This window comes from Shewanella sp. SP2S2-4, from assembly GCF_031932025.1.
Classification (GTDB): domain Bacteria; phylum Pseudomonadota; class Gammaproteobacteria; order Enterobacterales; family Shewanellaceae; genus Shewanella; species Shewanella baltica.
The window spans coordinates 1-57671 of record NZ_JAUOER010000015.1; the positions used below are offsets into that span (position 1 = coordinate 1).

Consider the following 57671-nt stretch of genomic DNA (forward strand, 5'->3'; position numbering starts at 1 on the left):
TGTGTGAGAGGTCTCGAACTATTTCAATAGCATAGTGATTTCGTCTGGTGAGGAATATTTTCTTGCTTTACACTGAGCAATAGACAAATATCAGCCCCTTTTTCTGTCGCTGTGCTTTTAGTGCTGCAGAACGGTTTATTCACTCATGCTTAAGTTGGTCACTCAGCAATGAAAATAGGTATTTTATCCCAATTCCCCCAGTTGTATTCGACACAACGTTTAGTGGAGGCTTGTCAAAGCCGTGGACATGAAGCGGTCGTGATCAATACACTGAACTGCTACATGAATATTAATTCCATTAAGCCTAGCATTCATTATGAAGGCACTGAATTAGTTGGCTTTGATGCCATCATTCCGCGTATTCATGCCAGCGTGACTTTTTATGGTTGTGCCGTTGTTCGTCAGTTCGAGATGATGGGCGTGTATGCGGCGAATGATTCAATCTCTATTGCGCGTTCTCGGGACAAATTACGGGCGCTGCAATTACTCTCCCGCAAAGGGATTGGTATGCCTGTGACAGGCTTTGCCAATAAGCCAAATGATATCCCCGACCTCATCAATATGGTGGGCGGCGCTCCGTTAGTCATTAAGTTACTCGAAGGTACTCAAGGGATTGGCGTGGTATTAGCTGAGACGAAAACGGCTGCTGAGAGCGTGATAGAAGCATTCTTGGGGCTGAAAGCGAATATCTTAGTACAGGAATACATTAAAGAATCCAATGGCAGTGATATTCGTTGTTTTGTTGTCGGTGACAAGGTCATCGCCTCTATGAAGCGCCAAGGTCCCGAGGGGGATTTTCGCTCTAATCTGCATTTGGGTGGCTGTGGTGAGGTGGTTAAAATCACTGCAGTGGAACGTAAGATGGCGATTGCGGCGGTGAAAGCGATGGGATTGGTGGTCGCTGGGGTGGATATTTTACGCTCTAATCGTGGTCCTTTGATCCTTGAGGTGAATTCGGCGCCAGGCATTGAAGGGATTGAACAAACCACAGGGATTTCAGTGACTGAGCCTATTGTTGAATATATCGAGAAAATGGTCGCTGCCCGTAAAACCAATAGACCTATTATTGCCTAATAGTTGATTACGCTAAAAAAACGCTACCGTTTAAGGTGGCGTTTTTTATGCTTAGAGCTTAGACGTAAGATCCTAAATGTTAGATCTTAGAGATCAAAGCTGTAGGAATAGCCGAGTACCAGTTTGGCATCATCATCGGTGAGATCGGTATCAGAAACCATGAACGACACTGTGCCCATGCTGGTATCTGCACTGAGTGTGACGTTATAGTCGGCATAGTTATCTTCGCCAAACCAAGATTGCACAACATCACCGCTTGAGTAGCCATAGTGCACTGATAAGCTAAGTTTTTCAGTGAGAGGCACAGAGACAGTCGCGGCAAGATAGCTGAGATCTTTATTATCTAACGGATCGGCGGTGACATCGTCACCGGCATTGATGACATGGGAGTAACCCAGTTCAAGCCACTTCCAAGTTACTGCAGCATGGAGTTCACCAAAATCAATGCTGCCAGGAGCGTCTGGGTAGGCGTAGTAGAGGTAGCCAAAGTCGTAACTGATGTCTTCGGTAATATTGCCACCATAACCCGCGTAGAGATCCAGCTCGTAGCTCGTATCATCACCAAAATCCACATTCGATGCCCAAGTGCCGGCATAAAATCCAGAATCATGGCTGTAGTCAATCCCACCTTGGATTGCGACCGCATCTTTAGTTTGGGTCGCACCGCGCCATAGGTAATTAGAGGTACCACCAATGTTGCCTGATACGGCTGCAAAGGCATTGCCAGCCAGTAACATTCCCGTCGATAAGGCCAAAACGCTGTACAGTGATTTCTTCATGCTCATCCCCTCGATTGACTTATTTATCGATTCACCAGTGGCACACTTAAGTAAGTAGTGGTCATTAGTGCATCTTGGTTTTTTTCTAAGAAGGGATTTGCTAATCATATGCCACTATTACAATTCTATGTAAAACAAGATATTAGAACATCAAGTGTTAATAAAATGTTTTTATTTGCCAGTTTATGGGGCAGAGGCGCACTCTTGTTGTGCAAAAAATATTCAGGATTTCACTGGAAGAAAGCAAAAAAAACGCCTCACAATGGAGGCGTTGTTTTGAATTTTCTCGCTTAGTTTACGCTGTCGCGTAGGGTTTTACCCGCTTTAAACTTAGGCACAGTCGCTTCAGCGATTTGAATTTCTTTACCCGTTTGTGGGTTACGGCCGGTGCGAGCAGCACGAGTCGCAGTTTCAAACGAACCGAAGCCTACGATGGAGATTTTGTCACCATTTTTCATTGATTCGGTAATGGCTGCTTCAAAAGACTTCAATGCGCGTGCGGCTTCTACTTTCGTTAGATCGGCATTTTCTGCAATTTTGGCGATAAGTTCAGTTTTGTTCATTTTTATTGTCTCTTCTTTCCGTAGATTTATTTGAAATAAGCGTGCCTAACATGCCATAAGGTTCAGCGCTTGGAAAGCCTTTTGCGTCTAAGCTGCCGCAGGATGTTCGGTAAAGCGCAGAATATTTACTCAGTTCGTGACTTAAGTTTTATTCTGGTTTCATTCTTCTAACAGTTGATAGAGTAATTTTTTAACCAATTTGGGTTCAAAGGGCTTGTCGCATAAGGCATTCACCCCCGCTTGGGACACATTGCTGAGGTGGGTATCGTTGGCTTCGGAAGATACCATCAAGATGGGAATGTGCGATTGCTGGCTTTCGCTGCGAATATATTGAGTCAGCGCAAGACCATCTACGCTGGGCATATTGTAGTCAGTGATGACTAAGTCGAACATATTGTTTTTCATCAACGCTATGGCCTGTGCACCATCTTCAGCCTCGGTAATCAGTTTCATCCCTAAGTTACCAATCGTACGTTTAATGACATTTCTTGCCATACGGCTATCATCGACCACTAATACGCGCACATCCTGCACATCGAAATTACTGAGGTCGAGTTCATCGTGGCTGAGCAGATCGATAGTGGCATTTAAGGCTGTGGCTAAATGCTCGGCACTGAAGGGCTTAGGTAGGATAGCGACCACACCCGATTGGCGGAATATCTCAAGTTGCTCACGGCGACACTCGCTCGAGACCAGCATAAATTGAATATCTTTGCAGTCAGCGCTAGCCCTTAAGTAGCCTAAGAGTTCGATGGCGGTGCCATCATCAAAATGCATGGCGCTGGCGATAAGATCGGGTTTGTGGCGAGCAATAATATCTTTAGCCGCTTCAATATTTTCTGCGGTTTGAATGCTGAGAATACCTTCCTGTTGCAAGCGTTGAATAATAATTCGACGCTGGATATCTGAAGGTTCTACCAAAAGAATGGAAAGTTCGCTGGGCGATAAATGGCTCATAGTCTACTTCAAGTTAAGAGTCGCAAGTATTTTATTGGGTCGCTAAGCTACGCTATTAGTAACAGCTTAGCAACAAATGTCCATTACCGTGTTTGACGGGTCAAATAATGACTCGTGACCTTAGAAAATGCGATCCAATACTGCAAGAGTAAAATGACAATAATGCTTATTGTCAGCGGCAACATAGGAATATTGTGGCCAGAAACAACCACTTTTACATCTTCAGGGGTAATACGGTAGGCAATAATCGCTGTCATGCCTAGGGCTGAAAATCCTAAGGTTTGCATGCCGATATAAATCTTCAATACTAAGCTCGACCACGGCGTGCGCATCATTATGCCAACGAGCACAGGGAGGACGCCTAGGGTGAATACATCAAAGGATTGCGTTGTCACGGCCCGTAAAAGTGCGGCAATGCTGAAGAGGCAATATAAAGAGATCAGTAGCATAAGACGTTTAGGCATAGATGTATGTGTAGACAGGTAGCGAAGAAGATGAGCAAGTGTAGGAAATGCCCTAATCCGAGTCCAGCATAACCTTAATATCGTGTAGAATAAGCCTTTTGCGAAAGGCTTATTCTATTAGGTGAAGTTTATGACAGAAGTTGAGTTTTGGGGTTTAGTCACGCGTACGGAAGCGGCGCAATCACAGGAGTCTTTGGCTCAAGCACTGAAGCAGAAACTCGCCGAACTGAGTAATGAAGAGTTAAAAGCCTTCGATAAAATCTTTGGTCAGCAGATGCGTCGTAGCTATTTGTGGTCGGTTTGGGGCGCGGCTTACATTATTACGGGCTGTGATTCTGAATATGCCTTTGCCGAATTCAGGTGTTTTTTGATTTCACTCGGCAAAGAAACCTACGATGGTGTGGTTAATCAGCCTGACACTTTAGCGCGTTTAGCCGCTTGGCCAGAGCGAGACGCCTATGCTTATCCCTTTGTGGATGAATACGATCTTATTGCAGGGCAATTATACGAAGATAGAACCGGTGATGAGTTGCCCTTTATGCCATCGGGCAAGGCGACGCCCGCGGGGAAAAAATTTAGCACTAAGCCCAAGGATTTAAAGCTGCAATACCCTGAGCTCTGCGCCCGTTTTCCATTTTAATCTTGCAATCGCTTATGAGCGTAAACAGGCATTGGTTGTCACATCGAAGGTCATGCCGTATTTAGGGCAGATATCATTCATAAACTCATGTTCCTGTGCGGTTAATTGCTGAGAAAAATCTTGCTTAAGCTGCTCAGCCATTTGGGTTTCAGCCGCATATTGCGCCTGAGCCAATTTGCTAAAATGAGCGTTAACCGCCTGTTGTTGGCTGATGGTCAATGGCGCCGCATGGCTTGAAAGACTAATGCTAGTTCCGAATGTTAGTAGAGCCAATAAAGCGATTTTATGTGAGTAAGGTTTTGATAAATTAGCTGTTTTTAGGTTCATAGGTAAGCTCCAAATTAAAAATTACGTTTAACACGTCAGTTCTAAATCGTGCATCCTTAGACGGTAAAGAAAACGAGTTGTGCTTTGAGGGGCTTAGCTTATTGTATAAATATTGAACCTATGCTGAACGGTTAGTTAGCGCTCATTTTTCATTTCTTTGCATTGAAACCCTTGCTTGCGAGTATCGAACTGGCACATAGAACCACATTCCCAAGGTACATCGTCGTAGAAGGCTGATTGTTCGCGTGCAAAATCGCGGCAGGTCTCATAGCTGTCAAAGTTATCAGTTTTTTTATACTTCCCCGAGTCATAGCCATGGTTATAGATAAAGGCTGACCATGTTTTAGGGCCGGTATTTTTATCACTCGGGGAGATAAACCAAATCGCACTAACCACGCAGGTAAACAGGATAAGAATGAACACTGGTACAACGGGGAATTTCATTTTTATTAAGTGAGCCATGTAAACAATAGCGGAAGGATAACGTTTTTTTTGTGGTTATGCGCGTAAAATGTTCACAAATTGATAACCATGCACTTACTTAGTGCAGTCTCGATACAAAAAGATACGTGTCAATTGTGGTTGAACTATAAAATTTTACTCATTTATACAAAAGCTTACACTGCGTTAGCTGTACTTATATCAGTTTTGCGTTAAGCTCTAGTTCAGGTTAGATTTTGTACTGTGGTTTCCAGAAAGTTATCTAGGCCTTGGAGGCAAATATGAAAATTAAGTCCCTTTTACTCGCAGGTGTATTAAGTTGCAGTGCGGCTTGGGCAGCCGATGAAGCGCCAGTGAATCCCGTCACCGAAGATGGGGTGGTTAAAATTGTTTGGCAAAGTCCTAAGGATTTTCGCGATATCAAATCATCGGGGGAAATCCAATCCCGCTATGAGAAGCGCTTATTTGAGACCTTAACAGAAAACATCAATAAAGAAGCGGCGAAGATTTTAAAGCCGAATCAAAAGCTTGAAATGACGATCACCGATGTTGATCTGGCGGGGGATATGCGCCCAACCTTTGGTGCGACCGCCAATGATTTACGCATTGTTAAAGAAATCTATCCACCGCGTATGACTTTTTCCTATCAAGTTTTGGAAAACGATAAAGTGATTATTGCGGGCGATGAAAAACTGTCGGATATGGGTTTCATGGATGGGATTAAATCTTTAACTGATAAACCTTTTATGTACGAAACCAAAATGTTGACTGATTGGTTAAAGAAGACGATTGCCCCACAACTTTAATCGTCAATCTTTCAATCTTTCAATCTTTCAATCTTTCAATCTTTCAATCTTTCAATCGTTAAATCGGTCACTTAAGACTCAAGCACTGAGCGCTTGAGTTTCGATAGTAAGGTGATTTTCTAACAGGTAAAATCCGTTATTCGCGGATTTTGCCTGTTTTTTTGCCCGGGCACTTAAGGTCGACAGGCTGTGTTCATTGGCGTTAAAGGTCAGTGCTGGTGGCAAGATACCCACGCACAGGCTGATCAATTGATGGTAGCAGGCTTCGCCTTGTCTATCGTCGGCGAGCATCTCTTGAGCTTGCCAATGCTCGGCGCTGTAAAACAAATGCTTATGGGTTTCAAAGTCCGCTAGAATTCGTTGGCAACGGCTGATCATATGTTCACAGGTGCTGATAATCACAAAGTCATCGCCGCCCACATGGCCGATAAAGCAATTGTCACTTTTATATTTCAGTAACAGATTAGTCACTTCACAAATCACTTCATCGCCGCGACAAAAGCCATAAATATCGTTATAGGGCTTAAAGTTACACAAATCAAAATAGGCCAGGTAAAAGTGTTTCTTTTGGATTTTAAGGCGTTTTAATTCCTCCTGAATGGGCACATTGCCCGGCAAGTCTGTCAGAGGATTCGCATGGCGGGCCATCTTAATTCTGTGCTCTGTGATCCTTTGCAGTAAATCCTTAGTGTGGCCTATGCCGAGTAGTTTGCCACGGCGAAGGATAATGAACTGCTGAGCAACTGTATTGGCCGTCTCTGAGGTCAGCAATTGGCTCACTGTAGATAAGGGTTCGTTGGCTTCAATTTGGATAACCTGCGGGTCCATCACTTCACTTACGGCATGATTTTCATGCAAGGCACGACCATAGGGCGTACTGAAAAGCTCGAGTAAGGTTGCGCGGCTGATAATCCCCAGCGGTAACTGATTATCGACCACAACCACCGCCTGCAGTGCGGGTTGCGAGCTAAAGGTGTCACTTAAAAATTTGAGTTTGAGTGTGGGTGCAACTGTGATGGCATTTGTGCACAGGCTTTCGGCGGATTCGCTGTATCTAGGTTGAATTTGGGTATTGTTTGGCACTAAGGTCGCTTTCATCGCGCGGCAGGGGAGCACTTCTGGACGCCCTAGCAAATAGCCTTGGCAATAGACGATACCCAGTTGTTTGAGTACGGCTAATTCCTCTTGCGTTTCAATCCCTTCTGCTATCACTTTGCAGGTTAAGCTTTGGCATAACTCCACAATCGAGCGGACAAACTCCTGTTTGACAGGGGTCGAATCAATTTCATGGATAAAGTGGCGGTCAATTTTGACATAGTCGGGCGACAATTCTGACCAGAGCCTTAAACCGGAATAACCTGCGCCTAAGTCATCGATGGCCGTTAAAAAACCTTGGCTGCGATAATGATTCAAGCAAGATTTAAGTAAGTCGATATCATCGGCGGGATATTGCTCCGACAGCTCAATCACCACCTGCGATGGCGCTATGCCGAGTTGTTGCAACAGCTGTAAGGTCATGCCCTTGGGGTGCGCAGGGTCTAACAACGCCTTGGGCGAGATATTGATAAACAGCTTGCCTTGGAACTGACGCAGCTTAAATTGTTCGAGTGAAATGCGCCGACAAAGGGTTTCTAACTCGCTTAACTTGCCTTCATGCTCGGCGGTCTGAAATAGCGGCACTGGAGAGTATAACGGGCTGTGTTCAGGGCCGCGGCTCAAGGCTTCAAAACCGTGGATCTTATGTTCTAATATATTGAAAATTGGCTGAAATAAGGGACTGATTGCCGCTTTAGAAATTATTTTATCGAGCTCTTTAGCCAAATCTAAACTTGTCATTACGTCAGCCCCTTCGTCTATGTGAGCGGAGTCTATGACTTAGAAATGACAAAATGATGACAATTTTGAGGGCGCTTAGCGTTAGCTATGCGGGGGGGTTGAATGGATAGCAGATGAAAAGAGCTGAAGACTACTGGCGAGTTTCAGCTCTTAATCAAGCTTAGCTTTGCATCTTAAAGGCCTGCAATGTTTGCAGTAACGCACCGAGCTGGCGCACATAGGTTTCGAGTTCTTTAGCATCGAGCGCCTCATATTCTTCCATACGAGTTAAGTCATCGACCAACTCTTGTACATAGGGCAGAAAACGATTACTCGAAGCGATAAAACCTTGTTCTGCCGTAAATATGCTGGTGAAGTTTCCATGGCCAGCTTTCTTTAGCTCATCTAACTTAGCGTCGGCGTCTATGGCTTGGCGATAGGCGATTTGAAGATTCTCTTTCAGTTGCTCTATAACCTTGGTATGTGGCATAACAGCGTCTCATTGCAAAATTTGCAGGAATTATAAGGGGCAAAGGATATGGCAACAAGCCAATGGCGATTAATTGCAGCAATCTGTTTTCTGGCGTTGACGGGTTGGAGCACCAAAGCGGTGAGTGCCGAAACCGATAAGCCGCCATTTTATCAAGTGCAATGGCAAGGAAAGAGCGCGTATCTACTGGGCTCGATTCATATTGGACGTGCCGATTTTTATCCATTACCCACCCAAATTGAAACCTCGCTGGGCAAAGCGAAGGGCTTAGTCGTGGAAGTCGATATGAATAAAGCCGATAGCAATGCCTTGCTGCGCCAATACGGCCGCGCCGATAAAACCAAAGGTTTAGATTGGCAGAGCCGAGATAAACAAACGGTTGAGAGCATGACGCCCTATTGCGCTGCCACGGCCAATGTTTGCCAGTCGATTCAATCCTTCGCGCCTTGGCTGCAAGCCACGCAACTTAACTTAATACGTTATAACAACTTAGGTTACAGCACGGATTATGGCGTTGATATGCAGTTGATTGCCCGCCATGCGGCTTTACCTGTGTATCAGTTAGAAACCGCCGAGTCGCAATTTCAGTTATTAGCGTCCTTTGATAGCCAAGCGCAGTGGTCTATGGTGCGTGAGGCGATTAGTACGTCGGATGCAGACCTTTTGTCGTTAATTGCGGCTTGGCGTTCGGGTAATGAAGCTGAGCTTGATAACATAATGCAGGAGCAAATGGGCGGCGAGGACGACACTGAAATGCTAGAGAAAATTCTCTGGCGGCGAAACCATGTGATGGCCGACGGCATTATAAAATTAATGGGCTCGACTGACGTGGCTTCACCATTATTTGTGGTGGTTGGTGCGGGTCATGTGGTGGGCGATAAGAGTGTGGTGCAATTGCTAGAACGAGCAGGCGCCAAAGTGAGCGCCTGCTGGAAACAGACCTGCGAGTAATCGTTTAGGATACTGGGTTTATAACCAAGCGCATTTAACCTGCAGGACTCTGCCCTAAAAAGTGTACATATCGACCCAGCGAAATATAGGGCTCGCGTTGCGAATACTCGAGCTCCATTTGCAGCAATTTTTGATAATCGAAATCCACTGGTTGACTCTTTTTTAAATAGTCGTGGATCACCCGCACGCCAGACTGACAGATGAGTGACATCTGCCACTCGCTAAACCAATCTTTAACCTCTTGAATATAAAGTGGGTGCGTGGGTGTTAGCCGCACTTTCTTTTTCACTTTTAAATCTGCGGCGACGTAATCGAAATTGCCCGACACTAAGGCATGAAAGCGCATGGCTTCTTTGTTGTAAAACATCAAAGAGAATAATCCCGCGGGTTTAAGCATAGTGAGTAGGCCCGCCATCGTGGGCTTAGCATCTGTTAACCATTCGACGACCGCATGGCACAATATGATATCGAAATAGCCATGTTGCTCGACCGACAGAGCTTGAATAGGCGCATGGATTAGCTGGATAGCTAATGGTTCAGGCGATGCATCTATCTGCTCTTGCGCTTGCGCCAACATCTCCGCCGAGATATCGCACAGCACCACTTCGTGGCCGAGGCGGGCTAATTTCTGGCTAAAGTAACCAAAACCACCGCCCGCATCTAATACCCTGAGTTTTCTATCCCCCAGTTTTACTAGCGCAGGTGCGAGGTCGCGCCACAGTACAGCGGCACGAATGTCGCCTTTAGGCGTACCATAAATATTTTTTGCAAATTTTTGCGCGAGTTTATCAAAATTCTTATCTTGCACGTGATAACTAGGTTAAAGAGAGTGGAACGATAGTGTGGCACAGACGTAAATTTTTCGCACTCAGGAGATGTTATCGCCGAGCCGAGATGGGTAAATTTGTATCATAATATTTTAATTTATTGATTTTATTAGTAGTAATTATTCCTACTAAACTTAGGGATACACAGAACTCTGTCCTCTGGGTTATAATCACGCCGTTTTCGACAAACCTGACTCTATAGCTATCCATTCGGTGAGTCAGCATCAGCCCTTATTAAGACGCAGCGCTGCCTGTTTTACACTCGTTATCAACTTGATTGAGCAGACGTTACTCGTCTGTGCGGGGTAATTTATGGCAATGCATTTATGTGCCAAGGGATAGTTAATTAAAAGGTACTCAGACTTGAATAATGCATATTGTGTTGAATTGAACGCGATGCCGTCGCTGTTTTCTCTTTATCGCAAGATCTTCTTTGGCCGTAAGCCGGGTTGGGATCAGCAACCGCTGCCCTATATAAAGGTGACTGCGCCGCATGTGACTGTGTCTGAAACTAAAGTAAGCCAATATGCGCAGGTGTGTGGTTTTCAATTTGACGGTAAAGTGCTGCCGCCAACCTATTTGTACGTGATGGCATTTCGCCTGCATGCGGTGATTTTTACCCACGATGGCATCACTTTCCCACTGCTTGGGATGATCCACCTAAAGAACCGCATTCAAGTGTATCGCCCTGTAACGGTTGACGAGACTTTCTCCCTCGAGTGTGCCTTGACCACAAGCCGTGAGACGGATTCTGGCTTAGAGTTTGAATTTGTGTCTAAGGCGTTTGTGGGTGAAGAACTCGTTTGGGAATCGCTTTCCACCTATTTATATCGTATCGATGTTGCTGGACGTCGGGTTCGTCCACCTAAAGCCATTGATATGGCGTGGGAAACGCCACAAAGCTGGAGTTTGAGTGAAGATTTAGGTCGTCGTTATGCTAAGGCATCTGGTGACTATAACTTGATCCACTTGCATCCTGTGCTCTCAAAGCGTTTTGGTTTTGATCGCGTGCTCGCCCATGGTATGTGGTCTAAGGCCCGTTGTTTGGCGGAGTTGATGCCAAGCATTGGCGATCGTCCATTTACTGTGGATGTGACCTTTAAACTGCCACTGTTGATGCCTGCCGATGTTGGATTTGGCTATGAGCAGAATGCTAATAATATGGTATTTGAGTTACGTGACAGCAAAGGTCGTCGCCCGCATTTAAGTGGCGATGTGCAGTTTTAAGTCGCATTCAATAATACATATAACAACGGCGCCTTCTGGCGCCGTTGTTGTTTATGGTTGTTGCGTTTGGGAGGTAAAAATTAAGGTACGCTGTGACCCATAGATGCCTGCCAAATACTGAACCATTGCTGGCGATCGAGCTGGATCTCATTGGAGGCAACGGCGCGCTTTATCCGCTCGATATTGCCACTGCCGATAAGCGGCACAGGTCTGCTTGGTAGCATACGAACCCAGGCATAAATCACTTGGCTGATATCTTGGGCTCCCACTTGCTCGGCGATGAGCTTGAGGGTTTGATGCAAGCGAACCGCCTGTGGGTTCGTGGTTTCAAAAATCCTTCCGCCTGCTAAGCACGACCAAGCCATAGGCCGAATACGACGTTGCTGACACAAATCGAGCGTACCGTCGTGTAGGGTGCTCATCGCTAGTGGCGAGAGTTCCACTTGATTGGTGACTAAAGGAGCATCCAAGCGCGATTGCAGCAAGGAAAACTGTGCATTGGTGAAGTTCGATACGCCAAAATGCTGCACTTTACCTGCTTGCTTGAGGATCTTAAATGCCTCGGCGACCGCATCAGCGTCCATCAGGGGATCGGGTCTGTGGATCAGCAGCAGATCTAAATAATCGGTATTAAGCTGCATAAGGGAATGCTCGACGCTGGCAATAATATGCTCACAGGAGGTGTCGTAGTGATTAACGTAGCGCTCAGGGTGGCAGGCAAACGCGGGTTTAATGCCGCATTTACTGACAATTTGCATCTGTTGGCGCAGTGCAGGCTTTAAGGCTAATGCCTCGCCAAACAAGGTTTCGCATTGATATTGGCCATAAATATCAGCGTGATCCATAGTGGTCACGCCTAGTTCTAGGTATTGCTCAATCAGGCTAAGGCGCTGCATGGGCGTCATGTCCCAGCTTTCCATTCGCCAGAAACCAGCAACAAATTCAGAAAAAGTAAAATGGGACTCGCTCATGCTGTTCCTCTTTGGGACTGTGTGCTTTGGATTTATAGGGCGCAGGGCAAAATATTTGATGCAGATTAAGGAATCGCTCATTAACCCTTTCGATGGCTATATATCTTAAAGCCAATCACCTAATATCCGCCCTATTCAATGAGTGTTGTGCTTAGCAACCCCTCATACTAAACCAAAGCGTATCTGAAAGGGAGAAATCGACGCATGCTGACAGATATGGATATTTCGAGTCGCGCAAGCCTTAAAAACATCACCGAAATTGGCGCCGACTTAGGCCTGTTACCCGAAGAGATGATGCTATTTGGTCACACTAAAGCCAAGGTTGAGCTCAGTGTGTTGCAGCGTTTAGCGGGGCAACGCAAAGGTAAATTGATTATCGTCACCGCAGTTACGCCTACGCCCCACGGCGAAGGTAAAACGGTGACGAGCATTGGCTTAACACAATCGTTAAATGCCATAGGCCAAAAGGCCTGTGCTTGTATTCGCCAGCCTAGCATGGGACCTGTGTTTGGGGTGAAAGGCGGTGCTGCGGGTGGCGGTTATGCGCAAGTGGTGCCCATGCAGGAGATGAACTTACATCTCACGGGTGACATTCATGCCGTCAGCAGTGCCCACAATTTAGGAGCGGCGGCGATTGCGGCGCGGCTATTCCACGAGGCGCGCTTAGGTAAAACAGAATTTGAAGCGCAATCTGGACAAGCGTTTTTGGCTATCGATCCCAACGAGATCCGCTGGCACCGAGTGGTCGATCATAATGATCGCTGCCTTAGGCAAATTCATGTGGGCTTAGGTGATAATAACGGCCCAGAGTACGGATCTAGCTTTGATATTACCGCCGCCTCTGAGTTGATGGCGATTTTAGCCTTAAGCCATGATTTGGCGGACATGCGGGTGCGGATCGGTCGTTTAGTGTTGGCCTTAAATACCCAAGGGCAAGTGATTACCGCCGAAGATTTAGGTGTCGCTGGGGCGATGACGGCCATCATGGCCGATGCGATAAAACCGACGTTAATGCAGACCTTAAATGGCTCGCCTTGTCTGATCCATTCGGGACCTTTTGCCAATATTGCCCACGGTAACTCGTCGATCATTGCCGATGATATCGCCCTTAGGCTGGCGGACTTTGTGGTGACTGAAGGCGGTTTCGGCTCGGATATGGGCTTTGAAAAGTTCTGTAATATCAAGGTTCGTCAATCGGGTCAGGCGCCAGCCGCCGCGGTGTTGGTGACGACTTTAAAAGCGCTGAAGGCCAATAGTGGCTGGGCAACTGAGGTGGATAGCAATGTATCAAATATCCATGTGCCAAACATCAGTGCGACAAACATCAGTGCGACAAATATCAATGCCCCAGATCAGGCTCGACTCGAAGCGGGCTTTGCAAATTTAAACTGGCATATCAACAATGTGGCGCGTTATGGCATTCCTGTGGTGGTTGCGATTAACCGTTTCGCCACTGATTCCGATGCTGAGTTGCAATGGCTAATGGAAGCCGTCAACGCGAGTGCCGCCTATGGCTGTGAAATTAGCGATGCCTTCAGCCAAGGGGAAGCGGGCGCTATCGCCTTAGCACAAACTGTGGTTCGCGCCGCTGAAACTGAAAGTCAGTTCAAGCTGTTATATCCAGATGAAGTGTCATTGGAGGCAAAGTTATCTACCTTAGCCGAAGTGGGTTATGGTGCTGCAGGCGTGAGTCTGTCTATCGAGGCGAAACAGCAGGCGCAGCAACTGACCGCGCTTGGCTATGGGCATTTGCCTTTGTGTATGGCCAAAACGCCGTTATCCATTAGCCACGATCCTAGCTTAAAGGGTGTTCCTAAGGATTTTGTGGTGCCAGTGCGAGAGTTAGTATTGCATGCGGGGGCAGGATTTATTACTGCCTTGGTGGGTAATGTGATGACTATGCCAGGACTTGGGCTTAAGCCGGGTTACTTAAAAATCGATATCGATGCCAGAGGTGAGATAGTCGGTTTAGGCTAACGTTTAGATTCGAAACTAACATTTCAATGAAAACTCACGCTTAGATGCAAAAGCGCTGCAGAGATAAAAAAGGGCGAGCTTGCTGCTACGCCCTTTGACTCTGGTTTAACGTGCTAATACTGGTTTAACGCTTTAGCTGGTTTTAGAAAGGTTACTTCGTGGTTTGATAGATATGCACATCGCGCTGCGGGAACGGAATGCTGATCCCTTCGGCGTCGAATCGCATTTTCACTTCACGGGTAATGTCCCAATACACTTCCCAATAATCTTCCGGTTTCGCCCAAGGGCGCACGATAAAGTCGACCGAAGACTCACCCAGCAGATGCAGTTTTATCGTTGGCGCTGGCAGTGCCTGCACTTTGGGATGCGCCTCGACGATGGATTTGAGAATCGCTTCAGCATGTTCGATATTGTCGCTGTAACCAATACCAAATGTCATATCCACTCGACGTTGGTGCTCGGCCGTGATGTTGTTAATAGTGTCGCCCCAAATCTTATTGTTAGGAATAATAAGACGTTGGTTATCCATGGTTTTAATCGTAGTCGAGACCAGACTCATGTGGCTTACTCGACCCGTGACACCAGCAGCGTTGATCAAATCACCCACATCGTAGGGACGATAAATTAAGATCATCATGCCAGAGGCAAAATTCGACAGGGTATCTTGCAGTGCAAAACCAATAATCACACCCGCAATACCAAAGCCTGCGAGTAGCGGCCCAAGTTCGATCCCAAGCTGGGACAGGGCGACCAAGAGTCCAATGGTAAAGACGGCTTTGCCTGATAGCGAGGTGAAGAAGTCTTGTAATAACTTGCTCAAATTCAACTTAGAATTGCTAACGGTATTCTTCACTATCTGTTTGGCTAACTTGCCGGCGAGACCCGCGATAATTAAGATCAAGCAGAATACAAACAACTTAAACACGACGGTAGGGCCATGATTTATCGCTTGTTCCTGCGCCGTGTTCAGCCATTGCTCGACTAAGCTCGAGGCCACATCAAAGCTCAATACGTCCTGAGTAATATCGCCTGACACACTAAACAAGGTCTTTTTCAGCGCGGCGGTATCTTGGCCTAAAGCATCGAGTAAGTTGATGTCGATATTTAAGCTTTGGCTATTTTGGGCCAAGCGTTCCTTTAGCATCATCACGTGGCTGGTTTGCGCCGACGTGACATCTTTACCGGCATTGGTTGCGGTATCGACCGCAGCTTGCAGTTGTTGCTGGGTGTAAGTCACTAAACTTTCAAGCATATCTGCACGCGCAATCAAAATTTGCAGCAGGGACTTTTGTGCTTCGCTAACATCTTGGCCAACCTGTTCGAGCCAATTGAGTGTCTCGAGTTGCTGTTTGTAATAGGTGTCTTTGTCTAATTCGCGCTTAGAGATATCGAGCAGAATCGCATCATCTGTACCCGAGCCTAGTTGCAGCTCCAATTTATCAATGTTGTCATCGATATAGGTATCAATTTGTTGGATGTAGTTCAGTTGTCCTTGGATCAATGGCTGCAGAAAAGCACTGTCGATCGGCGTTGCTTCGAGCAAATCTTTAATCTTATTACGTAACTGTAACGTTTTGTTTTGAATGCGATATTCGACAATCGTTTTCAACTCACCTTTGGCATGTTTCAGCTTATGGATATCGGTATCGATAGCTTGTTGCAACATCGCCAGTTCTGCTTTGACCGCCACAGGTGTGGTTGATGTGCTTTCGGTTGCCGCGACAGGTTCGGCTTGCGCTGGGGATGAGAGACTTAATAATGGGATAAACAGGGCAAACACTAGAGCGAGGTAGCGATGCATAGGTGTGATCTTAAATAGAAATATGTCTGAGTATGATAGTGGCTGCCGGATTGACTGTAAAACGTCGTCGAGTGAAATTTGCTTCGGAGCTAAGGTTTTTTGCCGCAGGGGTTTACTTGGTTTGCTTTAGGGCTCGTGGTTTTCCACGCATTTTCGACAAGATTAGCCTTTTATCAGCATTTGCAGGCCGCACTCTGGCAGGGATCTGGTAAACTTGCGCATCGCTATTTAGGAATCGTGTTTTCATGTTGTGTTCCCATTGTAATCAGTACATCAAGGTCAGTGACATCACCCAACAAAGAGGCAAAGGCTTCGACGCCCAAGTGCGTTGTCCCCACTGCACCGCTTGGTTAGGCCGTAGCCCAACATTGGCTAAGCTTAAGTTATTAGGCTTTTATTTGAGTGTGTTTACAGCGGGATACAGTTATTTCGATGCCTCAGTGCGGCACTTTGCGATCCCTGTGATGATTTTTTCGCTGATGTTGTTGTTCGTGAGTCACTTTATGGACCAAGTGATCACCATTGAAGCGCCGGAACCCGTCGATGATAGTGACCAAAGACAGAAGTACCGATAACAAAGCAATAAGACAATCTGCTGAGGCAGAAATGATTCGAGCGCCTATAGTGGGCGCTCAAGGTATAGCGAAAAAGGAGTTTACCCAGGCGAATTACCGCCACAGAGTGTGACTCCAGGTTTACTGAACGACTTGTTCTTGGGCCGCTAAGGAATGCTCAACGTAATAAATTCCACCAAATATCACCACGCTGAAAATCACTATCCCTAAGATAAGCCCTAAGTTTTCACGAAAAAATGCTAGCATGAGAATTGCCTTTTGGTGGTTAAAAACGGACGCCATATCGAGCTCAATTTCGCCGTTGTGCTCGCTGACATAAAAACTAAATACACTATAGTTACACTCACTTAAGCTAATCTTAAATGTACTCTTTTACCAGCACTCCCGTAAGGTTTCGCCGTTATGTACGAGGCAAGTTGCTGCTAAGATTACCCTGCTCAAATATCTTGTAACCTTTTGCAAAGTAATTACCTTATTGCAACTTGCTATGGCCCTGACATAGACTTATGCAACTTTTTAACTATGGGGACGACTGAGTGAGACTTAAACGTCACATTAGACGCACGATTTCGATATGGCTTTCGGCCATCTTGATATTGCTGTCTTTTGCCGCCTCAGCCCATAGTGTGACCCATCTTGACGATGGGGCTAAGACCCACTGTACCCTGTGCTTCCATCAGCACCAGCTTAACAAGATTCTATTGACCCAACCGCTGACGTTCAATTTAGGCGTACAGCATTTCGATGTGGTCGAATTTATTTTACCCCCCTCCATTTCTGAACACGTTAGTGTTTATCGCAGTCGTGCACCTCCTGCCACTCTCTAAATCAACTCAAACATTTTAACTTATTGTATTTCTTGATGACTTTATATTAGTCGTCGAGTGCTAGTTGTATTTTGGAGATATCATGACTGTTTTAAATACCCGAATTTCTTTGGTGGCTTTGGCGTGTGCGTTTGTTTCGCCTAGCCTATTGGCTGAAGATTCGAGCCTCATTAACCCAGCGATCAGCGCCGTATTAAATGGTTACTATCAAACGGGTGAGCGTCCACTAGCCGAGAGCCCGGATGGCTTTGGTTTAGGTGAGACCGAGCTGGCCCTGAGCGCCAATATCGATGATATGTTTTACGGTAAAGTCACAGCTGTGGTTGAGATGCATGACGGTGACACTGAGCTGAATCTTGAAGAAGCCTTCATTCAAACCATGGCGATGCCAGCGGGCTTTTCTATCCGTGGTGGCCGTTTCTTATCGGACATTGGTTACCTCAATAACCAACATTTACATACTGATTCCTTCACCGACCGTCCTGTGGTTTACCGTGCATTCTTAGGGGGACATTATTTTGATGACGGTATACGTTTTAACTACGTAGCGCCGACGGACTTGTATTGGACCATGGGCGTTGAAGCCTTTAAAGGCGATAGTTTACGTGCTGCCGATGAGCATGGTGAGCGTGAGTTTAAGAAGGTCGGCGTTTATACCTTGTACTCAAAAATTGGTGGCGACATAGGCGATAACAGCTCATGGCAAGCGGGGTTGAGTTACTTGCGCAACGAAAATGGCCAAGTGACTGCCCATGAAGAAGGGGAACATGAAGATGAGCATGCCCATGGTGATGAGCACGAAGGTCATAGCCATGCCGCATCTTACACAGGTAAAAATACCTATGGTGCTGATTTTGTTTATAAGTGGGCGCCTAACGGTAACTACAAATATCAAAATCTCACTGTGAGCGGTGAGTACTATCGCGTGAGCGATTTTACACCTATCGATTTACATCCTGAGGATGCACCGAGCCAAGATTACCACCAAGGTTGGTATCTGAGCAGTGTGTACCAATTCACGCCGAGCTGGTCAGCGGGGGTGCGTTATGGTGAAGCTGATACCCAAGAGCTCCATGGCGATCATTTCCATGGGCAGAAGTTGAAAGAATCTGAGGTGAGTTTGGCTTGGCACTCTAGCCATTTCTCGTCGGTTCGTTTCCAGTATACCAATCAAAAGGGTACTAACTTCGACGGAATTGAAGACGATAATATCTTCACTATTCAATACATTATGTCTCTGGGGGCTCACGGTGCGCATCAATTCTAATTTAGCTAAATTGGCCGCAGTGGCCTTATCTATCACTTATGCCGGTTTGGCTCACGCCGAACTGAACGTGTTTGCCTGTGAACCTGAATATGCAGCATTAGCGAAGGAGCTGGCTCCTACGGCGAGCATCTATTCGGCAACAACAGCATTGCAGGACCCGCATCAAGTGCAGGCGCGTCCGAGTTTGATCGCCAAAATGCGTCAGGCGGATCTTGTGGTCTGCGCTGGTGCCGATCTTGAAGTGGGTTGGTTGCCTATGCTGCAAATGAAGTCGGCAAACGCGAATGTGCGCTCGACCGATCAAGGCTTATTTTTCGCCGCCGATCAAATCGAGACCTTAGATAAGCTGGCCAGTGTCGATCGCAGCATGGGTGATGTGCATGCCCAAGGCAATCCACATATTCATTTCGACCCGACGCGTCTGTTAAAAGTCGCCACGGCACTGAGTGCTAAGCTGACTCAGTTAGATCCTGCTGGCGCGGCCGATTATCAAAAGTCACTGGCAGATTTTACCACTCGCTGGCAAGCCGCAGTCCCGCGTTGGGAAGAGCAAGCTAAGGGATTACAAGGTAAAAAAGTGATCGCTTACCACTCAAGCTTCAGATACTTATTCAACTGGATTGGTATCGAGCAAGTGGCGGATTTAGAGCCTAAACCGGGTTTAGCTCCGACTAGCGGCCACTTAGCGAGTCTGCTGACGCGCGCCGAACAAGGGGATATTCTGGCGGTGGTCGTGGCCTCTTATCAGGACGAGCGCGGTGCAAAATGGCTGGGTGAAAAAGCGAACTTGCCCGTGGTGATGTTGCCTATGTCTGTGGGTGGCAATGATAAGAGCCAAGATTTATTTAGCCTTTATGACAGCGTGATTTCCCTCTTAAATGGAGTGAAATAAACCTATGTTTGATCTTGAACTGATGTCGATTCTGTTGCCTGCATTGGCAGCGGGGATCTTAGTGTTGTCGACGCATATTGTACTTGGAAGACAAGTGCTTAAGCGTGGCATCATTTTTATCGATTTAGCGATAGCGCAAGTTGCCGCCTTAGGCGCGATTGTCGCTCACATGGACCACAGATTAGAAGACATGCCGTTTGCTAATGTGTGGATGCCAGCGCTGTTTGCCCTCGCGGGCGCAGGGTTTATCGCTTGGTTATCTAAGCGGATGGCGGGTGAGTTGGAGGCAATGATCGGCTGCTTTTATGTGTTGTCTGCGGTAGCGGCTATGTTGCTGCTGGCGAACGACCCACACGGCGCCGAGCTGTTAAAGCAATTGATGTCAGGTCAGATCCTGTGGGTGAGTTGGTCACAACTGATTTTGCCAGCAGTAGTATATTCGCTGGTGTTATTAGCGATATTCCTGCGTCCCCAGATATTGGATGGTGCAGGGTTCTATCTGCTATTTGCGCTGGTCATTACCTTGTCGGTGGAATTAGTAGGCGTTTATCTGGTGTTCAGTACCTTGATATTGCCCGCTCTCGCGCTGAACAAGTATTGCGGCAAAGGTCGGTTGTTTTACGCTTACCTCGTCGGTTTGTTGGGTTATGTTCTAGGATTAGTCCTGTCGGCAACCTTAGATCTGCCCAGCGGTGCGGCAATTGTCGCGACTTTGGCCGTGAGCGCCTTCGTTATCCGTTTAGTGTTAGCTAAAGTTGCGCCTCAGGCAACTGAGTCTGAAATCCTGCCAAAGCACCACGCTTAGATAAATATTGATATAAAAGCCCATAGATACACTGGATTTTCAGTATATCGATGGGCTTTTTTGCTTGCTTGTTAGCAAGTCAGCTTACAGATGTAAACAATATATTGAGTCCCAAAGCCATGGTAGCTATACTGACGCCACTTTTACAGTCGGAGTAAATCGTGCTTTTAATCGTCAGATCAATGCTGTTGGCGGTGTCATTGTTGCTTGCCTTTATTTTTGGTGGCTTAGTGTGTTTATTAAGACCTCGGCACCGCGACAATGTACATATGTTCGCCAAGATCTTCTCATCGGTCGCTCCGATCCTTGGGATCAAAGTGATTGTACGTCGACATAAAGATGTGCAGGATGGCCCCTATATTTTCCTCGCAAATCATCAGAATAACTTCGATCTTTTCACTCACACGACGGCGGTACCTAAAGGCACTGTGAGTTTGGGCAAAAAGAGTTTGGCGTGGATGCCATTATTCGGTCAAATTTATTGGTTGTCAGGAAATATTCTGATCGACCGCAAAAACCGTCATAGTGCCTTTGATACTATGGCGAAAACCGTGGAAAAAATTAAGCAGAAGAATTTGTCTGTGTGGATTTTCCCTGAAGGGACACGTTCACGTGGTCGCGGTTTGTTACCTTTTAAAGCGGGCGCTTTCCATACGGCGATTGCGGCGGGAGTGCCTGTTGTGCCGGTATTGGCCTCGTGCCAAAGCCACATTAAGCTCAATCGCTGGAATAACGGTGTAGTCATTATCGATATGATGGCACCTGTGCCGACAGCAGGCTTAGATAAAGCCGATGTGAAAAACTTCTCTGCGCAAATTCATGCCAGCATGTCGGCGAGATTTGCTGAGATAAATCAAGAGGCGGCAGCACTTATGGGTAAAACTCTCGCGAGTGATGACGTATAATGCCAATTTGAGCCAGATTTACCTTAACGGAGACAAATCCATGTCTATTGAAAGTCAGTTAAAAGCCCAACTTGCAGAGAATCGTGACATAGTGCAAGCCCTGCTTGACGATGGCTCAGAGCCTGATGCGGAATATATTATTGAGCATCACTTTTCATCGACCAATTTCGATCGTCTCGAAAAAGCCGCAGTAGATGCCTTTAAATTAGGTTTTGAGGTAAACGACGCTGAAGAAATGGAACTGGAAGATGGTTCAATTATTTTCTGTTTCGATGCTGTCGCGCACCACAAACTAGAAGTTGAATTACTGGATAAAGCCGCAGAACAACTGCTGCAATTAGCGGTAAAACAGAAAGTGGAATATGACGGTTGGGGCACCTATTTCGTCGGTGATGAAATGGATGACGAAGAAGATGAAGACGACGAAGAAGATGATGGTTTCCCTCATTAATTCGCACGTGAATATCTAATTTGTTCCCGTTTTAAATAAAAATGCCCATCTATGATGGGCATTTTTATTGGGTGGATATGTTAGTCTTGGGTCGTTTTGTTCACACTGGTACTGGTATGCAAAACGCTGCAATTACGGCCTTTTTGCTTTGCTTCGTATAGCGCTTTATCGGAGCAAGAAATCCAGCTTGAGCTGCTGGTGATGTGGGAACCAATTTCGCACACACCTAAACTCACAGTCACAGAGATCTTCAGGCTTTCATACAGAATGACGGATGCGGCGATTTTTTCCCTGAGTCGCTCGGTGAAATACATGGCATCGGCGCCGCTGGTTTTGGGCAATACGACTGCAAATTCTTCGCCGCCATAACGTCCGGCGCAATCGGTCTCACGCAGGGATTGGCTGAGTAAGTGGGCGATATGCTGGATCACTTTATCACCCGCCACATGACCATAGCTGTCGTTGATATGTTTAAAGTTATCGATATCTATCATCACTAAACTTGCCATGCCTGAGTAGCGGGCATATATGTCGTACTCATGGTCTAAACATTCTTGCCAATGGCGACGGTTATGCAGCTGAGTCAGGCCATCGGTTTGGCTTAGGCGCTCGAGTTGCTCGTTGGCGGCTTTCAGTTGTAACTTGTTGATGGCGATATCAGTCACGTCATAAATAATCACGCTGATATGGGTCACTTGTCCTGTGAGCGATGCTAGTGGCAACAAGGTCACGTTTTGGTACATGTAGTCAGCACGGCCCGTGATCGGGCGGTAGTTTTTAAATTGGAAAACGTACGGCCTTTGTTCCCAGCTAATAAATGCACGGTTTTTAAGCATAAAAACCGATTCCATTTTCTGTTTTAACCAAGTGGCGGGCAGATCGGGGAAGCGGGTAAACAGGTTTTGACCTTTGATCGAATTAGGGGAAACACCGCTGTGATTCTCCATAAAACCGTTCCACAGCTGGATATTGTAATGGCGATCTAATACCACTAATCCCACCTCTATGGTTTGCACCATATCGATGAGCCAGTGTAGTTCGTTCATTGCGCTTTGGTCATTTGACATAGGATAAAATCCAACTGGTTAATCGAGTAAATAGCCGAGTTTATAGCTAAGTGTGGGGATAGAATCCTCGGTGAAAAGCAGTAACAAATCGCATTGAATATTATGATCTTCAATCCGATAGTTGATCTCCATAGCCAAAGTTCGCTGCCATTTCTCTGAATTATCATGGATCAGATCGTTAACCGTGCAGTGCCGTCCTAGCACGACAGGGTGAGCCTGACTAAATTTCATGTCGAGCTGTTCAGAAATGCCGTTAAGGAAGGCGCCGATCAGCACGTTTCCGGTATCGATCAGGACTTCTATCTCAGTATTTTTATCTTCAGGATTGGCTAATCCCATCAGCTTGGCCATGTCCTTAAAGCTGGAATCATGGAACAAGAGCAGGGCTTCACCCGCAATCCCCGCCCCAATAAAACCTTGGCAAAGTGCCGATACGGTCGAGCTTTCTTCCGTGGCTTTGAGTGCCATGGTCAACTCACTCACCTCAAGCACGTTCACATTGGGGATGGGCAGTAACACGAATACATCGAGTAACTTTGCTAACAGATCGGCGGCGCGGCCCATGGCGACGTTGGCTATTTCTTGGCAAGCGTCACGCATGTCGACTTTGATCATCGGGACTTCGTCGGCGATATCTTTCTGCGTCAGGGTTAGGATGCCGTAATCTTGCAAAATGTTGCTGATGGCATCGGCGCTAACGGGTTTTTGAATAAAATCTAATGCGCCTAAGGCTTTGACTCGCTCGTGAGCTTTGATTTGAATGTCGCCAGAGACCACAATGATCAGCGCGGGTAAGTCCTGTTGCTGCACAGTTTGCAGTACTTCATAACCGTCCATCACTGGCATGTTGAGATCGAGAAACACCACTTCGCCTTTTCCGGCTCGGATAGCATCAAGGCCTTCGGCCCCATTGGTCGCATAAGTAATTTCCACATCCCACTCTTTTGGGAGCGTGCGGGCCATTTGCTTACGTGCCATGGCGGAATCGTCACAGATGAGTACAGATATTGACATGCTGACTAGTGATCCTTATTTGCCCATTAATTGAAGATAACACTTATTTTTCAGGTTCGACTGACGAATTGCATTCTTCGGGCAAGTCTGATTTATATCTTCTAGATGTAACTTATAGATATTATTGATTAATTTATTTTTTCGCTGACATTAAAATTTGGCTCATTATTGAATCACATGATGCAAAATTTTAAATCGAGCTGGCTATTTTTTAGCAAATAACAAGGATGTAACGAATAAAAAGGACGACTGAGTCCATCTGTTTGCGGCGTTATCCTTAGCGGCAAGTACAGTGTTATATAAGCGTCGATGTTGGCGGCGAGGTAACTTCATTGCCGAGTTCGATAAGTCTATCTCATCGAAAGATACATTAGGATTACCGCACGTATTGGCGACAGCCTAACATAAGTTGCCTTCAGTCCATGTTTGAATTGGCAATATTTTGACTCAAGTCAAAAAACAGGCTTATGTTATATCTTTTAGTGAATTATTCCAAACGTGTTAACATTTATTCTGGACTGACCAGTAACGGAATATTTCATGAGTGGCCAAAGTGTACAAGTCAAAATCGATGATGGCATCGCCTATGTGTTGCTTAATCGTCCTGAAAAAATGAATGCGATTAACTATTTGATGTTTAGTGATCTCGACCGTGCGATTAAAAAGATCAAATCTAATCGTGGGGTACGAGCCGTGATCCTCTCGGGGGCGGGTGGCCATTTTAGCTCAGGGCTCGATGTCAAAAGCGTGATGTCGGCACCCATGCAGGCGGTTAAGTTACTGTTTAAGGGCTTACCTGGGAATGCTAACTTGGCACAGCGGGTGTCATTAGGTTGGCAAAGCTTGCCTGTACCTGTGATTGCCGTGCTTGAGGGCTGTTGCTACGGCGGCGGTATGCAAATCGCCTTGGGCGCAGATGTGCGCATCGCTAGCCATGACTGTAAGTTATCGATCATGGAGGCGAAATGGGGACTCGTGCCTGATATGGCGGGGTTGGTCGCGTTAAGGCAAATCATGCCTAAGGATCAAGCTATGCTGCTGAGCCTGACGGCAAAAGTGCTTGAGAGTCATGAAGCGCTGGCCTTAGGACTCGTGACCCAAGTGAGCGAGACGCCGATGGAAGCGGCGCAACAATTAGCGCAGCAACTGATGCAAACCTCGCCGGATGCGGCTGCGGCCATCAAACTCAGTATTAACCGTAGTTGGACGGCTTCGGTGCGGAGTCTACTTTGCCGTGAGTCGATTAGTCAGATTCGCTTGTTGTTAGGCAAAAATTGCAAGATAGCGGCGACGCGCCAGCTCAAAGATCCACAAAAACCTTATCAAGATCGCCAGTCGGGTTGGTAGTGCTATTTGGCTCGAATTAGTTGGAATCGTGGCGTTTACTGCGCGCCGCTCATGCGGGCGGCAAAGCCTTTAATCGCATTTAAGCAATTCTGCCATGCGCTCTCGTTATCTAAATTGAGCGCTAAGCTGGTTTGGCGGTAGTTAGGACTTTTTAAGGTCACGGCTAAAATCTTACGATTCGCGGCCGTTTCTAATGAGGCGGGATGACCGTCCGGCGATTGGATATCTAAAATCGGCAGCGTGAGTTTCGCTAATTGCTCCGCGAGTGCTTGGTTGAGCTTTTCATCCTCGCGATAGGGATTGATGACGATCAGCACATCGGGATCGGCAATCTTCTTTTGGCTCAATAGGCTTATCAATAATCCTGCGCTTTGGTCGGCGGTGATCAAAATGCGTTTGCCCGCATAATCTGCGCCGACCGCATCTAATTGCGACATGCTTTGGACCAGAAAGTCTTCCTGCTCTTGCAGATGTTTGCTGTTATCTTCGGGCTTGATTTTAGGGCTAGGTTTATTTGACGGTGAGCTTAACTGCGCGGCGCCGGGTGAGGTGACTTCGGTGGCGGCTGTGGCAAAATTGGCCGCAGGCAGCTCAGTTGGCGGAGTTAAACTTAAGCTGGCCCAACCGGCAGGATTAATATTACGGCGCACAAACGCCATCAATCCCGGCGCATCTGCCGTGCCGTTGGTGGCGGGCAGAATGATTGCCGCACCGAGTTTCTTTTTCCCTTCCCATGGCCGTACTAACAAATCGTAGGGCTGATTGTCTATGGTGATTTGTTTGACTTCATTCTCAGGTAAATAGCGGTTATTTAATTTTTTAGCACTGACTTCGGCTGGCGTTGGCGTAGCTGTTGCTGGGTCTGCCGCGCGGGTAGAGATGGCTATGAAACCAAGTAGGAGGCAAAAGAGAAGCGAAATAATGCGTGCCATAGAATTGATAACCACCTGTGTAGTCTCATAAATTCATCAGTGCTTGAGTATAACCTGAACAATTACCAAAAAGTGAACTTTCCTCGCCAAAGAGTGGCGCCTCATCATTTGGGATAATCACGTTAATTGGGAAGACGCTGCTGAACATCGAAAGCCGCTTATTATAGCAAACCACTTTGAATCGAAAGCCACAGGGCATAAAAAAGCCCAGCGCTTTGGCTGGGCTAATTGATGGAAACCTGTGGTTTAGCTCGGGCCTATACGTGGCTGACGAGCACCATACGGATCGCATCGAGTTGTAACTGGCTGGCATCCAGATAAGTGTTTAACTCTTGCATCTGATTGCGCAGGTACTCCAATTCTTCCTCACGGATATTGGGGTTTACCGCCTTAAGTGACTCTAAACGACTCAGCTCTGCGCTCAGTTGCTGAGTCATTTTATCTCTGGCTTGGGCGACCATTTCATCGACAACCACTTGAGCATATTCCTCACCCTTAGCAAATAACGGATGCAGAATTGGCTGAGATGCGGTGACTAACTTGCCGCCAATGTGGCGATTCACCGCGCTCAATTGCTTATCGAAACTGGCGTAATCCACTTTAGCCGACAGATCGTTACCATTTTTATCCAGCAACACGCGAATGGGTGTTGGTGGTAAATAACGATACAACTGGCTCGACTTAGGTGCAGAAGCATCGGCCATGTAGATGAGTTCTAAGAATAAGGTGCCTGCTGGCAGGGCTTTATTCTTCAGAATGGCAACGCTGGTGGTGCCAGTTTCTGAACCTGTGATCAGATCTAGCCCCGTTTGCACCAGCGGATGCTCTTGGGTGATCAGCGCAATATCATCGCGTGATAACGCTGTGTCACGGTCGAAGGTCACAGTCACGCCATCTTCTGGCAAGCCAGGGTAGGTTGGGAACATCATGTGTTCGCTTGGACGCAGAATGATCGAGTTTTCACCCTTATCTTCTTGATCGACACCGATAATATCCCACAGACGGATCACTGAACCGATCAAATGGGTATCACCATCATTCTGTGCGAGGCGCTGGACGATAGCCATTGCCTTCTCGCCCCCGTGTGAGTTGATTTCCAGCAGCTTGTCGCGGCCTTGCTCCATGGCGTGCTTGAGTTCTTTATAACGGCTCTGGGTGTGATTGAGCAGGTTTGTCAGCTCGTCGCTGTCATCAACCACAAGCACGTTTAACAGATCTTCGGCAAATTCACTGTAAAGCACGTGGCCACTCGGACAAGTGAGTTCGAAGGCATTTAGCCCTTGGTGATACCACTGCATCAAACGTTCTTGAGCGGTGTCTTCAAGGTACGGCAAGTGAATTTGGATATCATTTTTCTGGCCGATACGATCTAAACGACCGATGCGCTGTTCCAATAAATCTGGGTTTAGCGGCAGATCGAACAATACTAAGTGACTGGCAAACTGGAAGTTACGGCCTTCAGAACCAATTTCAGAACAGATCAACGCCTGTGCGCCGCCTTCCTCTTGGGCAAAGTAAGCGCCGGCTTTATCGCGCTCGATAATCGACATGCCTTCGTGGAATACCGTCGCTTGAATCCCTTCGCGAGTGCGTAGGGCTTCTTCTAAGCTCAGAGCGGTTTCCGCTTGGCTGGCGATGATCAGCACTTTTTTGCTGCGGTGTGATTTTAAGAACTCAATTAACCAATCCACACGGGGATCGAACTTCCACCAACTGGCGCTGTTATCTTCAAATTCTTGATACAGCTTTTCAGGGCTCAGGGCTTGCGCCGCTTTCGCCTCTAATGACTTATGTCCGCCCATCATGCCGCTGACGCGTGCTGCTGTTTGATATTGATCTGGCATGGCGTGTGGGTAAGCGTTAAAGAAACGCTTAGGGAAGCCTTTTACCGAGGCGCGGCTGTTTCGGTATAACACGCGGCCAGTACCGTGACGGTCGAGTAATTCTTGCAGTAATTCGCTGCGGGCAGCTTGTTGTACTTCGGCATCAATACCGTCGGCTTGGATTAAACGAATACTTGGGCTGATGTCTTTTTCGCCCAGTAATTCGGTCAAGCTGTTGATGGCGGCATCGGATAATTTAGCGTTGCCAGCTAAGGCTTCGGCGGCAATGGCGACGTCTTTATAGCTGTCTTCTTCAGCTAGGAAGGCATCGTAATCGTAGAAACGATCTGGATCGAGCAGACGTAAACGGGCGAAGTGACTCTCATGACCAAGTTGATCCGGCGTTGCGGTTAACAGTAACACGCCTGGGATCACTTCGCTTAATGCTTCAACCACTTGATAGGCGCGGCTTGGCGCTTCTTCGGTCCATTCTAAGTGGTGCGCTTCGTCAACCACTAACAGATCCCAATCGGCATCTAGGGCTTGATCGAGGCGTTTTTTCTTACGCAGTAATTCGAGTGAGCAAATCACTAACTGCTCTGTGTAGAATGGATTGTCGTGATCGGCATAGGCTTCTACACAACGATCTTCATCAAATACCGAAAAGCGCAGGTTAAAGCGGCGCAGCATTTCCACTAACCACTGATGGCGCAGAGTATCGGGCACGATAATCAGAATGCGTTCGGCGCGGCCGGTCAGCAGTTGTTGGTGAATAATCAGACCCGCTTCAATGGTTTTACCTAAACCCACTTCATCGGCTAACAGTACACGCGGCGCATAGCGACGGCCGACTTCATGGGCAATCCACATTTGATGCGGAATAAGTCCAACGCGTGGGCCTTGCAGGCCAAGTAAATCCGACGAGGCCAGTTTGTGGCGCAACATTTGGCACTGATAACGCACACCAAAACGGTCGAGGCGATCGATTTGGCCGGCGAATAAACGGTCTTGGGGTTTATTGAAACGAATATTGTGGTTCAGCAGGGTTTCACGCAGGGTAACTTGCTCGCCTGTCTCACTGTGAATGCCGTGATAGATCACTATCCCGTCTTTCTCGGTCAACTCGCTGACCGCAAGGCTCCAGCCTTCATGGCTTTCAACCGAATCGCCGGGATTGTATATAACGCGTGTCAGAGGGGCTTCTGCTCGGGAGAACATGCGGTTCTCACCCGTGGCAGGGAATAAAACAGTGACCATACGGCCTTCTACTTGAACCACAGTTCCTAAACCAAGCTCTGACTCGGTATCACTTATCCAACGTTGACCTAAGGCGAACGGCATCTTAAATTCTCATTTCTAGGCGGACTCTAACAAAGGGCGCGTATGTTATACCAATACTCGTGATATTTAAATCGCCCTCTCACCCGTTAGAGCCTAATTCCCAGAGTGCTAGATTACAAATTGTACAAGCGACAAAATTGTCGTGGCAGTACATTAAACTGTCACGCTAATGTCACATCCGCGGTTATACACTGCTTCGAGTCTGTAAGGTAAACAATGGTTGCTGTATTGTTATCTTGTGAGTTTGGTGCCAATATCAACTTAAGGTTTAAGTGCGAGTAAAGTGCTATCAACTTGAACCTTATGATCATTCTTTGCCATATGCTTAGCCAGTAATAGGAGCCGTGTAACTTTTATTGAGACTCAAAAGTGTGTTTAAACTTTAATGAAGCACTCTGGAGGCGCCATGGAACAAGACGACAGAAAGTTGTTTGTACTGGATACCAATGTGTTACTACATGAACCTTTGGCGATCTATTCGTTTAAAGAGCACGATGTGGTCATTCCGATGACAGTGCTAGAAGAGTTGGACCAGATTAAAGATCGAAAGAGTGATGTGAGTCGTGATGCTCGGGTTGCTATCAGGGCATTGGAAGATACCCTAGGCGGTGAAATTACCCCTGAGCAGATTATCAATGGCGTCCCTTTACCCAGCCGAGAGGGTCATGCCGATGCCGTCGGTTCGCTCTCAATCTTCCCCGACCACCTTGTTGATTTTACCTTAGGCGCACTGCCAGGAGATGGAAACGACAATCGCATTATCAATACCGCGCTACATCTACAAAACCTACATCATCCCCGTACCGTTGTCTTAGTCACCAAAGATATCAATATGCGCCTTAAAGCCAAAGGTGCAGGTATTCAATTGGTTGAGGATTATCGAACTGACCAGTTGATCGATGATATCCGCTTCCTCAGTAAAGGCTTTTACCAGTTCGAAGGTAATTTTTGGGAGCACTTGAACAAGGTCTCCACCGAGCGCCACGGTAGACACACAGTGCATGAAGTGCCGCTCAAAGACCTCGAAAATGATAATTTTTATATCAACCAATATCTTATCGACACAGAGTCTGATTTTTGCGGTCGTGTTATCGAGCGCACAGACACCCATTTACATATTTTAGATTTAGGCCGTGAGCGGGTGAAAAACCTCGAGGCATGGGGTGTTAAACCTAAAAACGTCTATCAAGGCATGGCATTGCAGGCGCTGCTCGATCCCGATATCGATCTGGTTATCTTAACCGGCCCAGCGGGTTGCGGTAAAACCTTGCTCGCCATGGCGGCGGCGTTGGAACTGGTGGTCGAGCGTAATCGCTACGACAAAGTGATCGTCACCCGTAACACCCCAGAAATCGCCGAATCTATCGGCTTCTTGCCCGGCACCGAAGAGGAGAAGATGATGCCGTGGCTGGCCGCGATTACCGACACGCTCGAAGTGCTGCATAAGAATGATGTGAATCCCACTGGCAGCATGAACTACATCATGGAGAAGGCTAACATTCAGTTTAAGTCGATCAACTTTATGCGCGGGCGTTCAATCCAAAACTCCATCGTGCTACTGGATGAATGTCAAAACCTCACCGCCTCGCAGATCAAAACCATGATTACCCGTATGGGCGAGGGCACAAAGCTGATTTGTTGCGGTAACTTAGCGCAAATTGACTCTAACTACTTAACCGCAGTGACCTCAGGTTTAACCTACATTGTTGAACGTTTTAAAGACTTTGAAGGCAGCGCCAACGTGTATCTCAATGGCGTGGTGCGTTCACGCTTAGCGGAATACGCCGAAGAGCATCTCTAAAGAGTGTCGGTTTAATTTAGAGTAATCACCAAGGCCTCAGATATTGAGGCCTTACTTTTAGGAAGTAGAAGATTTTTAATCGACTTATCAGTGGTATGAGTAGCCTTTATCCAGCAATTATTTTATGTGATTGGTAGTTTCTTCCTGCTACTATATGGAGCTCATAGCTTTTGCCGCCGTTGGCTGAAATCAAGCGCTGCAATCAAGGGTAGTGGATGAAATCGAGTGAGCCGGATCTGCAACTAAAATCGCCGATCCAGAAGAACTACAACCGTGCCGTTTTTTATACGTACATCGGCGTTATCGTCATGTCTTTGTTGACCGCATGGATGTTTTTCGACCGCCAAAAAGCACAGCAGATGGAGCAGCGTGAAGAGCAGGTTCAGCGCCATGTATTGCAAATCGATTTGCTACTTGAGTCGAGCATTAGAGCGGTAAAAAGCTTACGTGACGTTGCCGTGGATCATTTGCGCTTAGGCGAACTCGTGCGTAAAGAACGCTTACCCCAATACGGTAAATTCAACGAAAGCGGCCAGTATTTTACCTTAGAACCTAGCTACGCCCAGAGCGGTGAGCCTTTTACTAACATGGGTAGGATCACTGGTGCAGGTTCCCTCGATGGCCGCAGCGACAAGTTCTATCAAGAGCTTGAGATGTTGTTTGAGCTGTCACTGTCATTCCCCGTCGCCAAAGAAGCCGCCCCGAAAGCCTCGGCAATTTATTACCTGTCAAAACGTAGGATTATGTCCTACTTCCCTTGGTCGAATGACGATCAACGTTTTAGGGACGAATTACTCAACAAGAAACAGTTTCAATACGCCACCCCGGCAATGAACCCGCAGCGCAGTGTGTTCTGGAGCGAAGCCTATGTCGACTCCACGGGCAAAGGCTTATTGACCACTTTAGGTGTGCCTGTTTATTTGGACGATGAGTTCATTGGCTCAATTAACTTAGACATGACGCTTGCCTCGTTAGCACGGCAAATTCGGGTCTACTTTAAGATGCCGGGCACAGTGATTTTGCTCGACCAACAGAACAATATTTTATCCCACAGCGATTTTGATAGCTCAGACATCAATCGGGTTTATCACATCAGCCAACGTATTCCCTCTGAGCTGCATTCTTTACCTGAGTCGGAATTATTCGATGCCCACGACGGCATCATACGCAACGGCTATTACATTCACTCGGTTGCCCTGCATAACGCGCCTTGGCGTTTACTGTATTTGCAGGATGAAGACGACCTATTCCAAGACTCGTGGGAAAAACTACAGCTGACCTTTATTTTGGTGGTGATCGCCCTGTCTGTGTTGGTGACCATAGTGCATTGGCAGACGCGCCGCTCTTTTGTAAGCCCTGCCTCGCGACTACTGTCGCACCTAGAGGGTTGCTCGCAAGAGCCGCGTAAGCCACCGGAGAAAATAACCCGCGGCTGGGAACCTTGGTTCTTGCTGGTGAGTCGGATTTTTGAGGAAAACAAGCAATATACCCACCATCTGGCTGAGCAGAATAAGCGGCTCGATAAGCTAGTGGCGCGGCGTACTGAACGCTTAAAAGACACCACAGAGCGGCGTGAGCGCGAATATGCGCTACTGCGTTCTTTGCTTGACTCAATCCCTGAAGCTATTGTCTTTAAAGACAAAGAAGGCAACTACTTAGGTTGTAACAAGGCGGCTGAGCGCATGCTAGGTTACACAGAGAGCGAGATGATAGGTTTGTCATCTGAGGATCTGACCTCGCCTGAAATGGGTATACGTATCCGCGCCGAAGACGAACAAGTCCTAAAAGATCGCACGCCGCTGCGCTACCAAGAAAAGGTTGAGCTTGCGGGTAAACCTGTGCTGCTCGATACCCTTAAACTGCCTTTCTATAATCGCCGCGGCGAACTGCAGGGCCTGATTGCCGTGTGGCGTGATGTGACGCGCGAATACGAATCCGCCGAACAATTGCGCCTGTCCGAAGAGCGTTATCACTTAGCTATGGATGCGGTGGAGGATGGCCTGTGGGATTGGTATTTAGACTCTGAACAGATCATTTGTAACCCAGCCTATTATTCTATGTTGGGTTACAAAACCAATGAGTTCCCCGCTCTTGTGTCGACGATTGATGAATTATCCCATCCCGACGATCGGATTCGCGTCGAGGAATACCGTGCTCAGTATCTCGCGGACCCTGTCGGCGCTTACGAAATCGAATTCCGTATGTTAGGTAAAAATGGCGGCTATCACTGGGTGTTATCCCGTGGCCGTGTGGTGGAGTTCACCGCCGAAGGTCAGCCTAAGCGTATGCTCGGTACCCATAAGGATATTACCCGCCATAAGAGTAACGAAGTGGCGCTTTTGGAAGCCAAGCAAGACGCCGAATTAGCTAACCTCTACAAGAGTGAATTCTTGGCCAACATGAGCCATGAGATCCGCACGCCGATGAATGCCATTATCGGTATGTTGCAGTTGGCACAGCGCACCTCGTTAACGGCGCAGCAGAAAGATTACCTCGAAAAAGCCGGTTTCTCGGCGCAATCGCTACTGAGGATCATCAACGATATTCTCGACTTCTCTAAAATTGAGGCGGGTAAGTTGGAGCTTGAGCGGGTGCCATTCCCGCTGGATAAAGTGCTCGATCATGCCCTCGATCTCAATGCGCTCAAGGCACAGGAGCAGGGCGTTGAGTTACTCTTGTATGCCCCTGTGACAGCGGGACTCATGCTTAAAGGCGATCCGCTGCGTTTAGGCCAAGTGCTGATTAACCTGTTATCGAATGCGGTGAAATTTACCCAATCTGGCGAGATTGAGCTGGGTTGTGAAGATGTCGGCGAGCGAGATCATCGGATTACCTTGAAGTTCTGGGTGCGCGATACGGGGATCGGCATAGGTAAAGATCAACAGGATAAGTTGTTTGATGCCTTTGCCCAAGCCGACGGTTCGACTACCCGTAAATACGGTGGCACTGGCTTAGGTTTATCGATCAGTAAGCATCTGGTGTCTATGATGGGCGGTAAGATGCAAGTGCAGAGTGAGCTTGGGGTCGGCAGTACCTTTAGCTTTACCATCAGCTTTGAAATTGCCGAAGCCGCTAAGATTGAGCCTTTCGTCGTGCCGGAAAAACTCAATAGCCTACGCACCTTAGTCGTTGACGATAACCCGACTGCACTGCAAATTTATTCGACCTTGATGCGAGATTTCCACTTCGAAGTCGATACCGCCGCCAGTGGCGCCGAAGCGCTGTATAAACTGTCGCGGGCGCCAATCGATCTGCTATTGCTCGACTGGATGATGCCAGAAATGGACGGCAGCGATGTGGTCAGCGCCATAGATACTATGGTCGCCGAAGGCCGCTTAGCGAAACGGCCTGTGATTATCATGATGACGGCCTATGCGGCAGAGCCCTTGCAGCATGAAGTCGATAGTGCCAATGTGTTTGCCGTACTGCAAAAACCGTTCAAGGCATCGAGCCTGTTCGATGAGATTATTGCCGCTTTTGCCGATGAGCCGAGATTGAATGTGGTTCAGCCTATGGTTGAAGTCCAAGTTGAGGACGGAGAACACACAGGTTTAGTGCTGCTGGTGGAAGATAATTTTATCAACCAGCAAGTGGCCACTGAACTCCTTAAAAGTGCAGGCTATGAAGTGGTGCTGGCCGACAATGGTCAAGTAGCGCTGGATACCATAGACTCGCGGCCGTTTGATGCCGTGTTGATGGATATTCAAATGCCAGTGATGGACGGGTTAACCGCTGCAAAGGCACTGCGTGAGCGTTTTAATGCCGATGAACTGCCTATTATTGCCATGACAGCCCATGCCATGTCGGGCGACAGGGAAAAAAGTTTAGCGGCGGGGATGAATGCCCACATCACTAAACCTATAGTGCTCAACGAATTATTTGAAACATTAAATCACTGGATCAAACATAAGAACCAGCATCTGAATCGTTAATTTATTTGCTCGGGGCCAGTGATGGCCTCGCGTTATTTACTTTTAAGCAATCGCTTGAGATCAAGAGTCATCGATAACTTATTAAGGTAAATAACGCAGCCAGCCGTATCAGGAGGAAAGATGAAACCCCAAAGTTTAGCCTTAGCCTTATCCATAGCGCTGTTAGGATTTCCCACAGTTACCGTCGCAGCAGCCGCGCCTAGTGCCAAGATTATTAAGCAAAGCCAAGAGGCGAAAGGGTTTCTTAATCTCTATTACGAGGAATCTCAGGGAGAGTTGTACCTTGAGGTCAATCGCTTAAATCAGCCTTTTCTCTTGGTCACTAGTTTGCCGCAGGGTGTAGGTTCGAACGACATTGGTCTCGATCGTGGCCAACTGGGTCAGACCCGCATGGTGCAGTTTGAGCGCCAAGGTCCCTATGTTTTACTCAAGCAACTCAATACCCAATATCGTGCGAATACCACTGACGCCGCTGAGCAAAGAGCGGTTGCAGAAGCCTTTGCCGATTCAGTACTATGGCAAGGCAAAGTGATTGAGGGCAAGCCAGATCTGGTGGCAGTCAACGATCTGGTGCTCAATGATTTACACGGCGTATCTTCCGTATTGCAACAAACAGAGCAGGGCAATTATCGGCTCGATTTGAGTCGTTCTGTCATCCTACCCAAAGGGATTAAATCCTTTGAGAAAAATGCCGATGTGGATGTGCAACTCACCTTTAAAGGCGATGTCGCAGGCGCGCAGGTCGCACAGGTAACCCCCGACGGCACCTTAATGTCGGTGCGGATGCGTTATTCCTTTGTTGAGCTGCCTGATACTGATTACCAGCCGCGGGCTTATCATCCTATGAGCGGCTATTTGTCCGATGAGTATCAAGACTATGCGACGCCCTTTGACCAACCGTTAGTGCAGCGTTTTATCCTGCGCCACCGTTTACAGAAAGTGCATCCAGGTCCAGCGCCAAGTGAAGTCGTTAAACCTATTACTTATTATCTCGATCCCGGTGTGCCAGAACCGATACGTTCGGCCTTGCTCGATGGCGCGCGCTGGTGGGAGACGGCTTTTACTCGCGCCGGATTTATCAACGGCTTTAAAGTTGAGTTATTGCCGGTAGATGCCGATCCGCAGGATATTCGCTACAACATGATCCAATGGGTGCACAGGGCGACGCGGGGTTGGTCCTATGGCGCTGCACTGACCGATCCACGCACTGGTGAAATCATTAAGGGTCAAGTCACGCTCGGCAGCTTGCGTGTGCGGCAGGATTACTTGATTGCCAAAGGCTTAACCGCTGGCTGGCAGGATAGAGTGGCGGCCGAGAAAGCGGCGACAGCCTTGTCGCTGGCGCGTATTCGCCAACTGGCCGCCCATGAAGTTGGCCATACCTTAGGGCTTGATCATAACTTTGCCGCTTCGACCAATCAGGATGCCTCTGTGATGGATTATCCCCATCCGAAAATCCTGCTAAAGGGCAATGATATTGATATTTCAGCACCTTACACTACAGGTGTTGGCCCTTGGGATGATTTTGCTATCGCCTATGGTTATAGCGATCAAGGTGATGCCCGTACCCAACAAGCACTGCAAGTCGACTTACTGGCCGATGTGGCGAAACGTGGCTTACGTTATATCGGTGAGGCCGATTCTCGGCAAAAGGATGCGAGTCAGGCCTATGCCAGTTTGTGGGATAGTGGTGACGATCCGATCGACCAGTTGGGTAAGCTCGACAAAATTCGCACTAGGGCGATTGCGGGATTCTCCAGTGCAGCCTTGTTACCCAATGAGCCACTGGGCGAGCTAGCCGATGCCTTTGCGCCAATTTATTTGCTGACGCGTTATCAAATCGATGCGGTTGCTAAGTTTATTGGCGGCACTGACTATAACTATCAATCTATCGGCGAAGGCAGCCGCTGGAGCTATATTGCGCCGCAATTGCAGTTAACGGGTTTAGATGCGTTGCTTAAAACCTTAGATGCCGCGAGTTTAACTGTGCCGCAAACCTTGCTCGACAGTTTAGTACCAAAGGCGGGGAATTATCATGCCACGCGGGAATCCTTTGACTCAGGTTTAGGCGCAATTAACGATCCTCTCGGCATGGCTGAAGTATTTAGCCGCCATACTGTTAGCTTGCTATTGATGCCTAAGCGTTTGAACCGTGTCAGCCAAGCATCCATGGCCGATAGCGAGCAGTTATCGGTGACAACATTACTGGATAAGTTATTCGCGGCGACCTTGTATCAAGAAGACAAGCTTGGGCTGGTCGAAGGCGTGTGGATGCGAGTGAACGCTGTGGTGATTGATGAAGTACTGGCAACACTGCACAATCCTCAAACCTCACCAGAGGTGAGGGCTGCGATTAACGATCGCGCTCAGTTTGTGATTAAGCAATTGAAAGCGAGGTCGAATCGAGCCAATGCAAGTCTTGCTGCCCATTACACTTGGTTGCAACAAGGTCTGGCTGCGGGCTTAACCGATGCTAAGGTTAAGCTGATCCCTAAGCCGTTAACCTTACCGCCGGGATCGCCGATTTAACCCGATGAACATAGGCGCCATTAGGCGCCTATTTCTTTTGGATTTTTTGGATAAAAGTGATCGGCTTTACGCTCTAGATGAGTAAAGCGGCGGGTGTTTTTGTAAGGTAGTTTCATAAAGCCCGACACGCCGTGACCTTGGATTTTGCCGACATGATGCAAGATGCGATCGAGGCTGGCGCGAAACGCCGCTTGCTTACGCGGATTGAGCAGCTTCAAGTAACTGTGAATTTTTAAGTGATTCGGCAGCGCCTCAAAAATGATACAGCCTGTGTGGTGAATTTGGTTGATGCGGGCTAATTCTTCCATGATCTCCACCGGTAATTCGAGGTTTTCATCGGGATCTTTACCGTCTTCAAAATAAGAGTGTAAGCGCGACTTATCTTCTAAGGTGGGCACATCACCGACTTCAAAGGGTAATTGCAGATCGGCGCTGGCGACAAACGGCTCGCTGATATCTGTGCGTTCGATATGCAGCGTGTCTTTGGCGTTAAAGAAACAGGCCTTAAATACCCCAATACGTTTAATTCCCCGTGCTAAGTCCACCATATTGTTGACCGCAATAATTAAGGCACTTTTTTGTTTTGCATCGTAAATCGCAAGATTGGAGTCGATAAACACGCCTGTTTCCTGCCAATGAATAGCCAGACCACCCACGATCGGATATTGCGCTAACCGACCCACGGCGGCGATAAAGCCTTTTTCGGTATCGCCCATGCCTGCGAGGAAGTTGCGGTAATATTTTTCGAGCTGAATATCATCCATCTTAGCGATAGGATCTTGGGCGTTATGTTCCTTCAAAAAGGACTTACGCGAGCTGTAGCTGACGGTTTCAACATCTTTGTCGCGGGATTGGACCCACACAGGAATTTCACCCTGTAACTCAGCCTTGGGCAGTTCTGGTAAATGCAGTCTGTGGCTGTGGCGCATACTTTTCAAAAAGTAATCGCCAGCAATGTTGCGCTGCTTAGGATCTGTGCTGAGCATGCCCTCTAAGGTACGGGCTAATTCCATTGGTAAGCCAATGCTGGTGGGCGAGATAACTTGTGCGCCGAAGCGGCTTGCTTGCCCTGAGGCAAGGGCATACAGAGTTGCTGCTACACCTTGCTCATCGAAGCGCGGGCTGGAGAGTGCCCCATTGAGTTGCTCTTCGCCGATAAAGTACACATCGCCCATACGGGCGTTGGTATGTTGTTGATCGCTCGACATTAACGCCATCACATTGTCTTCGACCGGCTTATTATGTTCATCCCGCTGGGCAAACACCGCCGATCCCCAATCGATCAACGATAAGTGTTGCTGCTCAATGTCGTAAACCAGGTTCGAAGGTTTGATATCGCCGTGCACTAAAGGCTTGCCCGTGCGCAGGTAATACAAGATATCGGCGAGTTGGCGGGCGATGCTCATGACCATAGCTGTGGGCAGGGCGCCCATGCGGCGGCAAAGTTGGTCGAGATCTTCGCCTTTTGCCCGCTCCATCACGAGTATGCCTTGCTTGCCCACTCGCTCAAATTTGATCGCCCCCGGCACATTGGGATGCTTGAGTAAGGACAGCATAAAGGCTTCTTCTTCTAGCCTATCTTGTATATGTTGCGGCAGATTAATCCGCGAGAACTTAAACACATGGGCATCGCCCGCTTGATTGATACCCGCAAACACGAAACCGTAGGCACCTTTGCCGACCAATTCGATATCGGTATAACCTAACTTGCTCAGCTGCTGTTTACAGAGACGGATCCACGCCTTGTGTTTACGGGCATCATTGGCTTTGAGCAAGTAAATGGATTGCTCTTCAGAAATATAAAAATGCTGCAGCTGAGGTGTTTGCAAATTGTGCTCCTTGTTTTGTTCATTTAACCAGTAAGCGGGGGCGATAATCAAATAGCGGCTGGCTTTATTTTAGGATTCAGAGCGGCATTAGTGATCAGCGTCAGGCGCGGCTTACCTATACCATCATTTCGTCACTGACTTTGACTTACATCAAGTTAAATCTTCGCGACTATAGGTAATCTTTGGGACATGAGATGGAATCAGTTTTTGTTAATTAACCAACAGACAAAGTGCAGCTAAGGAGGGCATATGCCCACCCAATATAAAGCCTTGTTGATCGAGCTATTGGAATATCCGCGTAAGCGAATTTTGCAGTCAATGGAAGTGACCCATTGCCCACATGCGGTATTTTTTAATGATAGCGACGAGCAATGTTTAACTTGTCATCAGGGCATGGAATGTATCTGGATGAACCAGAACGACGAGCTGGTGGCCGTGAACGAAAAATCGATTGCCGAGTTAAAACAGCAGTTATTGATCGCCGTGGATTTTGTTGACTCATCGTTAAGCCCGCACCATTTATCACGCCGTCAATGTCAATGTGATAACTGTGTTTGGCTGCGTAAAGTGCAAGCCACGTTAGATCAGTAAGTGAGTCTTTACATTGCTGAGTTTGTCGAATGGCAGGGAGCTTTGCATCCGCTTTAAAATGTCATTAGAGTAAGGACAACTTTAGCGAATAGAGATAAACCCATGGAACCCGGTTTTTGGCATGAAAAGTGGCACCAGCAGCAAATAGGTTTTCATCAGCAAGACATCAATCCTTTCCTCGTTAAGTATTGGCAGCAGCTTGGATTACCCGCAAATACGCAGGTTTTTGTGCCCTTATGCGGCAAGTCGCTAGACATGTGTTTCTTGGCCGAACAAGGGCATCAGGTCATAGGTTGTGAGTTGAATGAATTGGCGGTGCAGCAATTTTTCAGCGATAACCAACTCGAGATGACACAAACGACCGTGGGTGAACATCAGCATTATCACACTGAGCAGATCAGTTTGTATCAAGGTGATATTTTCACTCTGCCTAAGACTATCACTCAAGAAGTGACAGCATTTTATGATCGCGCCGCGTTGATCGCATGGCCAGAGAGCATGCGTGCACAATATGCCAAGCAGCTAGCGAGCTTGTTACCTAGCGGCAGTGTCGGCTTATTAGTGACCTTAGATTATCCGCAGGAAGCCTTAATTGGCCCACCTTTCGCCGTATCCCCAACTTGGGTTGAGCAGCATCTGAGTGATGACTTTGACATTGAAGTATTAGCCTCCCAAGATGTGTTGGCCGACAATCCCCGCTTTATTAAAAAAGCCGTGCCTTGGCTTAATGAAGCCGCCTATTTGTTGAAACGTAAGTAGGGTTGAAACGTAAGTAGAATTGACTCGAAAGTGGATCTGCAACCCCATTGAATGATCAGTAGTATTAGAGTTCAGTGGGGACTTGTCATTAAAACATCATATCTAAAGTCTAAACTGGCAAGATTATTTAAGACGAAGTGGCGGGCGGATAGAAAGCTTTGTTTTCGCTGGACTTTTTTTGATTGAGTTTGCTTGAGTCAGCGTGGTTTTAGCTTGTCGGAAGTGTGTTCGTTAGCGAGTTCCCCTTACCACTCTATTCGCGATTCAATTTACGCGACTTCGTAATAATTAGGCTCACGCTCTAATTGATTCTGGATGATCTGTACCGCCATTCTTGCACACTTGCCACATTGATCGGCAACACCTAAGCGCTTTTTCACGTCAGCAAGCGAGCTATCGCCCTGGCTTACGGCATTTTTAATTTGCGTATCGGTGATCGCATGGCAAAGACAAACGTACATATATTAGTCTCCAAAGGAATTGCGCTAATTCTAAATGAAAACGCTTATCAAATGCAATCATGATTTTTGAGTGATTTTCATACATCAACGTTTTTGTTACATGGCGCACGTTTTATCGTCTATGCTAGATGTGTTTTAGCATTACACTGCTAGGCAGTTTTAGAAGTAGGTTCAGGAATATAGAGTCAGGGTGATGATGCCTCACGGATGGATAACTCATGGATGAATAACGAAGAATTAATCAAAGATCCATAAGGTTTCATGAGAACTAATCTACCAGTTACACAGCGAGAATATGATTATCCAGCGGATTGGATTTTATTGTCGACCACGGATACTCAAAGTCATATTACCTACGCCAACCAATCCTTTTGTACCGTTGCCGGTTTTGAACTCGATGCCATGTTAGGCAAGCCTCACAACATGGTGCGTCATCCAGATATGCCCCCCCATGCGTTTGAAGATATGTGGCGCTGCATCAAAAAAGGCGAGCCTTGGAAAGGGATAGTGAAAAATCGCTGTGCCAATGGCGATCACTATTGGGTTGATGCCTATGTCTCACCCATTTCAGTTAATGGCAAAGTCGTCGAGTTTCAATCTGTACGCACTAAACCCACCCGCGAGCAGGTTAAGCGTGCAGAAACGGCTTATGCAGAATTGAACAAAAATGGCAGCGTCAGCGCGTTAAAACGTACAGTGAGCATGCCCACCAAATTGCTGTTATTAGCATTACTTGCCATGCTGCCGATGCTTTACCTTGCTTTGCAAATTGGCTTAATGGGCTTTATAGCTCTAGCGATTAGCATTCTGGTATTGCTGGTGGGCGGTAATCTGGTGCTGAGTCGTTATTATGCTATCGTGGCTAAGGCAAAGCATATCTACGATAACCCTTTGATGGCACATATTTACAGTGGAAACTCTGATGATCTTGGCGCGATTGATTTAGCGCTGCAAATGCAAAATTCAGAGCTTAAGTCGATTCTGGGGCGTGCATCGGATTCCTGTAATAACGTGTCAGAACAGGCCAAAATTTCTGCCGCCAAGGGCAAACAAATCCAGAGTACCAGTCAGGCTCAACTGTCTGAAATAGAACAAGTCGCTACGGCGATGCAGGAAATGACCGCCACATTAGGCGATATGTCCTCCAATTGTGCTGATGCAGCCAGTGCCTCGCAAATGGCATCCGCTGAAACCATCAATGGCGATAAAACGGTGTCGAGCACCATTAGCTCGATTCAAGCTATGGCGGAGCAGCTGCAACAAACATCAAAGGTGATTACTGAGTTAGAAGCCCACAGTAAAGATATTGGCACAGTACTCGATGTGATTCAGAGTATTGCGGGTCAGACGAATCTACTGGCATTAAATGCCGCGATTGAAGCGGCTCGCGCGGGTGAGCAAGGGCGTGGCTTTGCCGTTGTTGCTGACGAGGTTAGGGCCTTGGCGCAACGTACCCACGATGCTACTAAGGAAATCCAAAGCATGATTAACCTGTTGCAGCAGGGGACCAACAAAGCTGTGGTCAGCATGCAGCAAGGAGTGGTTGCCGCTGCCGACTGTATTTCAACAGCGGATCTTGCGGGCGCAGCCTTACGCACAATCCGTGAGGCCATTTCGACCATTACCGATATGACGCACCATATTGCTAGTGCGGTTGAAGAGCAATCGAGCGTGGCGAATGAGATGAATCGCAGCGTGGTGAATGTGTCGCAATTTACCCATTCCAGCCATCAACTTGGCAGTGAAATGGTCGGCTTGAACGATGAAGTGACTCGCGAGATGGATTCTCACTCAGTCTTGGTTGATCAATTCTTAAAGCGCAGCTTTAGGGTGTAATCACCTAAAACTTAAGATAAAAAGGCAATAGTCTGACTATTGCCTTTGCTTTTTCTGATCCCTGACTCAATTTCAATTCTCTAACTTAATTCCTGAGCGCTAACTCAATAGCCCTTACTAAAGTCGATTCGATTCTGCAGTGTCTCACCGCTAATGTAGCGGCGATAGTTTTGGCTAAAAATCTCGACGATTTGTGCGGGATGGCTGGGCGCAGAAATATGCGGCGTAATGATGGCATTTCCCCGCTCCCAAATGGGATGGCTATTAGGTAAAGGTTCTTGAGCAAAAACATCTAAAACCGCTTGTTGAGCAGGTTTAGCGATAAGCTGGATATTGAGTGCATCGAGATCGAGTGCATCACCGCGGCCAACGTTAAACAGCACAGCATCATCTTTTAGCTTGCCTAAGGTATCAGCGTTAAGCAGGCTTTGGGTTGCCGGAGTGCTGGGCAGTAAATTCACTACCACATCGGCTTGCGTTAACGTCTGGGCTAAATTGGCCATCGCTTCAATAGCATCAAAACCTTCAACTGTATTACCACTACGATTGATCCCTGTGACATGCATGCCAAAGTGCTTTGCCGTCTTCGCGAGATGCTGGGCAATTGAGCCAGTACCGAGTATGAGTAATCGCATTCCTTGTAAACTTGAGTGGCGTATGGGAGGTTGAACTTGCCACTGTTTTTGCTGTTGCTGCTGGCGATAAAAACCATGACCACGGATATGCGCGAGTAAATAACCGAACACAAACTCACTCATCAGCGGGCCAAAAATGCCTTTAATATTGGTGAGTTGATAGTCTTTTCTGCCCCTTGGGCTCATCAGAGCATCTATGCCTGCAAAGCTTGATTGTAACCATTGCAGATTTTTAGCATGGGGCAATAGGGGCGCGGCGAGTTTAGGTTCGGCTAACCAAATATCAGCATCAATTATGCCCGCTGGATTATCGTCGAGTATCTCTAAATCAGGGAGTTCCTGCGCCTCAATCAAATCGCGATACTGTTGATTTGCCTTCGTTAGCAAGAGTAACTTGTGCCCCATGGCGTCTCCCTTTATGCTTGGTTATTGTTATTTTTCAATGTGCTGTCGTGGCCACTTCGAGGGATTACGCAGCATCTTTTTAGGTTGAGTCATTATGGATCAGTTAGTCGCCCTTATTGCCCAGTTGGGTAACATGCTTCGCCCTTGGGCTTTTGATATTGCTACCGCTATGGTGGTGTGTCTTATTTTGGTTTTTTCAGCGGATGTCAATCGTATCCTAAGGCGTCATTTGTTGGGGCATTCTTTTGTGCTGCGAACATTTGTTTTTATTATTGTGAATGCCTTTGGCTATGGCCTATTGATCGTGAAAGCCACGCCTTGGGTGGCAAGACACATAGTGGCTATGCCATCCCATTGGATGTTTCTGTTAATTGTGGCCATGTTTATTTTTATCGGTTATTGGGCTCAGCGAAATAGCCAAGCTTAATATCGATATCAAGGTTGTCGTTATTCAAAGTAACCAGAGTAATCGGCCGTGGCCACTTGAGCTAAGGCTTGCATGGCACGGTCGGGATAATTGCTGAACACACCATCGACGCCCATCTGCTTAAGTGCATGAATATCATCGCTATGATCGACCGTATAAACATAAACCTTAGCGCCTCTGTTGTGGGCGTCATCCACTAATGCTTGGCTGATAAAGCTGAGATCTAAGTGCAGCGAGTAAGCATTTAGCTCTCCGACCACAGCAGCATTATCAAGTGGAATACTGGCCAGCAGCGGCGCGACTAAAGCCTCGGGCAAAGCTTGTTTAAGTTCGCGCAGATAGGGGTGGTTAAAAGAAGATATCAGTAACTGCTCCTGGGTAAACCCAAGCTGACTTAAGGCCTTTGGATATAAATCGATTAACGGCGTGACGGTATTAATGCCTTTTAATTCAATATTGACTATGCAGCGCCCCGCAATCAGCTCAAGTACTTGCCATAAGGTTGGTATGGGTTCGCCTTTCACATTGATGCTCGCCAGATAATCCTTACTCACTAAATGGATCACGCCAGAGCCCGAGCTTTTATTATCAAGCCTTCGGTCGTGGAACACGACTAACTCACCTTCGACATTATGCACATCGAGCTCGACGGCCTGAGCCCCTAATTCTAACGCTTTAGCCATGGCGGCTAAGGTATTTTCGGCCTGATAACCGCTGGCGCCGCGGTGAGCAAAAATAAGCATGTTCTGCGATCCTATTAGCTTCTAATAATGCCTTGTTGCTCTCGACTTTGACCATTCTTAATATGGATTTCCATTTGCGGATAGGCGAGTTCGAGATTGTTTTCTTTGAGTTTTTTAGTCACTCGTTTATGTAAATCATGGCGCAGTGGCCAACGTGCCGACATATCTTTCGCATAGGCGCGCACTTCATAATCTTGGGTGTGTTTACCAAAGCCGGCAAACCAGACTTCAGGTTCTGGGCTGGCAAGTGCATCTTCACACTCTTGCACCGCTTGGTACAGCGTCGCTTCGACTTTGGCTGGATCAGAATCCCGCGCCACCGACACATAAACAATGACCCGCGTAATAGGATCTGACAAAGACCAGTTGATCAACTGCTCTGTGATAAAGGCCTTGTTCGGGATGATGATTTCCTTTCTATCCCAATCGATAATCGTTGTCGCCCGAATTTGGATTTTACTCACAGTGCCCGTTAAATCGCGAATTGTCACTGTGTCGCCAATTCGTACTGGCTTTTCAAACAAAATGATCAGACCCGAAATAAAGTTGGCGAAAATCTCTTGTAAACCAAAACCTAAACCGAGCGACAGTGCGGCAATCAGCCATTGCAACTTAGACCATTCCATCCCGAGATTAGAGAAGCCGATTAATAACCCGAGGAAAACCACCAGATAACGGCTGACGGTTGTGATCGCAAACCCTGTGCCGGGGGAGAGATCGAGTCTTTGTAGGATCATCAATTCAAGTAAGCCGGGGAGATTGGTAGCAATCATCAGCGAGAAACCAACCACTATCAGCCCAAACATCAAGGACTTCATGGTAATGGGCAGTTGTTGTTCTAGGCCATTAATGCTGGTATTAGTCGTCCACAGCGTGATGCCGTCGAGGAAGGAAAACAGCGCCGTATGGGTTTGAGTCCACAGACCAATCAAGCTGGCTAAAAAGGCCAATAACAACAGCGAACGTACTAGGCCGAGGGATTGGCTCGAAATGGTTTCCAGATCGACCACGGGTTCTTCATAGGTATCGAGTCCATCGGCGGAGAGATGATGGGTTTCACCTTTTTCCCTTTGTGCTAAGCGTTCGGCACGTTTTGCCTTGGCGCGATCGAAGGCGATACGCCGGCGTTCAATCAACATCCAGCGTTTGATCAGCTGGTATAACAGCAAGAAACCGAGACCAAGTACGATCGACAATTGCAGTTGTAACAGCATTTGGAAAGCGGTGAAGTAGTAACCCCTAAAGGCTAAGCCTGCACTTAAAAGAGGCACAGATATCAACAAGGTCCAGAGGATTTTCTGAATGAGTTTTTTGTTTTTACCGTCTTTCTTGGCATCCGAGTTTTTACGGCTAAGAATTAAGATGTCTTTGTATAACAAGAATAAAACGATACAGAAAACAATAAAGGCACCACGGCCTATGCTGTTGCGCACCAGTGAGGTGTCGAGTACTTCGGTAAAGCCCATCAAGCCTAATAATGGACTGGCGACCAGCACAAAGTGTCTGAGTCGTGATTGTCCGGCTTGAATGAGTTTCGAGGGACGTTTGAAATGGCCCACGAGTACGCCTTTGTCGAGCGTGAGAATAAAGATGAAGCGATACAAGAGGTAAACTAAACCAATCGCCAGTATGCCCATGCCCACTGCTTGCACAAAGTTGCGATCGGATTGATAAAAAATCAATCCCGCCATGATCACAGGGAAAGGTTTTATCAAGGCATAACTGACACTGCAGGCGAGTGCCTTGAGGGTGTAAATGAATTTATCTTGGGTCACATTGCCCACATAAGTGGTGTAATGATTTAGCAAGCGATTGAATTTAGGCGTGATTAAGTCCTGTACGACTAAACACAATACCAGCAATATGATCCACCAAGACCAATAATCGTTTTGCTCTTCCCACGCTTTACCCAGTTCATCCCACTGCGCTTGCTGCACTAGCCAAACCGTACTGCGCTCAAGATCTGTCAGCCATAATTTACTGATACTGGCAGCATTAGGCACCCAGAATAAATGCTCGTTTAGGGTATTTTTAAGGGTGAGATGTTGCTGGCTCAGTTGTTGATAGTTGACCTTCAACTTACCTAATTCACTCAAGTATTGGTCATAGCTTTGCATCAGCTGCGAGATCAAACTTTGCTGGGAGTGCAGTAGCTTAATCTGCTGCTCATTGTATAAGCCGGGCTGTTCTAACTCTTGATCATTGAGGGCTTGTTGCTGCTCTAAATGGTATCTGTCTAAGCGCGCATCGGCGATCAGGGTTTGCAGTTTTTCGTGGTTTGGCGGCTTAGGCAGCGATTGCAACATCTGCAAAAAGCGCTCACCAAAGGCGGAGTTCATTTTGACCCAAGTGATCTGTTCTTGGATGTTCGCCAACTGTTTGGCTTGGGATTGATATTGGGTTTCTGCCTGTTCCTGCTGCTCGACCACATTATTGATCTGCAAGGTTAAGGTTTGCAGTTTTTGGCCATAAATCTGGTTAGTGTCGGCAATATTGCGGGTAATGGGATCGAGGACTTTGTCCGTGTTGACTAAGTTTTTGGCTAGGGTGGCATCGGTTTGTTGCTGACGTTGTTTATTTATCGCCTTGTTGATGGTTTCAATTAAGGCTTCTTGCTGCACCAGTTGTTGGCGTACTAGCTGTAATTGCAACTGCGTCAGTTCAATGCGTTTTTGGCTGCTGGCGAGTTCAGCCTCATTGGTCGCAAGGCTTTGTTCAAAGAAGAGTCGTTGAGTTTGTTGTAACTCACCCGTTGGGGTATCAAGTGGGGCGAGTTCAGCCTTTTTGTTTTGGGCGACACTCTGCCTCGCGCTGGCGATCACAGTGGGTAAGTCGTTGTGACGCTGTAATAAATCGTTTACTTGTCGGCCAAGGGTCGATTCGCTTTCTTTAAGCTCAGACAAACGAATATAGGCCATCGAAGCTTGCTGGCTGAGGTCTGTGCCTTTTTCCAGAGAGAGAGGTTTATAGGCTTCTTTCAGCGCTTGGTTGGTGCGCTTCTTGTGTTGTTCAAAATCGATCTGCGCCTGTTGGAAACTGGTCGCACTGGCGGCGAGCTTCTCTATGTTAATTTTTAGGTCGTTAATTTGTTCATCAATGCTGAGATTTTGTTGCTGATCTTGCTTGTTCATGCCAAGACGTTTGTCCAACTGCAAAGGCGAATTGGCTAGGACGGAAAATGAGAAAAAAGCAATAACGAACAATAAAATACGTGGCATATGGGCTAAAGACATTTAGGGGCGAAAGACGCTCCATATTAGCCAAATTGCGTTGAGATTGGTATGTTTCAGGCGTTCTTTTTTCGCCGCTGTGACTGGTGCGATTGATGGGTTTCGAAGATGGCGGTCGCGACTATGATAGTGCCGCCGATTAGGGTGTTGAGATTGAGCTCTTCACCCAAAATAATCAGCGCTAACATGGCGCCATAGAAGGGCTGTAAGCAAGAGACTAGTCCAACCGTTTTGGCGCTGAGTTGCCTCAGTGCGGAAGTGAATAGCGCATGGGGCGCGGCGGTAAAGACGACACCGAGTAAAATAATCAATCCCCACACTTCGAGTGAGATGCTATTCAGTTCCGTTTGGTGCCACGGCATTAGGAACACGACGGCGACCAAGGTTTGGTAGAACATGGCATGTGGGCCGCTGTACTGGGAAAAGTAGCGTTTGTGCAATAAGTTACGGGCGGTGAACAAGATGGCGGACACTATGCCGATGGCAATGCCCAGCGTAGTGTCGTTACCTAAATTGGCCTCAGGGATCAGTAATATCACCCCAATCAGCACTAACACGCCGCTGATGATATCGAGTAATTTTATTCTACTGCCGGTCAGTAATGGCTCGGCAATCACTGTCATCACCGGATAGGTGAAAAATGCAATCATGCCAATGGCGACCGACGAGAGCTGCATGGCGGCAAAATAAGTCACCCAATGTAGACTGACGATAACCCCAAGCCCGATGGCGACCAGATAATCTTGTTTGCAGGCCAGCGTTAGCCGTCTATGGCTGAGTTTGACCAGCAAACCTAACACAGTGGCGGCGACGATACAGCGTAGGAAGGTGATGTCGAGGGCACTGAGTGGGATTAATTTAGAAAACAAAGCCGTGCCGCCAAATAGCAGCACAGCCAAATGTAATTCAATTAATCCCGAAGGTTTAGCAGAACTCAAGAAAGCTTAATCCGCTTGCTTAACATCTTTCAGGTTAGCGAAGGCTTGTCCCATACGCGTAACAGCTTCGGCTTCGACACCTTCAGCAAAGGTCGCGATAGCATCTTTAGCAAACAACATCACCACAGTACTGCCTAACTTGAAGCGACCCATTTCTTCACCTTTGTCTAAGGTGATGGCATCGGGGCCTTGGGTTGGATATTCCCAAGTGAAGACTTGCTTACCTGTCGGCGGTGTGACTGTGCCTGCCCAGACCGTTTCGATACTGGCAACAATCGTTGCACCAACCAATACCATGGCTAATGGACCTAATTCGGTTTCGAAAATCGCCACCACACGTTCGTTGCGGGCAAAGAGACCGGGTACGTGTCTCGCCGTTAACGGATTTACCGAAAACAGTTCACCAGGTACGTAAGTCATTTTTGATAACGTGCCTTTAATCGGCATGTGGATACGGTGATAGTCTTTAGGCGCCAGATAGATAGTCGCAAAATCACCGCCTTCGAAGCGTTTAGCATCTTCCGCTTGATCGCCAAGCAGGGTTAAGGATGAATAGTGGTGACCCTTAGCTTGGAAGATGCGGCCGTTTTTAATTGGGCCTAATTGGCTTACGGCACCATCGACAGGATGCACCATGATATCGGCGTCCATATCTAACGGACGAATACCGGGTTTAAGGGCGCGGGTAAAAAAGGCATTAAAGCTTTTATAGGCTTCAGGCTCACTCTGCGCCGCTTCGCTCATATCAATTTTATATTGCTTGATAAACCACTTGATAGCGGCCGTGGTTAACGCGCCCGCTTCGGCGGCGGCGAGTTTACCCACTAAACGAGATAATAAGTGTTTTGGCAGCATGTACTGCAGCGCTATTTTGACTTTATCCAATTTCAATTCCTTTTCTTACTGCTCAATCTTTGCTGAGACTGTTGTTATTTATCAATAAGTCGTTATTCGTCAGTTGCCGCGCGGAAATGGCGGGCATGGCGTTGTTCATCTAAGCTGGCGATAATTTTATGGTAGTTATTAAAGCGATCTGCGCTGATTTTACCTTGGCTCAGAGCTTCTTGCAGTGCACAGCCGGGATCGTCACCGTGTTTACAATCGCGGAATTTACACGCGCCAAGATACTCACGAAATTCAACAAAGCACCAGCCGACACGCTGTGCGGGAAGATGCCATAGGGCGAATTCGCGCACGCCTGGGGAGTCGATTAAATCGCCGCCACTAGGCAAATGCAACAGTTTAGCTGTGGTGGTGGTGTGCTGACCTAAACCTGAGTTATCGGAAACATCACCAATCACCAGTTCTGCATCGGGTAATAGGGCATTGATGATCGATGACTTACCCACACCAGATTGGCCGGCAAATACGCTGACTTTATCTTTGAGTATGTCTTTGATGGTATCGATACCATCACCTAACTTGCTGCTGACTTTATAAACTGGATAGCCAATATCTTTATAGCGCTGCAGCGCTTCATCGATTGCCTGCGCTTCATCGGGATTGAGCAAGTCAATTTTATTCAAAATGATGATAGGCGGAATATCAGTATCTTCAGCGGCCACTAAATAACGGTCGATGATCTGGGTGGTAAAGCTGGGTAATACCGAGGACACAATTAAAATTTGGTCGATATTCGAGGCGATAATTTTCACGCCATCGTATAAATCTGGGCGTGTGAGTGATGAGCGACGTGGATGAACGGCTTCAACAATACCTGCTATGCCGCTATTGGCTTGGCTCTCAATGGCTAAGCGTACGATCACTTTATCGCCAGTGACTAAACTGGTGACGGCACGGCGAATATTACAGCGCACAACTTGGCCGCTTTCGGTTTCTATGTCGGCATGTTGGCCAAAACGAGAAATCACAGTACCGGGCTGTTCTTGCCCCAGTGAACTATCCTGTAACTCTGGCGTATTTTTTTCGCCACTGTCACGATTGAGTCGCTTCTCGTGATTAGCACGCATACGGCGTAATTGACCTTGGCTTAGGGGTTTCTTTTTACTCACTGATTCGTCTTCGTCAATTAGGTGATTTTTTGTGTCGGAAAAAAGCAGTATGATACACGCTCTTGAATAAAAAAGCCTGAATTTAGGCTAACTGACATGATAAGGCTGATTTATGACGGCAGATGTAAATAATCTCATTTGGATCGATTTGGAAATGACAGGGTTAGAGCCCGACGTCGACAGGATCATTGAAATTGCCACTTTAGTGACAGATCAAGAACTCAATATTATCGGTCAAGGTCCGGTTATCGCGATTCATCAATCGGATGACGTGCTGGCCGCTATGGATGATTGGAATCAAAAGCACCATGGTGAGTCAGGGTTGATTGACCGCGTTCGTGCTAGCCAAGAAACCGAAGCGCAAGCCGTGGCTAAGACGATTGCCTTCTTAGAACAGTATGTTCCTAAGGGCGCTTCTCCAATGTGTGGTAATAGTATTGGCCAAGATAGACGCTTCTTAAATCGTTATATGCGCGAGCTGGAAGATTATTTCCATTACCGTAATGTCGATGTCAGTACGATTAAAGAGCTAGTGAAGCGTTGGAGCCCAGAAACTATGGCGGGCTTTAAGAAGCAAAACACTCACCAAGCACTGCAGGATATCCAAGAGTCGATCGCTGAATTGCAGTATTATCGCAGCAAAGTATTTAAAATTTGACCGATCAGTAGATAAATATGCAAGAAGGGGTTGCAGCCGCATGAATTTTTCATATAATGCGGCCTCAACTTTTTGATGCGAACAGAGATGTACGGTCATTTAGATTGAATGCGACATTAGCTCAGTTGATAAAGGTTGATAGGCGATACCTTTGTTAATGTTGAAGGCAAATAGTAGCAGCGATGCAAAAGGCGACATTAGCTCAGTTGATAAAGGTTGATAGACGATACCTTTGTTAATGTTGAATGCAAATGTAGCAGCGATACAAAAGGCGACATTAGCTCAGTTGATAAAGGTTGATAGACGATACCTTTGTTAATGTTGAAGGCAAATTTAGCCGCGATACAAAAGGCGACATTAGCTCAGTTGGTAGAGCGATACCTTGCCAAGGTATAGGTCATCGGTTCGAACCCGATATGTCGCTCCAAATTAAAATTTAGTGATTTGCCAAATCATTAATACAGATTATGCGACATTAGCTCAGTTGGTAGAGCGATACCTTGCCAAGGTATAGGTCATCGGTTCGAACCCGATATGTCGCTCCAAATTAAAACTTAGTGGTTTACCAAATCATTAATACAGATTATGCGACATTAGCTCAGTTGATAAAGGTAGATAGACGATACCTTTTTGAATGTTGAAGGCTGATGTGACAGCGATAATTATGCGACATTAGCTCAGTTGGTAGAGCGATACCTTGCCAAGGTATAGGTCATCGGTTCGAACCCGATATGTCGCTCCAAATTAAAACTTAGTGATTTACCAAATCATTAATACAGATTATGCGACATTAGCTCAGTTGATAAAGGTTGATAGACGATACCTTTTTGAATGTTGAAGGCTGATGTGACAGCGATAATTATGCGACATTAGCTCAGTTGGTAGAGCGATACCTTGCCAAGGTATAGGTCATCGGTTCGAACCCGATATGTCGCTCCAATTTCCTAAATATTCCACTATCACATTACTCAATTGACATTAGCTCAGTTGTGATTCTGATATGGCGATACCTTTGTGATTGTTAAATTAGTCAAGGTATAGGTCATCGGTTCGAACCACTCCCGATAAAATCATTTCGCTGTACTTCCGTTAAACTCTCAACAGCTACTTTTTCACGTCATTCCCTCAACTAGCTCATCTATATTTGTTTTGATTCACTGCTATCGACTTCAAACCCTCTATCTTTGATTCATCATGCACAACCAAAGACTTACTCCAACCTTTTAGACTAAGTGTTTTGAGATCTCTTTTGGCTTTTCTCTCTTATACAAAACAGTGTGATAGGATTTAGATGCGTGATCTGTAGCGTGTTTCTTCAAGTTTTCCTAAATTAGATAGCTTCGCGAAAGTTAAATTATGACCTTGTTCAAATATTCGTAACGCTTTTACTCACATAATGAAGCTAGACAAAATTAATAGCGCCAAGTAGTTGGCCTGACAGTGGAGTGCATTATATGCGTATTCAACAATTACGTGATCTACTTGAGTATGTGGCAAATTGCCGCTTAGATATGGCGCAACTCTATGGCCGACTCAATAATCAAGCTGACTCGGCACGAGTGAAAATGATGCTGGATTATTTTGAGTCACATCAAAAAACCATGGCGGAGAAACTGCGCGATTATATAGAAGAAGCGCCACATCGTATTCTTGATACTTGGTACAAAGACTTCACCTTTGAAGACTTTACCAAGCGTTGCCAAGATACTATGTTGCCCGCGAACATGAATGAAGACGATGTGCTCAACTTGCACTTAGACTTAGAAAATCGTCTGATTGGTTTGTTAGAAAAAACAGTTAACTCAACGACTGCCGAAGATGCGCGTAATGCGTTAGCTAACTTGATCCGAGTGGAGAAAACTCAGCAACAACGTTTGGTCCACAGCACGATTCGGATGGACGATATCTAAACCGTCATCGCTTCTCAATTCCCAAAGCCAGCCTAGTGCTGGCTTTTGTCTTTGTGTCATCTATTTATCGACGACTTTTGCGCTACTTTGCTCCATTTGGGCGGGTATCTGCGCCTGAACTGATTTACGTCATAATTTCCCTATCCGATTCTTGTTACTTTCTTGATCTATTGGCTGATTTTATTATCGGCCTTGCTCAATGCTGCCAAGACTCCTATGGTGAGGTAACTCATTGTGGAATGAAGTCGTTGGCGTCTAAGGAGATCCTTCATGGCACAAGATCTATCGCAATTCCCCAAGGCCTTATTTACCCAAGCACAAGTTCGCCAAGCTGAACTGAGTGCTGTGTCGCAGGGAGCCTCTAGCCTCTATGAATTGGTCGAGCGTGCTGGCGCAGCGGCTTTTGAATGTTTAACGAAACATAACCCCAATGCCTCTTCTGTATTTATCCTCGCTGGCAGCGGTAACAATGGTGCCGATGCCTTAGTGTGCGCCCGTCTAGCCCGTGCAAGTGGTATGGCCGTTTCAGTGATGATGACGTCAGCGGCAGGCACGCCTGAGTGTCAGCAAGCATTGGCCCATTATCTTAAAGACGGCGGAGAGTTACTGCCGAAAGCCGTTGCGCCCATTCTTGCGGCCAAGATCATCGTCGATGGTTTACTCGGCACAGGTGTGCGAGATGCCTTGCGCGACGATATGGCTGAGTATATTCGCGCCATCAATGACAATGCAGCTTGGGTATTGAGCCTTGATTTACCGTCTGGAGTGATTGCCGATACCGGCGCTGTGGCGGGTGTTGCTGTGATGGCGGATGTCACCTTGTGTTTTGGTGGCTGGAAGCAAGGTTTGTTAACGGGTAAGGCGCGGCATTACAGCGGCGAACTTGAATTTGCCGCTTTAGGATTAACACCTTTCTTCGCTGAAGCGAGTGCACAAAGGGTCGGAAAAGAGACGCTTAAAGATTACTTTGCCGCCAGAGCGCGCGATAGCCATAAAGGCCAGTCGGGTAAGGTCACTGTTATCGGCGGTGATATGGGCATGGCTGGCGCCGTGCGACTGGCCAGTGAGGCATGTCTGCGTGCTGGTGCTGGATTAGTTACTGTGATCAGTCGACCTGATCATCAATTGACTGTGAATGTTTCCCGTCCGGAATTGATGTTCTGGGGTTGTGACTTAGTCGATATGGAAGTGTATCTGCGCCTTGGTTGGGCGCAGGTTATCGTACTTGGCCCAGGTTTAGGTAAGCATGACTGGGGCTATAACTTGTTTAAAGCCGTGGGCTTAAGCGATAAACCCTGTGTTTTGGATGCCGATGCCTTAAATCTATTGAGCAATGAACCGCGCCGGCAAACCAATTGGGTGCTAACACCGCATCCGGGTGAGGCTGCGCGTTTACTCGGCTGCTCTGTGGCAGAAATTGAGCAGGATAGGTTTGCGGCCGTACGGGCGATACAGCAAAAGTACGGCGGTGTTGTACTGCTAAAAGGCGCGGGAACGGTCATTTTTGATGGCAAACAAATGGTTGTTGCACCTGTCGGTAATCCTGGGCTTGCCAGTGGTGGGTGTGGCGATGTGTTATCTGGTATTATAGGCGCGCTCATGGCTCAAGGAATGGATAACATGCAGGCGACTGTGCTGGGTGTTGTTGTACATGGTTGCGCTGCCGATCTTGCGGCAATACAGGGAGAGCGTGGCATGTTAGCGAGCGATTTAATGCCTTTTATTCGCCAATTAGTGAATAGTGATTTACTCTAGGCGGTATGTGAGACTCAAGCGGGGCTGGACTTTGTTCTGTGCCCTGTGCCTTTTTAGGCTTGAGTCGCTTCTCCATCAATAACAGCAGTGATATAAGCGGATATGACAGAGTTAACTTTTTTCTTAGACAACGAAGACGACACTATTGCGGTTGGGCAAAAATTAGCCCGCCATGTCCAAGCGCCTTTGACTCTGTATCTTACGGGTGATTTAGGTGCCGGTAAAACGACGCTGAGTCGCGGCTTAATTCAAGGTTTAGGTCATAAAGGAGCCGTTAAAAGCCCGACTTACACTTTAGTTGAACCATATGAGCTGGATGGTGTCGAAGTTTATCATTTTGATTTGTATCGTTTAAACGATCCAGAAGAACTGGAGTTTATGGGTATTCGTGATTATTTCACGGATAAGAGTCTGTGCATTGTTGAATGGCCAGATAAGGGAGAGGGTTTATTGCCCGATGCCGATGTCCATATGCATTTAAGTTATCAAAATAGTGGGCGTGAAATACGCATAGAGGCCTTGTCAGAGCCAGGTGAAAAGTTATTAAAAGCGATAAAATAAAAACTAAAATGATAAAAAATAACCCCTTTTTTCAAATTATTATTCTTTCTTTATGTTCTTTTTTATCTGTGGCGGCCCATGCGGCTAATCAGTTAGAAAGCGTACGTATTTGGGCTGCGCCTGAGTCGACTCGAATCGTGTTTGATTTAAGTGAAGCGCCAGATTACACCTATTTCTCTTTAGATGGCCCTAATCGCTTAGTGGTGGATTTAAAAAAGTCCGCCACTAAAGTTGCGCTTAAAAATCTTGAAAACAACAGCAAGTTAGTCAAGGGCGTGCGAGTCAGTAAGTCGCCGACTAAGGGCGATTTGCGCTTAGTCATAGATTTGGTGAAGCCACTGAATGCGAGCTTGTTTTCGTTGCCCGTAACTGCGCCCTATGGCAATCGTCTCGTGGTTGATTTAGAAGATAAAACCTTAACAACCGCCACCGCAGTTGTCTCATCTACCCCTGTTAAAACGGTTACTCAAGCGGCAAAGTCATCCCGTGATATTGTGATTGCTATCGATGCGGGCCATGGTGGCGACGACCCCGGCTCCATTGGCCCTTCGGGCGTTTATGAAAAAAAGGTGGCCCTGGAAATCGCCAGACGTGTTTCGAGTAAAATCAATGACACGCCCGGCATGCGCGCTGTGATGATCCGTACCGGCGATTATTTTGTGAATCTGAATAAGCGCTCTGAGTTGGCCCGCAACAGTAAGGCCGATCTGCTCATTTCTATCCATGCCGATGCTTTTACATCACCCAATCCGCGCGGGGCCTCTGTGTGGGTATTATCTATGCGTCGTGCTAACAGTGAAATTGGCCGTTGGTTAGAGCAAAAAGAAAAACATTCTGAGTTACTTGGCGGCGCGGGTGAGATTATCCAAAATACGGATAATGAACAGTATCTTGCAATGACCTTGCTCGATATGTCGATGAACAGTTCGATGGCCATTGGTCATTCAGTTGCGGGCGATATTCTTAAGGATTTAGGCAGCGTGACTGAATTGCATAAGAGTCGCCCAGAATCGGCGAGTCTAGCCGTGCTGAAGTCGCCGGATATTCCTTCAATTTTAGTGGAAACGGGCTTTATCTCGAATCCTAAAGAAGAGCGTTTGTTGTCGAGCAGTCGTCATCAAGAAAGCATTGCCGATGCTATCTATAAGGGTGTGAGTCGTTACTATCACAATAATCCTCCAGCGGATACCTTGCTTGCCCAGCGTGGCGGCGCAAGTTCTAGCAGTGCTAAATCGACTAAAGAGAGAACGCCAACCGCTTATGTGGGGAGTTCAACGTCATCGAACGTCAAACATAAAGTCAG

General features: G+C 47.1%; 50 protein-coding genes and 4 tRNA genes (1 of these 54 running past the window's edge). 30 read left to right on the forward strand and 24 right to left on the reverse strand.

Translation table 11 applies throughout. From position 1 onward, the window contains the following. The first annotated feature begins 168 nt into the window (after positions 1–168). On the forward strand, positions 169–1074 hold the full coding sequence (rimK, locus tag Q4Q54_RS13060) for a 30S ribosomal protein S6--L-glutamate ligase (protein WP_006079988.1): 906 nt from the start codon (positions 169–171) through the stop codon (positions 1072–1074). 86 nt (positions 1075–1160) lie between these two features. Here the strand turns inward: rimK and Q4Q54_RS13065 are convergent, their stop codons facing one another. From Q4Q54_RS13065 to Q4Q54_RS13080, 4 genes are all read right to left on the reverse strand, one after another. Beyond that, positions 1161–1853, reverse strand: a complete 693-nt coding sequence (locus Q4Q54_RS13065) for a TorF family putative porin (RefSeq protein WP_311988661.1) — start codon at positions 1851–1853, stop codon at positions 1161–1163. A gap of 290 nt (positions 1854–2143) precedes the next feature. Further along, on the reverse strand, positions 2144–2416 hold the full coding sequence (locus Q4Q54_RS13070; protein WP_006079990.1) for an HU family DNA-binding protein: 273 nt from the start codon (positions 2414–2416) through the stop codon (positions 2144–2146). Positions 2417–2575: 159 nt separating this feature from the next. Next, on the reverse strand, positions 2576–3373 hold the full coding sequence (locus Q4Q54_RS13075; protein WP_259511047.1) for a response regulator: 798 nt from the start codon (positions 3371–3373) through the stop codon (positions 2576–2578). A gap of 83 nt (positions 3374–3456) precedes the next feature. Beyond that, positions 3457–3837 carry a hypothetical protein gene (locus Q4Q54_RS13080; RefSeq protein WP_115333816.1) on the reverse strand — a complete coding sequence of 127 codons (381 nt, stop codon included), beginning with the start codon at positions 3835–3837 and terminating at the stop codon, positions 3457–3459. A 130-nt stretch (positions 3838–3967) separates the two neighbouring features. On the opposite strand from Q4Q54_RS13080, the gene Q4Q54_RS13085 reads away from it, so the two are divergent. Next, a complete protein-coding gene (locus tag Q4Q54_RS13085) occupies positions 3968–4477 on the forward strand; it encodes a DUF4240 domain-containing protein (RefSeq protein WP_311988662.1) in 510 nt (169 codons plus the stop codon). A gap of 12 nt (positions 4478–4489) precedes the next feature. Here Q4Q54_RS13085 and Q4Q54_RS13090 read toward each other — a convergent pair whose 3' ends face one another. Further along, the gene (locus Q4Q54_RS13090; RefSeq protein ID WP_311890109.1) at positions 4490–4804 is read right to left on the reverse strand and encodes a hypothetical protein; all 315 of its coding nucleotides are present in this window, start codon (positions 4802–4804) and stop codon (positions 4490–4492) included. A 135-nt stretch (positions 4805–4939) separates the two neighbouring features. After that, positions 4940–5248: a hypothetical protein gene (locus Q4Q54_RS13095; protein ID WP_012090285.1), complete on the reverse strand. Its 309-nt coding sequence runs from the start codon at positions 5246–5248 to the stop codon at positions 4940–4942. A 278-nt stretch (positions 5249–5526) separates the two neighbouring features. Here Q4Q54_RS13095 and Q4Q54_RS13100 point away from each other — a divergent pair, with 278 nt between their 5' ends. After that, on the forward strand, positions 5527–6051 hold the full coding sequence (locus tag Q4Q54_RS13100; RefSeq protein WP_311988663.1) for a DUF3016 domain-containing protein: 525 nt from the start codon (positions 5527–5529) through the stop codon (positions 6049–6051). 78 nt (positions 6052–6129) lie between these two features. On the opposite strand, the gene Q4Q54_RS13105 is transcribed toward Q4Q54_RS13100, so the two are convergent. Then, a complete protein-coding gene (locus Q4Q54_RS13105) occupies positions 6130–7887 on the reverse strand; it encodes a GGDEF domain-containing protein (protein WP_283627757.1) in 1758 nt (585 codons plus the stop codon). A 160-nt stretch (positions 7888–8047) separates the two neighbouring features. After that, positions 8048–8356 carry a prephenate dehydrogenase gene (locus tag Q4Q54_RS13110; protein WP_311905633.1) on the reverse strand — a complete coding sequence of 103 codons (309 nt, stop codon included), beginning with the start codon at positions 8354–8356 and terminating at the stop codon, positions 8048–8050. Between the two features lie 48 nt (positions 8357–8404). On the opposite strand from Q4Q54_RS13110, the gene Q4Q54_RS13115 reads away from it, so the two are divergent. Further along, positions 8405–9307, forward strand: a complete 903-nt coding sequence (locus Q4Q54_RS13115; RefSeq protein WP_311890111.1) for a TraB/GumN family protein — start codon at positions 8405–8407, stop codon at positions 9305–9307. Positions 9308–9341: 34 nt separating this feature from the next. Here the strand turns inward: Q4Q54_RS13115 and Q4Q54_RS13120 are convergent, their stop codons facing one another. After that, positions 9342–10115 carry a methyltransferase domain-containing protein gene (locus tag Q4Q54_RS13120; RefSeq protein ID WP_311988664.1) on the reverse strand — a complete coding sequence of 258 codons (774 nt, stop codon included), beginning with the start codon at positions 10113–10115 and terminating at the stop codon, positions 9342–9344. 415 nt (positions 10116–10530) lie between these two features. Between Q4Q54_RS13120 and Q4Q54_RS13125 the strand changes: the two genes are divergently transcribed. After that, entirely contained in the window at positions 10531–11361 is an 831-nt protein-coding gene (locus Q4Q54_RS13125; RefSeq protein ID WP_106651707.1) for a MaoC/PaaZ C-terminal domain-containing protein, read from the forward strand. 80 nt (positions 11362–11441) lie between these two features. Here the strand turns inward: Q4Q54_RS13125 and Q4Q54_RS13130 are convergent, their stop codons facing one another. After that, on the reverse strand, positions 11442–12332 hold the full coding sequence (locus Q4Q54_RS13130; RefSeq protein WP_311988665.1) for an aldo/keto reductase family oxidoreductase: 891 nt from the start codon (positions 12330–12332) through the stop codon (positions 11442–11444). 204 nt (positions 12333–12536) lie between these two features. Between Q4Q54_RS13130 and Q4Q54_RS13135 the strand changes: the two genes are divergently transcribed. Further along, positions 12537–14309: a formate--tetrahydrofolate ligase gene (locus tag Q4Q54_RS13135; RefSeq protein ID WP_311988666.1), complete on the forward strand. Its 1773-nt coding sequence runs from the start codon at positions 12537–12539 to the stop codon at positions 14307–14309. A gap of 151 nt (positions 14310–14460) precedes the next feature. Here the strand turns inward: Q4Q54_RS13135 and Q4Q54_RS13140 are convergent, their stop codons facing one another. Next, positions 14461–16110, reverse strand: coding sequence for a mechanosensitive ion channel family protein (locus Q4Q54_RS13140; protein WP_311988667.1), 1650 nt, complete (start codon positions 16108–16110; stop codon positions 14461–14463). A 245-nt stretch (positions 16111–16355) separates the two neighbouring features. Between Q4Q54_RS13140 and Q4Q54_RS13145 the strand changes: the two genes are divergently transcribed. Next, a complete protein-coding gene (locus Q4Q54_RS13145; RefSeq protein ID WP_006084232.1) occupies positions 16356–16685 on the forward strand; it encodes a hypothetical protein in 330 nt (109 codons plus the stop codon). 120 nt (positions 16686–16805) lie between these two features. On the opposite strand, the gene Q4Q54_RS13150 is transcribed toward Q4Q54_RS13145, so the two are convergent. Next, a complete protein-coding gene (locus Q4Q54_RS13150; RefSeq protein WP_086010635.1) occupies positions 16806–16931 on the reverse strand; it encodes a hypothetical protein in 126 nt (41 codons plus the stop codon). Positions 16932–17221: 290 nt separating this feature from the next. Here Q4Q54_RS13150 and Q4Q54_RS13155 point away from each other — a divergent pair, with 290 nt between their 5' ends. The 6 genes from Q4Q54_RS13155 (at position 17222) to rraB (ending at position 21832) form a co-directional block, all read left to right on the forward strand. After that, entirely contained in the window at positions 17222–17512 is a 291-nt protein-coding gene (locus Q4Q54_RS13155) for a hypothetical protein (protein WP_006080010.1), read from the forward strand. A gap of 82 nt (positions 17513–17594) precedes the next feature. Then, complete coding sequence (locus Q4Q54_RS13160) at positions 17595–18779, forward strand: hypothetical protein (protein ID WP_311988668.1); 1185 nt, start codon at positions 17595–17597, stop codon at positions 18777–18779. Then, positions 18763–19671 carry a metal ABC transporter solute-binding protein, Zn/Mn family gene (locus Q4Q54_RS13165; protein ID WP_012588635.1) on the forward strand — a complete coding sequence of 303 codons (909 nt, stop codon included), beginning with the start codon at positions 18763–18765 and terminating at the stop codon, positions 19669–19671. The genes Q4Q54_RS13160 and Q4Q54_RS13165 overlap by 17 nt, the downstream gene beginning before the upstream one ends. A gap of 4 nt (positions 19672–19675) precedes the next feature. Next, positions 19676–20476 carry a metal ABC transporter permease gene (locus Q4Q54_RS13170; protein WP_311988669.1) on the forward strand — a complete coding sequence of 267 codons (801 nt, stop codon included), beginning with the start codon at positions 19676–19678 and terminating at the stop codon, positions 20474–20476. A 161-nt stretch (positions 20477–20637) separates the two neighbouring features. Then, positions 20638–21381: a 1-acylglycerol-3-phosphate O-acyltransferase gene (locus Q4Q54_RS13175; protein ID WP_012090274.1), complete on the forward strand. Its 744-nt coding sequence runs from the start codon at positions 20638–20640 to the stop codon at positions 21379–21381. A 40-nt stretch (positions 21382–21421) separates the two neighbouring features. Beyond that, positions 21422–21832, forward strand: a complete 411-nt coding sequence (gene rraB, locus Q4Q54_RS13180; protein WP_107403569.1) for a ribonuclease E inhibitor RraB — start codon at positions 21422–21424, stop codon at positions 21830–21832. An 80-nt stretch (positions 21833–21912) separates the two neighbouring features. On the opposite strand, the gene Q4Q54_RS13185 is transcribed toward rraB, so the two are convergent. Together Q4Q54_RS13185 and Q4Q54_RS13190 are read right to left on the reverse strand one after the other, a co-directional pair. Further along, the gene (locus tag Q4Q54_RS13185; RefSeq protein ID WP_006080017.1) at positions 21913–22899 is read right to left on the reverse strand and encodes a sensor domain-containing diguanylate cyclase; all 987 of its coding nucleotides are present in this window, start codon (positions 22897–22899) and stop codon (positions 21913–21915) included. 18 nt (positions 22900–22917) lie between these two features. Then, positions 22918–23913, reverse strand: a complete 996-nt coding sequence (locus Q4Q54_RS13190; protein ID WP_006080020.1) for a response regulator — start codon at positions 23911–23913, stop codon at positions 22918–22920. Positions 23914–24453: 540 nt separating this feature from the next. Between Q4Q54_RS13190 and Q4Q54_RS13195 the strand changes: the two genes are divergently transcribed. Continuing rightward, the gene (locus Q4Q54_RS13195) at positions 24454–25260 is read left to right on the forward strand and encodes a crotonase/enoyl-CoA hydratase family protein (protein ID WP_311988670.1); all 807 of its coding nucleotides are present in this window, start codon (positions 24454–24456) and stop codon (positions 25258–25260) included. A gap of 35 nt (positions 25261–25295) precedes the next feature. On the opposite strand, the gene Q4Q54_RS13200 is transcribed toward Q4Q54_RS13195, so the two are convergent. Next, positions 25296–26192, reverse strand: coding sequence for a DUF3530 family protein (locus tag Q4Q54_RS13200; protein WP_311988671.1), 897 nt, complete (start codon positions 26190–26192; stop codon positions 25296–25298). Positions 26193–26449: 257 nt separating this feature from the next. Beyond that, a complete protein-coding gene (rapA, locus tag Q4Q54_RS13205; RefSeq protein ID WP_311988672.1) occupies positions 26450–29356 on the reverse strand; it encodes an RNA polymerase-associated protein RapA in 2907 nt (968 codons plus the stop codon). Positions 29357–29762: 406 nt separating this feature from the next. On the opposite strand from rapA, the gene Q4Q54_RS13210 reads away from it, so the two are divergent. From Q4Q54_RS13210 to Q4Q54_RS13220, 3 genes are all read left to right on the forward strand, one after another. Next, positions 29763–31157, forward strand: coding sequence for a PhoH family protein (locus Q4Q54_RS13210; protein WP_311988673.1), 1395 nt, complete (start codon positions 29763–29765; stop codon positions 31155–31157). 215 nt (positions 31158–31372) lie between these two features. After that, positions 31373–35089: a response regulator gene (locus Q4Q54_RS13215; RefSeq protein WP_311988674.1), complete on the forward strand. Its 3717-nt coding sequence runs from the start codon at positions 31373–31375 to the stop codon at positions 35087–35089. A gap of 120 nt (positions 35090–35209) precedes the next feature. Then, the gene (locus Q4Q54_RS13220) at positions 35210–37618 is read left to right on the forward strand and encodes a zinc-dependent metalloprotease (RefSeq protein WP_311988675.1); all 2409 of its coding nucleotides are present in this window, start codon (positions 35210–35212) and stop codon (positions 37616–37618) included. Positions 37619–37638: 20 nt separating this feature from the next. On the opposite strand, the gene Q4Q54_RS13225 is transcribed toward Q4Q54_RS13220, so the two are convergent. Next, positions 37639–39447 carry a protein kinase domain-containing protein gene (locus Q4Q54_RS13225; protein ID WP_012588629.1) on the reverse strand — a complete coding sequence of 603 codons (1809 nt, stop codon included), beginning with the start codon at positions 39445–39447 and terminating at the stop codon, positions 37639–37641. A 249-nt stretch (positions 39448–39696) separates the two neighbouring features. Here Q4Q54_RS13225 and Q4Q54_RS13230 point away from each other — a divergent pair, with 249 nt between their 5' ends. Both Q4Q54_RS13230 and Q4Q54_RS13235 read left to right on the forward strand, forming a co-directional pair. Next, positions 39697–40038 carry a hypothetical protein gene (locus tag Q4Q54_RS13230; protein WP_006080029.1) on the forward strand — a complete coding sequence of 114 codons (342 nt, stop codon included), beginning with the start codon at positions 39697–39699 and terminating at the stop codon, positions 40036–40038. A gap of 102 nt (positions 40039–40140) precedes the next feature. Continuing rightward, positions 40141–40797 carry a thiopurine S-methyltransferase gene (locus tag Q4Q54_RS13235; protein ID WP_311988676.1) on the forward strand — a complete coding sequence of 219 codons (657 nt, stop codon included), beginning with the start codon at positions 40141–40143 and terminating at the stop codon, positions 40795–40797. Between the two features lie 269 nt (positions 40798–41066). Here the strand turns inward: Q4Q54_RS13235 and Q4Q54_RS13240 are convergent, their stop codons facing one another. Continuing rightward, the gene (locus tag Q4Q54_RS13240; RefSeq protein WP_006080031.1) at positions 41067–41258 is read right to left on the reverse strand and encodes a bacterioferritin-associated ferredoxin; all 192 of its coding nucleotides are present in this window, start codon (positions 41256–41258) and stop codon (positions 41067–41069) included. A 261-nt stretch (positions 41259–41519) separates the two neighbouring features. Between Q4Q54_RS13240 and Q4Q54_RS13245 the strand changes: the two genes are divergently transcribed. Then, entirely contained in the window at positions 41520–43094 is a 1575-nt protein-coding gene (locus Q4Q54_RS13245; protein ID WP_311988677.1) for a methyl-accepting chemotaxis protein, read from the forward strand. A 104-nt stretch (positions 43095–43198) separates the two neighbouring features. Here Q4Q54_RS13245 and Q4Q54_RS13250 read toward each other — a convergent pair whose 3' ends face one another. After that, on the reverse strand, positions 43199–44134 hold the full coding sequence (locus Q4Q54_RS13250; RefSeq protein ID WP_006080035.1) for a D-2-hydroxyacid dehydrogenase: 936 nt from the start codon (positions 44132–44134) through the stop codon (positions 43199–43201). A gap of 94 nt (positions 44135–44228) precedes the next feature. Here Q4Q54_RS13250 and Q4Q54_RS13255 point away from each other — a divergent pair, with 94 nt between their 5' ends. Then, complete coding sequence (locus Q4Q54_RS13255; protein ID WP_006080036.1) at positions 44229–44561, forward strand: DUF3392 domain-containing protein; 333 nt, start codon at positions 44229–44231, stop codon at positions 44559–44561. 20 nt (positions 44562–44581) lie between these two features. Here Q4Q54_RS13255 and Q4Q54_RS13260 read toward each other — a convergent pair whose 3' ends face one another. The 5 genes from Q4Q54_RS13260 to rsgA form a co-directional block, all read right to left on the reverse strand. Then, positions 44582–45304 carry a glycerophosphodiester phosphodiesterase family protein gene (locus tag Q4Q54_RS13260; RefSeq protein WP_311988678.1) on the reverse strand — a complete coding sequence of 241 codons (723 nt, stop codon included), beginning with the start codon at positions 45302–45304 and terminating at the stop codon, positions 44582–44584. Between the two features lie 14 nt (positions 45305–45318). Then, a complete protein-coding gene (locus Q4Q54_RS13265; RefSeq protein WP_311988679.1) occupies positions 45319–48522 on the reverse strand; it encodes a mechanosensitive ion channel domain-containing protein in 3204 nt (1067 codons plus the stop codon). Between the two features lie 68 nt (positions 48523–48590). Next, positions 48591–49472 carry a DMT family transporter gene (locus Q4Q54_RS13270; RefSeq protein ID WP_311988680.1) on the reverse strand — a complete coding sequence of 294 codons (882 nt, stop codon included), beginning with the start codon at positions 49470–49472 and terminating at the stop codon, positions 48591–48593. A gap of 6 nt (positions 49473–49478) precedes the next feature. Continuing rightward, the gene (asd, locus tag Q4Q54_RS13275; RefSeq protein WP_028761759.1) at positions 49479–50357 is read right to left on the reverse strand and encodes an archaetidylserine decarboxylase; all 879 of its coding nucleotides are present in this window, start codon (positions 50355–50357) and stop codon (positions 49479–49481) included. Positions 50358–50419: 62 nt separating this feature from the next. Then, positions 50420–51484, reverse strand: a complete 1065-nt coding sequence (rsgA, locus tag Q4Q54_RS13280) for a small ribosomal subunit biogenesis GTPase RsgA (RefSeq protein ID WP_311890128.1) — start codon at positions 51482–51484, stop codon at positions 50420–50422. Between the two features lie 112 nt (positions 51485–51596). Here rsgA and orn point away from each other — a divergent pair, with 112 nt between their 5' ends. The 9 genes from orn to Q4Q54_RS13325 form a co-directional block, all read left to right on the forward strand. Further along, a complete protein-coding gene (gene orn, locus Q4Q54_RS13285) occupies positions 51597–52142 on the forward strand; it encodes an oligoribonuclease (RefSeq protein WP_006080044.1) in 546 nt (181 codons plus the stop codon). 351 nt (positions 52143–52493) lie between these two features. Continuing rightward, positions 52494–52569 (forward strand) — tRNA-Gly (locus Q4Q54_RS13290). A 42-nt stretch (positions 52570–52611) separates the two neighbouring features. Next, positions 52612–52687: transfer RNA gene (locus tag Q4Q54_RS13295), tRNA-Gly, on the forward strand. Between the two features lie 121 nt (positions 52688–52808). Next, positions 52809–52884, forward strand: a tRNA-Gly gene (locus Q4Q54_RS13300). 121 nt (positions 52885–53005) lie between these two features. Beyond that, positions 53006–53081, forward strand: a tRNA-Gly gene (locus Q4Q54_RS13305). A 515-nt stretch (positions 53082–53596) separates the two neighbouring features. Then, positions 53597–54052, forward strand: a complete 456-nt coding sequence (locus Q4Q54_RS13310) for a hypothetical protein (protein WP_006080046.1) — start codon at positions 53597–53599, stop codon at positions 54050–54052. Between the two features lie 270 nt (positions 54053–54322). After that, a complete protein-coding gene (locus Q4Q54_RS13315) occupies positions 54323–55807 on the forward strand; it encodes an NAD(P)H-hydrate dehydratase (RefSeq protein ID WP_311988681.1) in 1485 nt (494 codons plus the stop codon). A gap of 102 nt (positions 55808–55909) precedes the next feature. After that, positions 55910–56368: a tRNA (adenosine(37)-N6)-threonylcarbamoyltransferase complex ATPase subunit type 1 TsaE gene (gene tsaE, locus Q4Q54_RS13320; protein ID WP_248943649.1), complete on the forward strand. Its 459-nt coding sequence runs from the start codon at positions 55910–55912 to the stop codon at positions 56366–56368. An 8-nt stretch (positions 56369–56376) separates the two neighbouring features. Continuing rightward, positions 56377–57671 carry the 5' portion of an N-acetylmuramoyl-L-alanine amidase gene (locus Q4Q54_RS13325; protein WP_311988682.1) on the forward strand. The gene runs 127 nt beyond the window's last position, so the window shows 1295 of its 1422 coding nt (coding positions 1–1295); it begins with the start codon at positions 56377–56379; the stop codon falls past the right edge of the window.

What these genes read in the sequence shown, in the direction of transcription:
- Q4Q54_RS13220 (WP_311988675.1), top strand. Translation starts at nt 35,210, where the DNA reads ATGAAACCCCAAAGTTTAGCCTTAGCCTTATCCATAGCGCTGTTAGGA.
- Q4Q54_RS13085 (WP_311988662.1), top strand. Translation starts at nt 3,968, where the DNA reads ATGACAGAAGTTGAGTTTTGGGGTTTAGTCACGCGTACGGAAGCGGCG.
- Q4Q54_RS13145 (WP_006084232.1), top strand. Translation starts at nt 16,356, where the DNA reads ATGTTGTGTTCCCATTGTAATCAGTACATCAAGGTCAGTGACATCACC.
- Q4Q54_RS13150 (WP_086010635.1), bottom strand. Translation starts at nt 16,931, where the DNA reads ATGCTAGCATTTTTTCGTGAAAACTTAGGGCTTATCTTAGGGATAGTG.
- Q4Q54_RS13185 (WP_006080017.1), bottom strand. Translation starts at nt 22,899, where the DNA reads ATGTCAAATGACCAAAGCGCAATGAACGAACTACACTGGCTCATCGAT.
- Q4Q54_RS13235 (WP_311988676.1), top strand. Translation starts at nt 40,141, where the DNA reads ATGGAACCCGGTTTTTGGCATGAAAAGTGGCACCAGCAGCAAATAGGT.
- Q4Q54_RS13245 (WP_311988677.1), top strand. Translation starts at nt 41,520, where the DNA reads ATGAGAACTAATCTACCAGTTACACAGCGAGAATATGATTATCCAGCG.
- Q4Q54_RS13265 (WP_311988679.1), bottom strand. Translation starts at nt 48,522, where the DNA reads ATGCCACGTATTTTATTGTTCGTTATTGCTTTTTTCTCATTTTCCGTC.
- Q4Q54_RS13090 (WP_311890109.1), bottom strand. Translation starts at nt 4,804, where the DNA reads ATGAACCTAAAAACAGCTAATTTATCAAAACCTTACTCACATAAAATC.
- Q4Q54_RS13315 (WP_311988681.1), top strand. Translation starts at nt 54,323, where the DNA reads ATGGCACAAGATCTATCGCAATTCCCCAAGGCCTTATTTACCCAAGCA.
- Q4Q54_RS13130 (WP_311988665.1), bottom strand. Translation starts at nt 12,332, where the DNA reads ATGAGCGAGTCCCATTTTACTTTTTCTGAATTTGTTGCTGGTTTCTGG.
- Q4Q54_RS13115 (WP_311890111.1), top strand. Translation starts at nt 8,405, where the DNA reads ATGGCAACAAGCCAATGGCGATTAATTGCAGCAATCTGTTTTCTGGCG.
- orn (WP_006080044.1), top strand. Translation starts at nt 51,597, where the DNA reads ATGACGGCAGATGTAAATAATCTCATTTGGATCGATTTGGAAATGACA.
- Q4Q54_RS13210 (WP_311988673.1), top strand. Translation starts at nt 29,763, where the DNA reads ATGGAACAAGACGACAGAAAGTTGTTTGTACTGGATACCAATGTGTTA.
- Q4Q54_RS13230 (WP_006080029.1), top strand. Translation starts at nt 39,697, where the DNA reads ATGCCCACCCAATATAAAGCCTTGTTGATCGAGCTATTGGAATATCCG.
- rraB (WP_107403569.1), top strand. Translation starts at nt 21,422, where the DNA reads ATGTCTATTGAAAGTCAGTTAAAAGCCCAACTTGCAGAGAATCGTGAC.
- Q4Q54_RS13200 (WP_311988671.1), bottom strand. Translation starts at nt 26,192, where the DNA reads ATGGCACGCATTATTTCGCTTCTCTTTTGCCTCCTACTTGGTTTCATA.
- Q4Q54_RS13140 (WP_311988667.1), bottom strand. Translation starts at nt 16,110, where the DNA reads ATGCATCGCTACCTCGCTCTAGTGTTTGCCCTGTTTATCCCATTATTA.
- Q4Q54_RS13100 (WP_311988663.1), top strand. Translation starts at nt 5,527, where the DNA reads ATGAAAATTAAGTCCCTTTTACTCGCAGGTGTATTAAGTTGCAGTGCG.
- Q4Q54_RS13125 (WP_106651707.1), top strand. Translation starts at nt 10,531, where the DNA reads ATGCCGTCGCTGTTTTCTCTTTATCGCAAGATCTTCTTTGGCCGTAAG.
- Q4Q54_RS13105 (WP_283627757.1), bottom strand. Translation starts at nt 7,887, where the DNA reads ATGACAAGTTTAGATTTGGCTAAAGAGCTCGATAAAATAATTTCTAAA.
- tsaE (WP_248943649.1), top strand. Translation starts at nt 55,910, where the DNA reads ATGACAGAGTTAACTTTTTTCTTAGACAACGAAGACGACACTATTGCG.
- rimK (WP_006079988.1), top strand. Translation starts at nt 169, where the DNA reads ATGAAAATAGGTATTTTATCCCAATTCCCCCAGTTGTATTCGACACAA.
- Q4Q54_RS13065 (WP_311988661.1), bottom strand. Translation starts at nt 1,853, where the DNA reads ATGAAGAAATCACTGTACAGCGTTTTGGCCTTATCGACGGGAATGTTA.
- Q4Q54_RS13075 (WP_259511047.1), bottom strand. Translation starts at nt 3,373, where the DNA reads ATGAGCCATTTATCGCCCAGCGAACTTTCCATTCTTTTGGTAGAACCT.
- Q4Q54_RS13260 (WP_311988678.1), bottom strand. Translation starts at nt 45,304, where the DNA reads ATGCTTATTTTTGCTCACCGCGGCGCCAGCGGTTATCAGGCCGAAAAT.
- Q4Q54_RS13240 (WP_006080031.1), bottom strand. Translation starts at nt 41,258, where the DNA reads ATGTACGTTTGTCTTTGCCATGCGATCACCGATACGCAAATTAAAAAT.
- Q4Q54_RS13250 (WP_006080035.1), bottom strand. Translation starts at nt 44,134, where the DNA reads ATGGGGCACAAGTTACTCTTGCTAACGAAGGCAAATCAACAGTATCGC.
- Q4Q54_RS13160 (WP_311988668.1), top strand. Translation starts at nt 17,595, where the DNA reads ATGACTGTTTTAAATACCCGAATTTCTTTGGTGGCTTTGGCGTGTGCG.
- Q4Q54_RS13195 (WP_311988670.1), top strand. Translation starts at nt 24,454, where the DNA reads ATGAGTGGCCAAAGTGTACAAGTCAAAATCGATGATGGCATCGCCTAT.
- Q4Q54_RS13095 (WP_012090285.1), bottom strand. Translation starts at nt 5,248, where the DNA reads ATGAAATTCCCCGTTGTACCAGTGTTCATTCTTATCCTGTTTACCTGC.
- Q4Q54_RS13170 (WP_311988669.1), top strand. Translation starts at nt 19,676, where the DNA reads ATGTTTGATCTTGAACTGATGTCGATTCTGTTGCCTGCATTGGCAGCG.
- Q4Q54_RS13135 (WP_311988666.1), top strand. Translation starts at nt 12,537, where the DNA reads ATGCTGACAGATATGGATATTTCGAGTCGCGCAAGCCTTAAAAACATC.
- Q4Q54_RS13080 (WP_115333816.1), bottom strand. Translation starts at nt 3,837, where the DNA reads ATGCCTAAACGTCTTATGCTACTGATCTCTTTATATTGCCTCTTCAGC.
- Q4Q54_RS13110 (WP_311905633.1), bottom strand. Translation starts at nt 8,356, where the DNA reads ATGCCACATACCAAGGTTATAGAGCAACTGAAAGAGAATCTTCAAATC.
- Q4Q54_RS13190 (WP_006080020.1), bottom strand. Translation starts at nt 23,913, where the DNA reads ATGTCAATATCTGTACTCATCTGTGACGATTCCGCCATGGCACGTAAG.
- Q4Q54_RS13070 (WP_006079990.1), bottom strand. Translation starts at nt 2,416, where the DNA reads ATGAACAAAACTGAACTTATCGCCAAAATTGCAGAAAATGCCGATCTA.
- Q4Q54_RS13255 (WP_006080036.1), top strand. Translation starts at nt 44,229, where the DNA reads ATGGATCAGTTAGTCGCCCTTATTGCCCAGTTGGGTAACATGCTTCGC.
- Q4Q54_RS13310 (WP_006080046.1), top strand. Translation starts at nt 53,597, where the DNA reads ATGCGTATTCAACAATTACGTGATCTACTTGAGTATGTGGCAAATTGC.
- rapA (WP_311988672.1), bottom strand. Translation starts at nt 29,356, where the DNA reads ATGCCGTTCGCCTTAGGTCAACGTTGGATAAGTGATACCGAGTCAGAG.
- Q4Q54_RS13215 (WP_311988674.1), top strand. Translation starts at nt 31,373, where the DNA reads ATGAAATCGAGTGAGCCGGATCTGCAACTAAAATCGCCGATCCAGAAG.